General features: G+C 67.7%; 59 protein-coding genes and 1 pseudogene (2 of these 60 cut by a window edge). 29 read left to right on the forward strand and 31 right to left on the reverse strand.

Going from position 1 to position 55,465, the window contains the following annotated elements; all coding sequences use genetic code 11:
* From ACWDOP_RS03635 to ACWDOP_RS03655, 5 genes are all read right to left on the reverse strand, one after another.
* Positions 1-102, reverse strand: partial view of a hypothetical protein gene (locus ACWDOP_RS03635; protein ID WP_456343764.1) — the beginning only. 282 nt of this gene lie to the left of the window's left edge; 102 of the gene's 384 nt are visible here — the first part of the coding sequence; it begins with the start codon at positions 100-102; its stop codon lies off the left edge, out of view.
* A gap of 258 nt (positions 103-360) precedes the next feature.
* Entirely contained in the window at positions 361-756 is a 396-nt protein-coding gene (locus tag ACWDOP_RS03640; protein ID WP_456343765.1) for a hypothetical protein, read from the reverse strand.
* 98 nt (positions 757-854) lie between these two features.
* Positions 855-1,505 (reverse strand): arsenate reductase/protein-tyrosine-phosphatase family protein, encoded by a 651-nt coding sequence (locus ACWDOP_RS03645; protein ID WP_456343766.1) that lies wholly within the window; start codon positions 1,503-1,505, stop codon positions 855-857.
* 255 nt (positions 1,506-1,760) lie between these two features.
* Positions 1,761-2,912, reverse strand: coding sequence for a hypothetical protein (locus ACWDOP_RS03650; protein WP_456343767.1), 1,152 nt, complete (start codon positions 2,910-2,912; stop codon positions 1,761-1,763).
* A gap of 49 nt (positions 2,913-2,961) precedes the next feature.
* Entirely contained in the window at positions 2,962-3,405 is a 444-nt protein-coding gene (locus ACWDOP_RS03655; RefSeq protein ID WP_456343768.1) for a hypothetical protein, read from the reverse strand.
* A gap of 308 nt (positions 3,406-3,713) precedes the next feature.
* Here ACWDOP_RS03655 and ACWDOP_RS03660 point away from each other — a divergent pair, with 308 nt between their 5' ends.
* The gene (locus tag ACWDOP_RS03660) at positions 3,714-4,424 is read left to right on the forward strand and encodes an arsenate reductase ArsC (protein ID WP_456343833.1); all 711 of its coding nucleotides are present in this window, start codon (positions 3,714-3,716) and stop codon (positions 4,422-4,424) included.
* A gap of 38 nt (positions 4,425-4,462) precedes the next feature.
* On the opposite strand, the gene ACWDOP_RS03665 is transcribed toward ACWDOP_RS03660, so the two are convergent.
* The 4 genes from ACWDOP_RS03665 to ACWDOP_RS03680 form a co-directional block, all read right to left on the reverse strand.
* On the reverse strand, positions 4,463-4,879 hold the full coding sequence (locus tag ACWDOP_RS03665; protein WP_456343769.1) for an ATP-binding protein: 417 nt from the start codon (positions 4,877-4,879) through the stop codon (positions 4,463-4,465).
* Between the two features lie 445 nt (positions 4,880-5,324).
* Complete coding sequence (locus ACWDOP_RS03670; RefSeq protein ID WP_456343770.1) at positions 5,325-5,792, reverse strand: SRPBCC family protein; 468 nt, start codon at positions 5,790-5,792, stop codon at positions 5,325-5,327.
* 76 nt (positions 5,793-5,868) lie between these two features.
* Positions 5,869-6,096, reverse strand: coding sequence for a hypothetical protein (locus tag ACWDOP_RS03675; protein ID WP_456343771.1), 228 nt, complete (start codon positions 6,094-6,096; stop codon positions 5,869-5,871).
* Positions 6,097-6,321: 225 nt separating this feature from the next.
* A complete protein-coding gene (locus ACWDOP_RS03680; RefSeq protein ID WP_456343772.1) occupies positions 6,322-7,092 on the reverse strand; it encodes an oxygenase MpaB family protein in 771 nt (256 codons plus the stop codon).
* A 267-nt stretch (positions 7,093-7,359) separates the two neighbouring features.
* Between ACWDOP_RS03680 and ACWDOP_RS03685 the strand changes: the two genes are divergently transcribed.
* The 13 genes from ACWDOP_RS03685 to ACWDOP_RS03745 all read left to right on the forward strand — a co-directional run bounded on the left by ACWDOP_RS03685 (position 7,360) and on the right by ACWDOP_RS03745 (position 20,169).
* Complete coding sequence (locus ACWDOP_RS03685) at positions 7,360-7,584, forward strand: hypothetical protein (protein WP_454207706.1); 225 nt, start codon at positions 7,360-7,362, stop codon at positions 7,582-7,584.
* Complete coding sequence (locus ACWDOP_RS03690; protein WP_454207704.1) at positions 7,585-7,773, forward strand: hypothetical protein; 189 nt, start codon at positions 7,585-7,587, stop codon at positions 7,771-7,773.
* Between the two features lie 364 nt (positions 7,774-8,137).
* Positions 8,138-8,956, forward strand: a complete 819-nt coding sequence (locus tag ACWDOP_RS03695; protein WP_456343834.1) for an MlaE family ABC transporter permease — start codon at positions 8,138-8,140, stop codon at positions 8,954-8,956.
* Position 8,957: 1 nt separating this feature from the next.
* On the forward strand, positions 8,958-9,821 hold the full coding sequence (locus ACWDOP_RS03700; RefSeq protein WP_454207702.1) for an ABC transporter permease: 864 nt from the start codon (positions 8,958-8,960) through the stop codon (positions 9,819-9,821).
* A gap of 4 nt (positions 9,822-9,825) precedes the next feature.
* On the forward strand, positions 9,826-11,268 hold the full coding sequence (locus tag ACWDOP_RS03705; RefSeq protein WP_456343773.1) for an MCE family protein: 1,443 nt from the start codon (positions 9,826-9,828) through the stop codon (positions 11,266-11,268).
* A gap of 3 nt (positions 11,269-11,271) precedes the next feature.
* A complete protein-coding gene (locus ACWDOP_RS03710; RefSeq protein ID WP_456343774.1) occupies positions 11,272-12,294 on the forward strand; it encodes an MlaD family protein in 1,023 nt (340 codons plus the stop codon).
* The gene (locus tag ACWDOP_RS03715) at positions 12,285-13,310 is read left to right on the forward strand and encodes an MCE family protein (RefSeq protein ID WP_456343775.1); all 1,026 of its coding nucleotides are present in this window, start codon (positions 12,285-12,287) and stop codon (positions 13,308-13,310) included. The genes ACWDOP_RS03710 and ACWDOP_RS03715 overlap by 10 nt, the downstream gene beginning before the upstream one ends.
* Entirely contained in the window at positions 13,310-14,416 is a 1,107-nt protein-coding gene (locus ACWDOP_RS03720; RefSeq protein WP_456343776.1) for an MCE family protein, read from the forward strand. Before ACWDOP_RS03715 ends, ACWDOP_RS03720 begins: the two co-directional genes overlap by 1 nt.
* A complete protein-coding gene (locus ACWDOP_RS03725; RefSeq protein ID WP_456343777.1) occupies positions 14,413-15,570 on the forward strand; it encodes an MCE family protein in 1,158 nt (385 codons plus the stop codon). Before ACWDOP_RS03720 ends, ACWDOP_RS03725 begins: the two co-directional genes overlap by 4 nt.
* Positions 15,567-16,745 carry an MCE family protein gene (locus ACWDOP_RS03730; protein WP_456343778.1) on the forward strand — a complete coding sequence of 393 codons (1,179 nt, stop codon included), beginning with the start codon at positions 15,567-15,569 and terminating at the stop codon, positions 16,743-16,745. Before ACWDOP_RS03725 ends, ACWDOP_RS03730 begins: the two co-directional genes overlap by 4 nt.
* Positions 16,746-16,759: 14 nt before the next feature.
* Positions 16,760-17,467: a hypothetical protein gene (locus ACWDOP_RS03735; protein ID WP_456343779.1), complete on the forward strand. Its 708-nt coding sequence runs from the start codon at positions 16,760-16,762 to the stop codon at positions 17,465-17,467.
* Between the two features lie 38 nt (positions 17,468-17,505).
* Positions 17,506-18,708, forward strand: a complete 1,203-nt coding sequence (locus ACWDOP_RS03740; RefSeq protein ID WP_456343780.1) for a TetR/AcrR family transcriptional regulator — start codon at positions 17,506-17,508, stop codon at positions 18,706-18,708.
* Positions 18,709-18,930: 222 nt separating this feature from the next.
* Positions 18,931-20,169 (forward strand): TetR/AcrR family transcriptional regulator, encoded by a 1,239-nt coding sequence (locus ACWDOP_RS03745; protein WP_456343781.1) that lies wholly within the window; start codon positions 18,931-18,933, stop codon positions 20,167-20,169.
* A 13-nt stretch (positions 20,170-20,182) separates the two neighbouring features.
* Here ACWDOP_RS03745 and ACWDOP_RS03750 read toward each other — a convergent pair whose 3' ends face one another.
* Positions 20,183-21,544, reverse strand: a complete 1,362-nt coding sequence (locus ACWDOP_RS03750) for a WS/DGAT/MGAT family O-acyltransferase (RefSeq protein ID WP_456343782.1) — start codon at positions 21,542-21,544, stop codon at positions 20,183-20,185.
* Positions 21,545-21,837: 293 nt separating this feature from the next.
* Here ACWDOP_RS03750 and ACWDOP_RS03755 point away from each other — a divergent pair, with 293 nt between their 5' ends.
* Positions 21,838-22,635, forward strand: a complete 798-nt coding sequence (locus ACWDOP_RS03755) for an SDR family NAD(P)-dependent oxidoreductase (RefSeq protein WP_456343783.1) — start codon at positions 21,838-21,840, stop codon at positions 22,633-22,635.
* A gap of 28 nt (positions 22,636-22,663) precedes the next feature.
* Here the strand turns inward: ACWDOP_RS03755 and ACWDOP_RS03760 are convergent, their stop codons facing one another.
* The 6 genes from ACWDOP_RS03760 to ACWDOP_RS03785 form a co-directional block, all read right to left on the reverse strand.
* Positions 22,664-23,839: an alpha/beta hydrolase family protein gene (locus ACWDOP_RS03760; RefSeq protein WP_456343784.1), complete on the reverse strand. Its 1,176-nt coding sequence runs from the start codon at positions 23,837-23,839 to the stop codon at positions 22,664-22,666.
* A gap of 217 nt (positions 23,840-24,056) precedes the next feature.
* Positions 24,057-24,971 carry an oxygenase MpaB family protein gene (locus ACWDOP_RS03765; protein ID WP_456343785.1) on the reverse strand — a complete coding sequence of 305 codons (915 nt, stop codon included), beginning with the start codon at positions 24,969-24,971 and terminating at the stop codon, positions 24,057-24,059.
* 329 nt (positions 24,972-25,300) lie between these two features.
* Positions 25,301-26,158, reverse strand: coding sequence for an aldo/keto reductase (locus ACWDOP_RS03770; protein ID WP_456343786.1), 858 nt, complete (start codon positions 26,156-26,158; stop codon positions 25,301-25,303).
* The gene (locus ACWDOP_RS03775; RefSeq protein WP_456343787.1) at positions 26,155-26,364 is read right to left on the reverse strand and encodes a cupin; all 210 of its coding nucleotides are present in this window, start codon (positions 26,362-26,364) and stop codon (positions 26,155-26,157) included. The genes ACWDOP_RS03770 and ACWDOP_RS03775 overlap by 4 nt, the downstream gene beginning before the upstream one ends.
* Positions 26,365-26,668: 304 nt before the next feature.
* Positions 26,669-27,889, reverse strand: coding sequence for an acyl-CoA dehydrogenase family protein (locus ACWDOP_RS03780; RefSeq protein WP_456343788.1), 1,221 nt, complete (start codon positions 27,887-27,889; stop codon positions 26,669-26,671).
* A 12-nt stretch (positions 27,890-27,901) separates the two neighbouring features.
* The gene (locus tag ACWDOP_RS03785) at positions 27,902-28,858 is read right to left on the reverse strand and encodes an AurF N-oxygenase family protein (protein ID WP_456343789.1); all 957 of its coding nucleotides are present in this window, start codon (positions 28,856-28,858) and stop codon (positions 27,902-27,904) included.
* A 154-nt stretch (positions 28,859-29,012) separates the two neighbouring features.
* Between ACWDOP_RS03785 and ACWDOP_RS03790 the strand changes: the two genes are divergently transcribed.
* From ACWDOP_RS03790 to ACWDOP_RS03805, 4 genes and pseudogenes are all read left to right on the forward strand, one after another.
* Complete coding sequence (locus ACWDOP_RS03790) at positions 29,013-29,630, forward strand: TetR/AcrR family transcriptional regulator (protein ID WP_456343790.1); 618 nt, start codon at positions 29,013-29,015, stop codon at positions 29,628-29,630.
* 193 nt (positions 29,631-29,823) lie between these two features.
* Positions 29,824-30,093 (forward strand): annotated as a pseudogene (locus ACWDOP_RS03795) (ArsR/SmtB family transcription factor); the annotation flags it as partial.
* 72 nt (positions 30,094-30,165) lie between these two features.
* Complete coding sequence (locus tag ACWDOP_RS03800; protein WP_456343835.1) at positions 30,166-30,558, forward strand: VOC family protein; 393 nt, start codon at positions 30,166-30,168, stop codon at positions 30,556-30,558.
* Between the two features lie 55 nt (positions 30,559-30,613).
* On the forward strand, positions 30,614-31,138 hold the full coding sequence (locus ACWDOP_RS03805; RefSeq protein WP_456343791.1) for an SRPBCC domain-containing protein: 525 nt from the start codon (positions 30,614-30,616) through the stop codon (positions 31,136-31,138).
* Positions 31,139-31,184: 46 nt separating this feature from the next.
* On the opposite strand, the gene ACWDOP_RS03810 is transcribed toward ACWDOP_RS03805, so the two are convergent.
* The 10 genes from ACWDOP_RS03810 to ACWDOP_RS03855 form a co-directional block, all read right to left on the reverse strand.
* Complete coding sequence (locus ACWDOP_RS03810) at positions 31,185-31,616, reverse strand: hypothetical protein (RefSeq protein ID WP_456343792.1); 432 nt, start codon at positions 31,614-31,616, stop codon at positions 31,185-31,187.
* A gap of 322 nt (positions 31,617-31,938) precedes the next feature.
* Positions 31,939-32,265 carry a transposase gene (locus ACWDOP_RS03815; RefSeq protein WP_454207665.1) on the reverse strand — a complete coding sequence of 109 codons (327 nt, stop codon included), beginning with the start codon at positions 32,263-32,265 and terminating at the stop codon, positions 31,939-31,941.
* A 192-nt stretch (positions 32,266-32,457) separates the two neighbouring features.
* The gene (locus ACWDOP_RS03820) at positions 32,458-32,958 is read right to left on the reverse strand and encodes an SRPBCC family protein (RefSeq protein WP_456343836.1); all 501 of its coding nucleotides are present in this window, start codon (positions 32,956-32,958) and stop codon (positions 32,458-32,460) included.
* 32 nt (positions 32,959-32,990) lie between these two features.
* Positions 32,991-34,526 (reverse strand): aldehyde dehydrogenase family protein, encoded by a 1,536-nt coding sequence (locus ACWDOP_RS03825; RefSeq protein ID WP_456343793.1) that lies wholly within the window; start codon positions 34,524-34,526, stop codon positions 32,991-32,993.
* Between the two features lie 78 nt (positions 34,527-34,604).
* Complete coding sequence (locus tag ACWDOP_RS03830) at positions 34,605-35,483, reverse strand: SDR family NAD(P)-dependent oxidoreductase (protein ID WP_456343794.1); 879 nt, start codon at positions 35,481-35,483, stop codon at positions 34,605-34,607.
* A gap of 55 nt (positions 35,484-35,538) precedes the next feature.
* Positions 35,539-36,393, reverse strand: a complete 855-nt coding sequence (locus ACWDOP_RS03835; RefSeq protein ID WP_456343795.1) for an LLM class F420-dependent oxidoreductase — start codon at positions 36,391-36,393, stop codon at positions 35,539-35,541.
* Positions 36,394-36,426: 33 nt separating this feature from the next.
* On the reverse strand, positions 36,427-37,899 hold the full coding sequence (locus ACWDOP_RS03840; RefSeq protein WP_456343796.1) for an FAD-dependent oxidoreductase: 1,473 nt from the start codon (positions 37,897-37,899) through the stop codon (positions 36,427-36,429).
* Positions 37,896-38,783 carry an NAD(P)-dependent oxidoreductase gene (locus ACWDOP_RS03845; protein ID WP_456343797.1) on the reverse strand — a complete coding sequence of 296 codons (888 nt, stop codon included), beginning with the start codon at positions 38,781-38,783 and terminating at the stop codon, positions 37,896-37,898. Before ACWDOP_RS03845 ends, ACWDOP_RS03840 begins: the two co-directional genes overlap by 4 nt.
* Positions 38,780-39,529: an SDR family oxidoreductase gene (locus ACWDOP_RS03850; RefSeq protein ID WP_456343798.1), complete on the reverse strand. Its 750-nt coding sequence runs from the start codon at positions 39,527-39,529 to the stop codon at positions 38,780-38,782. Before ACWDOP_RS03850 ends, ACWDOP_RS03845 begins: the two co-directional genes overlap by 4 nt.
* A 33-nt stretch (positions 39,530-39,562) precedes the next feature.
* Positions 39,563-41,032, reverse strand: coding sequence for an aldehyde dehydrogenase (locus tag ACWDOP_RS03855; RefSeq protein WP_456343799.1), 1,470 nt, complete (start codon positions 41,030-41,032; stop codon positions 39,563-39,565).
* A 185-nt stretch (positions 41,033-41,217) separates the two neighbouring features.
* Between ACWDOP_RS03855 and ACWDOP_RS03860 the strand changes: the two genes are divergently transcribed.
* The 7 genes from ACWDOP_RS03860 (at position 41,218) to ACWDOP_RS03890 (ending at position 49,233) form a co-directional block, all read left to right on the forward strand.
* Positions 41,218-41,814: a TetR/AcrR family transcriptional regulator gene (locus ACWDOP_RS03860; protein WP_456343800.1), complete on the forward strand. Its 597-nt coding sequence runs from the start codon at positions 41,218-41,220 to the stop codon at positions 41,812-41,814.
* A gap of 130 nt (positions 41,815-41,944) precedes the next feature.
* Positions 41,945-43,297 carry a cytochrome P450 gene (locus ACWDOP_RS03865; RefSeq protein ID WP_456343801.1) on the forward strand — a complete coding sequence of 451 codons (1,353 nt, stop codon included), beginning with the start codon at positions 41,945-41,947 and terminating at the stop codon, positions 43,295-43,297.
* 42 nt (positions 43,298-43,339) lie between these two features.
* Entirely contained in the window at positions 43,340-44,584 is a 1,245-nt protein-coding gene (locus ACWDOP_RS03870) for a cytochrome P450 (protein WP_456343802.1), read from the forward strand.
* A gap of 7 nt (positions 44,585-44,591) precedes the next feature.
* The gene (locus ACWDOP_RS03875; RefSeq protein WP_456343803.1) at positions 44,592-46,220 is read left to right on the forward strand and encodes a GMC family oxidoreductase; all 1,629 of its coding nucleotides are present in this window, start codon (positions 44,592-44,594) and stop codon (positions 46,218-46,220) included.
* Positions 46,211-47,446: a glycosyltransferase family 4 protein gene (locus ACWDOP_RS03880; protein WP_456343804.1), complete on the forward strand. Its 1,236-nt coding sequence runs from the start codon at positions 46,211-46,213 to the stop codon at positions 47,444-47,446. Before ACWDOP_RS03875 ends, ACWDOP_RS03880 begins: the two co-directional genes overlap by 10 nt.
* A 28-nt stretch (positions 47,447-47,474) precedes the next feature.
* Positions 47,475-48,206 (forward strand): class I SAM-dependent methyltransferase, encoded by a 732-nt coding sequence (locus ACWDOP_RS03885; RefSeq protein WP_456343805.1) that lies wholly within the window; start codon positions 47,475-47,477, stop codon positions 48,204-48,206.
* On the forward strand, positions 48,193-49,233 hold the full coding sequence (locus tag ACWDOP_RS03890; protein WP_456343806.1) for a prenyltransferase: 1,041 nt from the start codon (positions 48,193-48,195) through the stop codon (positions 49,231-49,233). The genes ACWDOP_RS03885 and ACWDOP_RS03890 overlap by 14 nt, the downstream gene beginning before the upstream one ends.
* A gap of 49 nt (positions 49,234-49,282) precedes the next feature.
* Here ACWDOP_RS03890 and ACWDOP_RS03895 read toward each other — a convergent pair whose 3' ends face one another.
* Together ACWDOP_RS03895 and ACWDOP_RS03900 are read right to left on the reverse strand one after the other, a co-directional pair.
* Entirely contained in the window at positions 49,283-50,080 is a 798-nt protein-coding gene (locus ACWDOP_RS03895; RefSeq protein ID WP_456343807.1) for an oxygen-binding di-iron domain-containing protein, read from the reverse strand.
* A gap of 6 nt (positions 50,081-50,086) precedes the next feature.
* Positions 50,087-50,557, reverse strand: a complete 471-nt coding sequence (locus ACWDOP_RS03900; RefSeq protein WP_456343808.1) for a grhN — start codon at positions 50,555-50,557, stop codon at positions 50,087-50,089.
* A 111-nt stretch (positions 50,558-50,668) separates the two neighbouring features.
* Between ACWDOP_RS03900 and ACWDOP_RS03905 the strand changes: the two genes are divergently transcribed.
* Positions 50,669-51,802: a helix-turn-helix transcriptional regulator gene (locus tag ACWDOP_RS03905; protein WP_456343809.1), complete on the forward strand. Its 1,134-nt coding sequence runs from the start codon at positions 50,669-50,671 to the stop codon at positions 51,800-51,802.
* A 142-nt stretch (positions 51,803-51,944) separates the two neighbouring features.
* The gene (locus ACWDOP_RS03910; RefSeq protein ID WP_456343810.1) at positions 51,945-53,192 is read left to right on the forward strand and encodes an alpha/beta hydrolase family protein; all 1,248 of its coding nucleotides are present in this window, start codon (positions 51,945-51,947) and stop codon (positions 53,190-53,192) included.
* Positions 53,193-53,246: 54 nt separating this feature from the next.
* On the opposite strand, the gene ACWDOP_RS03915 is transcribed toward ACWDOP_RS03910, so the two are convergent.
* Both ACWDOP_RS03915 and ACWDOP_RS03920 read right to left on the reverse strand, forming a co-directional pair.
* Positions 53,247-54,086, reverse strand: coding sequence for a SigB/SigF/SigG family RNA polymerase sigma factor (locus ACWDOP_RS03915; protein WP_456343811.1), 840 nt, complete (start codon positions 54,084-54,086; stop codon positions 53,247-53,249).
* Positions 54,087-54,210: 124 nt separating this feature from the next.
* Positions 54,211-54,393 carry a hypothetical protein gene (locus tag ACWDOP_RS03920; protein WP_454208623.1) on the reverse strand — a complete coding sequence of 61 codons (183 nt, stop codon included), beginning with the start codon at positions 54,391-54,393 and terminating at the stop codon, positions 54,211-54,213.
* Between the two features lie 240 nt (positions 54,394-54,633).
* On the opposite strand from ACWDOP_RS03920, the gene ACWDOP_RS03925 reads away from it, so the two are divergent.
* The gene (locus ACWDOP_RS03925; protein ID WP_456343812.1) at positions 54,634-55,224 is read left to right on the forward strand and encodes a hypothetical protein; all 591 of its coding nucleotides are present in this window, start codon (positions 54,634-54,636) and stop codon (positions 55,222-55,224) included.
* Positions 55,225-55,393: 169 nt separating this feature from the next.
* Here ACWDOP_RS03925 and ACWDOP_RS03930 read toward each other — a convergent pair whose 3' ends face one another.
* On the reverse strand, positions 55,394-55,465 hold the 3' end of the coding sequence (locus tag ACWDOP_RS03930) for a hypothetical protein (RefSeq protein WP_456343813.1). Its footprint extends 162 nt past the window's final position; only the last 72 of its 234 coding nucleotides appear in the window; the start codon falls outside the window, past its right edge — the gene reads right to left on this strand; it ends in the stop codon at positions 55,394-55,396.

The following is a 55,465-nucleotide window of genomic DNA, read 5'->3' on the forward strand; positions in this document are numbered from 1 at the left end:
AGGGCCCGCTGCCAGGCCGGCGGCGGCTCCCGCCGCGGCGCCGACGCCCGCTCCGGTGGCAGCGGAGGCCGCACCGGCCGCGGTGGTGATTCCGACGCCCACCGCGGTTCCGATGATCGCGCCGTCGCCGCGCCTTCGGCCGAACCGTGCGCGGCGCCGTCGAGCGCGGCCGCGCCGATGAGGTCGCGACGGCGCTGATCGACCACTTCGGCGACGGGAGCCGCTGCGGGCGGCGCGTCGGTCGCGGTCGCGGTGGCGGCTGCCACGGTCATCGCCATCGCGGCGGCATGCATTCAATAACAACGACGTACGCGGTGAAATAGAATTCGGACGTTGCCGCCCGCTTCCCGGAAGCCTGACCTAATCGAGTTCGCTGTAGAACGGATCGCCGTCTTCGGGAGTGCTGCTCACCTGTCCTCGGTGCCGGCGGACCGGGCGATCAGGGTCGTCGGCCTCCGAGTTGGCAGAGTCGAGGGACAGACCGTCCCGCGGGGGATCGCTTTCTTCGTACGGTTGCTGGTCGGGCTCTTCGGCGGCGAGGCGCTCGGCATGCGATTCGCCCAGCTGTTGCCCGCGCGTGGTCATGTCGTCACGGTCGGCCGCTTGCCAGTGGTCGGGCGGCGTCACCACCGCGTCGCCGTCTTCGTTCCTGACTTCGTCCGAGTCGAGGCTTTCGCTCTCTCCGAGGGTGTCCCCCGGGCCCGTTTCTGGATTCATGCGGACCGGATGCCCCGGCCCATGATGCCCAAACACCACTGCCGGAACCCGAGGCGTCGGGGCGCGGGATTGTTGCTAGCGAGCTACGGAGCAGCAGCTAGCGGTGTTGCGGGCGTCGCCGCCATTCATCGGCGATGTCACGACGACGCGGACGAACCCAGCGTCATGGCCAAGCGGCGCACCCGGCGTTCGATATCCCGCCCGATCGCGCGAACCTGTTCGATCGGGAGCCCCGCCGGATCCGGTGTCGGCCACTGTTCGAATCTGTGCCCCGCCAGAATCGGATCGGTGTCGCCACAGCCCAGATCCACGACCGCATCGGCGACCCGCGCGAACTCGTCGGTCCACGGCTTCGGGAACTCGTCGTGGATGTCGATCCCCCACTCGGCCATCACCCGCACCACCGTGGGATCGATCTCCGCCCCGGGCGCGGACCCACCCGACCAGGCCAGCACCCGCTCGCCCGCGAGCTGGGCGAAGAAGCCGCGCGCCATCTGCGACTGTCCCGCGTTATTTCTGCAGAGAAACAGCACCGCCGTACCGATCCCGGCCCATCCGCGCTCTTTCGCCAAGGCTCTCAACCGATCCCGCGCGAAGCGCTCCACCCGTCCGGGTAGCCGGTCCGGCGGCACCGCCGCACTCGTCAGATACTCAGCGGACGAAACGACCGTCCGAACGACTACTTTCGCGCCGAGCGCCGCGAATTCTGCCGCCAGGCGCCCACGGATTTCGTCCAAGACCTCGACGGGCACCTCTCCCGGCGACTGCCATGCGGAGCTGGGGATCATGATTCCGCTCCTCCCGTAGCTACCGGCCCCGGGTCCGGGCGCTGAAACAGATCACCTACCCCGCGATCCCCATCCACGCCCCGAGCCACGTGCTCACCGAGACCTAATTGCCTTGCTGCACAATATATTCCGACCACTCCATGTAATTCGCCGACCAGAACGCCGAGATATCGGCAAGTCGATCAGCGACTCGCAGTGCACATACCCGGCACTCCGTCACTCAAACCAATCAGCAAACAATCGGCTCACCGGGCGTCAATTCGGAGAGATCGGCGAGGGCACCTCGAACGACCCGCTGCGATGGAACTCGTACAGGTGGGGTGCGATGCTGTGCCGGCTGGGCAGGTGCAGGGCCAGCGCGTGCAGGCAGCCGGCGAGGTAGGGCATCTCGAAGGTGTCGTTGAACGCGTGCGCGCCCATCGCCTCGATGAGGTTCGAGGTGATGCGGGACAGGTTGTCGCGCAGCGCGCAGCGAATGTGCATGACGCGGGCCGCCGAGGCGGTGTCGCGGCGGCCCGCGTCGAATTCACGGCAGCTGAGAAGCAGTGCGCTCCACGCCGATTCCACTGCGGCGGCGGCCGAGACGAACGGTGCGGGATCGCGGCCGGAGACGTCGAGTACCCGCTGCATGAGCGCGGTCGCCATGCCGAGGTAGGACGCGATCACCAGCATCGAGGACCACAGCTGGGCGATGCGTTCGATGTCGGCGTGACGCTCGGGCCCGATCCCGGTCAGGACGGCCGAGGCCACGACATCGGTGAGCACGATCTCCTCGGTTTCGGTGGCGCGCAGCAGCGGGCTGTTCCAGGATCGCCGCATCCGCAGGCCGGGAGTACCGGCGGCGACCAGCGCGATGCCCAGGCTCCCGTCCTGGGTGCCGTTGGGGCACAACAGAATATCCATCGAGCGCGCCATCGAGCAGGGGTGTACGTAGCCGCTGACGAGATGCCGGCCCGCGTCCACGCGCACGCCGGCGGTCCGGGGCAGGGTTCGTCCGCTGCCGGGGATGTCGTCGACGAAGCCCGAGGTGACGAGCGCACCCGCGGCGATCAGGAACTGGACCGCCTCGCCCTCGGCCGCCGGCGCGGTGGCGGCGAGTTCGATGAGCGCCGCCAGCGACATGTGGTGGAAGGACGAGGCGACGGCGAGCGAGGGGGCACGCGAGCCGATCGCCCGGTAGATGTATGCCATGTCCTCGGCCGAAGCACCGACTCCGCCTGCGCTTTCGGCGACGATGAGCCCGGTCGCCCCGCACTCCTTGAACATGCGCAACGCCCCGCCGTCGGGCCGTTCAAGCTCTTCCACGCTCGCCCCGTGCAGAAAGTCCGCCAGTTCCGGGTGGAACCCGCGCAGTACCCGCCAGGCCGGAGCCAGGAGATCGTTGGCGGCGAAGGAGGGCTCGGGCATGGGCGTTACTTCCGGACGAGAGGTGAACTGGACTACGGCGCAGAGGTTCTCAACGCTCGCGTGCGGTCGCGAGTGCGGCGAGTTGCGCGAGGGTTCTGTCGAGTTCGTCGCGCCCGCGCTCTTCGAGGGCCTGTGCGACAGCGCGTTTCATCGAGGGGGCAGTGAAAATGCTGCCCGCGGTGATCGTGACCCCGGTACCGGTGCGATGGAACCAGTAGTCGAACTCGCACCGAAGTCCGGTATGCGCCTTGCCCTGCAACACGATTCGATCGGGCTCCCGGCGCACCGGGACGGTCCATTCGACTTCGGCCGTGACCCCGAAGAGCAGCACTTCGGATCGAAGGGTCGCGCCGTCGGCGAGGGTGTCCGGCGGGCACCCCACGCAATCGTGATGCAGCGTGAACCAGTGCTCCCACGTCGTGGGCCGGATGATGGTGTCGAACAAGTCTTCCGGGGTTCCCGGCACTTCCTTGATCATCGTGAAGGCTCCCAAGTCCGGTCCCTTGTACGACGGTGGCGGCGCTCCCCGATACGCCGATGTGGTTGGCCGGCGCTCCGATGGACGTCCGTGCTCCGACGTGCCGATCCTGGCATACCGAGGCCGCGGACACAAGCCCATAAGTTACTGTGAATTCTGACTGCTAGGTTCGTCTTACCTGCGTATACCACGTCCTATGGTCATCTCCAATCCTCGCCGAATGAAGCGAGATGCGGAGATCTCGCGCACCACATAGGCCACACCCGACCTTGAGGGTGGGGCTGGGCCGGGATCGTTATCCGGGCATATCGATAGCCTTGCGTATGCTGGTGGCAACCGAGCACGCCGCCCACTCCGCATCGAGGAGAAGGAGAGAAGTGACCGAGCGATTCTCCAGCCGCTTCGCTGTCACAGCCGACTCACTCTCCAGCGACTCCGTTTTCCTGGACTCGGCCGCCCGACGACTGACCAGCGAATTCGGCCACGACCTGGGTGCCGAAGCCGTCGAACGACTCCTCGAATCCTCCTATCGGACAATGATGGAGACCGGCGCGACGGAGCGGGAACTGGCACGACTGTCAGAACTTTTCGCGCACGATCGCCTGACCGCCCTCCGCAAGTCCCGTGGGGGTCGCGCGGATGGCCCGATGGTCCTGTTCGTCTGCACGCACAACGCGGGGCGATCGCAGATGGCACTCGGGTTCTTCGCCAGCCTGACCGGAGGCCGCGCCGTGGGCTGGTCAGCGGGATCCACGCCGGGAACGGAGATCAACCCGGCCGTTGTGCGGGTGATGGCCGAGCGCGGGATCGATATCGCCGCCGCGTTCCCCAAGCCGTGGACCGATGAACTCGTCTGGGCCGCCGATGTGGTCATCGACATGGGGTGCGGCGACTCCGATCCGATTGTGTCGGGCCACCGTTTCGAGCAATGGTGGTTACCGGATCCGAAGGACCGTGAGCTCGACGAAGTCCGCGCCATTCGCGATCAAGTGGAGGCTCGAGTCCGGCGCCTGGTCTCGGATCTGGGGCTCTGACGACGCCGGATCGTGGCGGTGGTTGTCCGCGATTTCGGTCAGTGAGAACGAGCCGCGGGAACCAGAGCGAGCTCTGCCCATACCGTCTTGATATCCGATCCACGTACGCAGCCCCAGTCGGTGGCCAAGCAGTTCACGAGGATGATGCCGCGGCCCCCGGTCCGGTCCGGGGTTCGTGCTACCGGAACTCCGGGATGGCTGTCGTCGACCTCGACGCGCAGCCTCGGCGGATCTGCCAGCACCAGCAACCTACAGCGCCGTGGCGAGCTGCCGTGCTGACAGGCATTGGCAACGAGTTCCGCGACGAGCTGAACCGCGTCGTCGATGACGACGCCGGCCCCGGGGAGCAGCAGAGTTCGAACCGCGTCACGAACCATCCATTGCGGAGCCGTATCGAGATCGAAGTCGTATTTCCGCCCGTCGCCGAGTGGTTGTGAATGCAGCAGCGTAGACATAGTTTTCGCTCCAGGTCACCGCGTCGAGGGTAGGCCAGCGGCAAATGCGGAGGTGAGCCGGAGAGTTGTCACCTTACCGGCAGTCGCGACCGCACGGCGAACGAGACCCGGCGATTGCCGTTCGCTCGAATAGTGCGGTACCAGTGGACGTTCGCCGAAGCCGGACGCGATCACGAATTCGCCGGGAGCCTGTGCGGCCCACCACGGAAGCGGGTGGGCCTGCGTGGCGCAGGGGTGTAGTGGGTAACTGGCCACGCAGGGTTCCCCCCATGACTCGCCCTCTGAAACGGCCTGCGGTGGGTACGGACCGCAGGGCGTCGGGCGAGGGTCCGGCACACGAGCTGAGCAAACAGAGAGATCTCGTATTCCGAACAGTTATTAACATACACCACGGGATTCGCACGTCAAGATGCTATTTGAGCCAGAATGGCTCTGAACTTATTGCTCAGGCAGGGCGGCGTTCACCCCGACCCGCGCTGCCCGCGCACGTGATCGCCGCCAGCAGATCCAGGGTGTGGGCGAGCTCGGCGCGGCCGTGGTCCTCGAGGGCCGCGGAGTGCTCCGGGGTGAACTCGGGACCGGTGAAGACGCCGCCGATCGTGAGGGTGGTGCCCGCCTCGGACGGGCGCAGCCAATACGTGAACTCGCTTCGGGCGCCACCGCTTCCGCTGCCGAGCAGCACCATACGGAAGGGGGCGTCGAGCACCTCCACGGTCCACTCGAGCTCATCGTCCGCGCCGAGGAGGGTCACACGCGAGAGCAGGGTCGCCCCTTCACTCAGCAGCTCGGGTGGCTCGCGCACGAATCCGCGATGAATGGTGAACCAGCGGTGCCAGGTGGCCGGGCGAACGATCGTGCCGAAGACGGCTTCCGGACCGCAGGGGATCTCCCTGCTCATCACCAGAGAACCCATGGAACTCTTTCCCTCCCGCGTGAATGAACAACTCCGAACAGCCCGGTGCACCGGCGAACCGGCACCCGCGTCACGCTCACCGGCGAACCACCGCGCGCAGCGCCCGAACGACCAGCGCCCGCGTCACGCGCGCCCCCGTGTACGCGGCGCCGATAGCGCCCAGTACGAGCAGGAACTCGAACACGGTCAGCTCGGTCCCCAGCACCCGGCCCACCAGCCTGCCGCGCACTCCCCCGCCGGCGACACCGCCCGAACCCGCCCCGTGTTCGCGAGTCCGATGAAAACCACTGTGCGACAGCGTCATCGCAGCCAGGTGCGGACCATTGCCGCCGTACACGTGCGGCCTGGTCGTCGCGGTCCCCGCCCCGCCGGCTGCGCGCCTCGCGTTCTCCGACCCACGCCATGACAGGTTGTCGCATCTACCGTGCGTCTCACCGTGCATGCGAACCTCCCGCGCTCTACTTCATCTCAACGCGGATTATGTTACTCATCATTCCGTTTAGCGGAGAAGCATTTCAGCACTTACAGCTCAAGAAACATCACTCAAGTACCCACCGGTTCTGCGAGATCTCGCCTGCGGGATCGTTCGCACACGCCGGGGCGACACGGCGAAGCTCGACCTGACGCCCGCGGCGAAACCGCGCAGCGCCAACCGGTCCGCCTCGCGTACACGCACTCCGAGCAGCTCCGCGACGCGGTCGTGTTGCATCGCCAGCACGGCGGCCCGCGGCACCCGGCGCACGATCCACGCATCGGGCCGCAGCACCTGTTCCGCCAGCGCGGCGCCCGCGGGGTCGAGCCGGAGCCGGTCGCGGCACGCGGCATCGAAGTACTCCGTGAACTCCTCCCACGTGGCGGGTAGCGAACGGTCGCTCACTCCGTGACCGCGATACCACGCGCAGCACTCGTCGTAGAACCGTGCGCGTTCCCCCGCGGGGATCGCGGGCCCGAAGATCTCCGACGCCTTCATCAGCGCGTCGACATAGGTCGCGTGCTGGAACAGGAACACCTCCGGATTCAGCGCGTGATACCGCCGCCCGCCCGCGTCGAGCCCTTTGACGTGCTCGTGTGCGTGCTGGATGACCGGCCGCATGTCGCGCTCCGCGTGCGCCATGTAGATCATCTGGTTGATCGTGCGTTTCTTGTGCTCCCACAGGCGATTCGGAGCGTGCTCGGTCAGTGCGGCCGCGATCGCGGGCTCGAGCACCTGCAGTCCGACCGCCCTGGGCAGCATCAGCAGGAATCGACGATCACCCAGGTGCCGGCGCAGCAGCGCGCCGGCACGAGGCGCTTCCACCATGTACCCCTCCGAACATGTGAATGGCTCATAACTTAGATCGCAGATTCGCGACCGTCAACACGGGTCAAGCCAGCTCTGGGTCAGAAAAAGGCCGAGGAAGTCCCGGGCGAATGCGTCTTCCAAATCTCAGAATTATGAGTAACATACGCTGCTGTGCCGCCTCGCCGGAAGCGAGGGGGCGGTGGCAATCGGAGCAACGACGCGACCCAGCCGAGCGGTGATCGCGCACGTGCCCATGCCTGCAAGCATGCGAAAGGACTGTGTCAGATGCTCAAGCGGCTGGATCGACTACTCAGTTACGAGATGAAGGTGTCGGAGTTTCTCGGGACGCTGATCATCATCGGAATCCCGTACGGCCTGATCGGCGTCGTGTGGACGCTCACCCACACCTCGCACCTCAAGGACATGCACGGGGTGGACGTGATCATCTCGTTCCTCGGGTCGATCGTGTGCTGGCCCGTGCTCACTTTCGCGAATGTGTACATGACGTAGATGATGATTCTGGTCTGGCTCATCGACATCCTGGTGATCGGCATCAAGGTCCTCGGTGGGCGTACGCGCGTCAATCCTGTTCTCCGCTACGGCCTGTGGCTCGCGGTGCTGAGCACGGTCGCCGCCGGCATCGCCGCGGTGGGATTTCTGCTCGTGTTCCTGGAGCACTACCTCACCGAGCAGTCGTAGCCCGAACGCTCCAACTACGTCTGGAACGATCAGTCACTTGATGCAATCCGCACCTCTTCGCACGCGAGCGGTGCGGATGCCAAGTCGCCCTATATACGCAGTACAAGGCAATCTGACCTGCCTTTCCTCTTCTGCGACCACTCCGCACCGCGATTCGAACTGATCGCTTCACGGCAAGAACGATCAGTTACTTAGCACTTGTGCGCCGGTCGCGCCCTGTGTAACACTTCACACGCTTGCAGCCATCGGGCGAACCATTGACGGTCCGTGGCGGCGATGAGCGGCAAGAAAGGATCGTCGGCACGTGACTGCCACCTTGAACAAGAAGCCGACCACCACCGAACCAACCCCGGAACCCGGTGAGCTGGAAAAGCTTTCGGCCAGCGTCACCACACTGTGGCGCGATCACCCGCAACGATCGCTCGAAACCCTCGGCCGCCAAGTGAGTTTGGCCCGGGACGCCTTCGTGCAATTGATCATTTCCCTGATCCGCAGGCGATTCCCGTACCAGGAATTCATCAAACAGTGCGCGTTCATGACGAGCGTGTCCGCGATCCCGACCGTGCTGGTCGCCATTCCCGTCGCGGTCGTCGTGTCGATTCAGATCGGCGCACTGGTCAATCAGGTCGGCGCGACCACCTTCATCGGATCGGTCGCCGGACTCGGCGTGATCCGCCAGGGCGCACCATTGGTGACCTCATTGATGATCGCCGGCGCGGTCGGATCGGCGATCTGCGCCGATCTCGGGTCGCGCACGATCCGCGAGGAAATCGACGCCATGATGGTCATGGGTGTGGACCCGGTCCGCCGGCTGGTCGCTCCCCGATTGGCCGCGGCGGTATTGGTGAGCATGCTGCTGTGCGGGTTCATCGTCTTCGTCGGATTCACGACGGCGTACATCTTCAACATCTACGCCCAGTCGGGCACGCCCGGGTCGTTCATCTCCTCCTTCGCCTCGTTCGCGGTCGCCAACGACCTCATCGTGGCGCTGCTGAAGGCGGCGATCTTCGGCGCGCTGACCGCGATCATCGCCTGCGACATCGGATTACACGCGCACGGCGGCCCCGGCGGTGTCGCCAACGCGGTGAACTCGGCCGTGGTGACCTCCGCGCTCATGCTCTTCGCGACCAACATCATCATCACCCAGCTGTACAACACGATCCTGCCGACGAAGGTGATCTGAGGTGAGTAGCAGTTACACCCCGGCGGCGCTCAAGCCGATCCGGGCGGTGTCCAACGCCGTGGCCGTACCGGTCCAAGCCAATCAGCGCCTGGGCCACCAGGTCATCACGTTCTTCCAGGCGATGGCCGCGATTCCGTTCGTACTCAAGCACTATCGCAAGGAAGTCGCCCGCCTGACCGCCGACGTCGGCTGGGGCAACGGCTCCCTGATCGTCGGCGGCGGCACGATCGGCATCGTCATCGTGCTCTGCGGATTCGCCGGAATCACGGTCGGCATGGAGTCCTACAGCGCCCTGAACCTGCTCACCATGAGCCCGCTCACCGGCGCGATCTCCGGCTTCGCCACCACCCGCGAACTGGCGCCCATCATCGCCGCGATCGCCTTCGCCATCCAGGCGGGCTGCCGTTTCACCGCGCAACTGGGCGCGATGCGCATCTCCGACGAGATCGACGCGCTGGAATCCATCGCGATCCGGCCGCTGCCCTACCTGATCAGCACCCGCATGATCGCGGCCACGCTGACCATCATCCCGCTGTACAGCGTGGGTCTCGCGGTGGCGTACATGGTCACCAAGCTCACCGTGCTCGTGCTCGGCGGCACCACCACCGGCACCTACGACCACTACTTCTATCAATTCCTGCTCGGCCCGGACGTGTTCTGGTCACTGATCAAAGTCGTCGTGTTCGTGATGACCGCGACCTTCATCCAGTGCTACTACGGCTTCGTCGCCACCGGCGGCCCCGAAGGCGTAGGTGTGGCCGCCGGCCGGGCGATCAAGATGGTCATCGTCGTCACGGTGTTCATCGACCTCTTCCTGACACTCGCCATCTGGGGAATCGACCCCGGTTTCCGGATCTCGGGGTAGCACAATGATTCTCGATCCCAGTGGTCGCGGGCCCAAGGCTCGCGACCTGACCCTGGCGGGCCTGTGCATGCTGCTCGCCCTCACCATGGCGTTGCTGCTGCTGGTGATGCGCTACAACGGGCGCTTCGAGGACAAGGTGCCCGTCACCGCCGTCCTCACCAGCACCGGTGACGGCCTGCCCGCCAATGCCGACGTGAAGTTCCGCGGCATCATCGTGGGCCGGGTCGTCGACGTGGAGATCGCCGCCAAGGGCGCGCGCCAGCAGGCCTCCATCTGGCTCAAACCCGCTCTGGCGGGCACGATTCCGGCGAACGTGACCGCCCGCGTCATCCCGAACAACCTGTTCGGCGTGACCGCGATCGAGCTCGTGGACAACACGCCCACCGGCACCGACAAGCTCAGCTCCGGATCGACCATCGCCGAGGACACCAGCGAGGCGACGATCCAGCTGCAGACCACCCTCAACGTCCTGCGCAACGTGCTGAACAACATCCAGCCCGAGAAGCTCGGCCGCGTCCTCGCCACGCTGTCGGCCGCGCTGGATCCCGGCTCGCGGGTGCCCGGCTCGACGATCGAGCGACTGGACAACTGGCTGACCCAGGTGCACGCCATCGACGGAATCGGCGACATGCTGGGCGATCTCGGCCGCGCGGCCACCGCGCTGAGCCAGTCCGCTCCCGAACTGGTCGGCGTGCTGTCCGAGTCGGTCACCACGGCCCGGACCCTGACCGAGCAGCGCGCGGCCATGGTCGCGCTGCTGACCAACGGCGGCACCGCCATCGACACGGTCAACGGGCTGTTCGGTGCCAATCCGGACGCGGGCAAGTTCCTGGTCTCGGGCCTGGACGAGTTGTTCAGCAGCCTGGCCCAGGACCCCGACGCCATCCCCTTCGCGGTCAGCAACCTCAATTCCGCGATCGCGCGATTGCAGACGGTGTTCACCTTCGGCCCCAAGCGCCAGATGGTGTGGAAGATGGACGTGTCGCTGACCCCGTTCCAGCAGTACACCGCCGAGGATTGCCCCACGTACGGTGATCTGCGCGGCCCGCGCTGCGGCGGCTCGACAGTTCCCGATACCGCGCCGGTCCAGGACTACCCGCAACAGATGCTCCCCCAGCATCTTTCGGCCGCGGGTCCCGCGCCCGTGGTGAGCCTGCCCGGTGTTCCGGCGGTACCCGGTGTCCCGTCCACGGTGCCCGGCGTTCCCGCCGGAACCCAGCTGCTGCCGTCGATTCCGGGCCTGCCGGCCATTCCCGGAATCACCGCCCCGGCCTCGTACACCGCGCCCGCGGGCGGCGGCGCGACGGTTCCGGCCGGGTTGCGCGGTGACGCCGCGATCGCCGCGCTCGTGGGCGGCAAGCCCAACATGGCACAGACCCTGCTGCTCGGTTCGGTGCTGCGCGGCGGCTACCTCGAGGTCTCCGATGCGCCGGAAGGTGGTGCGTGAGTTATGAAGTCACGAAAAGCGCTGATCGGATTCAGTCTCTTCGCCGTGCTGGCGTCGGTGGTGACCTACACCATGTGGTCGACCCTGCACCGCTCGGTCGCCGGGGACACCGAGAACTATTCGGCGGTGTTCTCCGACGTGCTGGGTTTGCGCGTCGGCGATGACATCCGCATGGCCGGCGTCCGCGTCGGCCGCGTGGACAAGATCGACTTCACCGACGGCTACCGCGCCCGGGTCGATTTCCGGATCCAGTCCGATCAGCACCCGACCACGACCACCAAAGCCCTGGTGCGCTACCAGAACCTGATCGGACAGCGTTACGTCGCGCTGATGCCCGGGGACAAGCCCGGAACGCCGATGGAACCGGGCGATCAGATCCCCATCGAGCAGACCGAACCGTCCTTCGACGTGTCCTCGCTGCTGTCGGGTTTCGAACCGCTGTTCACCGTGCTGCAGCCCGACCAGGTCAACTCGCTGTCGGAGACCCTGGTGCAGGCACTGCAGGGCAACAACGTCTCGCTCAGCGCGCTGATCACCCAGGCCGCCGAACTCGCCGGCACCTTCGGCCAGCGCGATCAGATCCTCGGTGACGTGCTGACGAACCTGAGCAGCGTCATGGCGGGTCTGGCCAACCGCAGCGGCGAGCTGGAAACCCTGATCACCCAGACGCGTTCGCTCATGCAGGGCCTGTACGCCCAGGGCGACGCGCTCAAGGGATCGGTGGATCAGATCGCCACCGCGACCGACTCACTGGTGCACATCGTCACCATGGTCAAGCCCGGCCTGGTGCGCGCGCAGAACGACGCGACCGACGGTGTCAGCCTGCTGCTGCTCAACGGCGCCGCGCTCGACGAGGCCGCGATCAACCTGCCCGAGATGCTCAACTCCATCGCGCGATTCTCCAACTACGGCGCCTACGGCAACGCCTACCTGTGCCGCCTGGATGTCTCGCTCTACAACGTCCTGCTGCCCCCGGGCCTGTTCTCGCAGGTCGGCGGCAACTCACAGTCGGAGGTATGCCGGTGATCACCCGACTCGGCGAACTCGTCTCCGGTGTGCTGACCAATCGCCATCTGCGCATGGGCCTGCTGGCCGCGGGCCTGGTGGCGGCGCTGCTCGTCGGCTCCATCGCGATCAAGCAGGCCCGCCTGGGCGATATCACCGTCGAAGCCGAATTCGCGCAGGCGGCCGGGCTGCGGCCCGGAGCCACGGTCGACGTCTCGGGCATCGAGGTCGGTCAGGTCGGCGCCGTCCGCCTCGAGGGGGACAAGGTGGTGGTCGACCTGCGCGTGCGCCACGACCTGCGCCTGGGACCCGACGCGCGCGCCGCGGTGAAGATGTCGACCATCCTCGGCCGGCTGCACATCGAACTCACCCCCGGCGACGGAAACGGCTTGCCGGACAACCGCATCCGCATCGACCGCACCACGGTCCCGTACAACCTGAGCAAGGTCGTCCAGGATCCGAAGTACCAGAACTCCTTCGAGCGCATCGAGGGCATCGACCCGCAGAAGCTGCGGTCGGCGCTGGACGCGGTCAGTGCGCAGATGGGCGAATCCCCCGAACTCGCGGTGCAGGCCCTGGACAGCATCGGCTCGCTGGCCAAGGTCGTCAACGACCGGCGCGACGCGGTGGACACCCTGCTCGAGAGCATGGACACCGTCTCGCAGCTGGCCGCGGACAACCAGAACAGCGTGCTGGTGCTGCTGACCCAGGGCCAGGCCATCGGCGCCGCCGTGCAGAAGCGGCAGGATCTGCTGCGCTCGCTGCTGGACAACGTCGCCGAGCTCTCCCGCGTGCTGCAGGAGATGGGCCTCGAGAACAACAACCAGATCGGCCCGCTCATCTCGGACCTGAACACCATGTCCGAGGGTCTCGAGAAGAACCGCGACAACCTGGGCCGGCTCTACGAGGTCATGCCCGTGACGCTGCGCCAGTTCAACAACGTGCTCGGCGACGGACCGTACGGAAACGTGTACGCGCCATGGCTTTTCCCGGACAACTGGCTGTGCTTCGCCCAAGCGATTCAGGGGTGCAACTGATGAGAGGCCGTCTCGCCGCCAAACTGGCGACCGTGTGCTGCGCCGCGCTGCTGACCGCGGGCTGCTCGATGCTGCCCAACAGCATCACCGGCGTTCCCAAGCAGTACCTCGGCTCGCAGATGCGGATCAGCGCGGACTTCGAGAACGTCGCCGGCCTCTACGCCGGCAACGAGGTCGCGGTCCTGGGTGTCCCGGTCGGCACCGTCGAATCGGTGACCCCGCGCGGCAGTTACGTCGAGGTGGTGATGAGCATCGAATCCGATGTGAAGATCCCCGCCGACGCGATCGCGGCCCTGGTGAACCCGCAGCTGATCACGAACCGGCACGTCGAACTCGCCCCGGCCTACAACGGCAGCGGCGAGACGCTCGCGCCGAACTCGCACATCCCGTTGCAGCGCACCAGGACACCGGTCGAACTGGACCGGATCCTGGAGAACTTCGATCAGCTCGGCGCGGCGCTCAAGGGCGACAACGAAACCGGGCCGATGGCCAGCCGGGTGCTGTTCCCGCTGCTCAACGGGAACGGTGACCGGCTCCGCGAAACCCTGGACGCGCTGTCCTCGGCGTTCGAGGTGACCTTCGCGAACAAGGACCAGATCGCCAACACGATCATCAAGCTCAACGAGATCACCTCGATCATCGCCCAGAACGATCAGACCGTGCGCGACTTCAGCGGCACCCTGACCCAGCTGGTCGATCTGATGGGCCAGCAGGCCCCCGGTCTGCAGGCGGTGCTCGTCCAGCTGAACGACTTCGTCAACAACACCGCGGCCCTGGTCGGAGACAACCGCGACCAGCTCGCGGGCGCGATGACCCGGTTCGTGAGCATCACCGAACAGATGCGGGCCAACTCGCGCGCGCTCACCGAGATCGTCGATGTCGGGCCGCTGATGTTCCAGAACCTGGCCAACGCCACCAGCCGCGAGCACCAGGCGCTGCGCCTGCACGGCCTGCTGGACAAGTCCGTGATCGACGGCGAGATCCTGTCGACGTTCTGCGAACGCGTTCAGATGCGCCTCGACGGCTGCCGCACCGGAAAGATCGCCGACATGGGGCCCGATTTCGGTCTGACCTCTGCCCTGCTCGGCATCACGGAGATGAAATGACACGACTCGCCACATCCGTTGCCGCACTGGGCATCAGCGCGGCCGCGCTACTGAGCGCGACCGGGTGCGCGGTGACGGTGAGCAGCATGCCGATGCCCAAACCCGGAATCGGCGCACCCGGCTACACGGTGCACGCCAGCTTCCGCGACGCCCTCAACCTGCCCGACCGCGCCCACGTCAAGATCGGCGGAAGCGACGTCGGCGTGGTCACGAACATCACCTCGACCAACTTCATCGCCAACGTGGAAATGCTGATCCGCGAGGACATTCCGCTGCCGCGCGGCACCACCGTGGAGTTGCGCCAGGCCACCCCGCTGGGCGACATGTTCGTGGCGCTGGCGCTGCCCTCGGAGCAGGATAGCGGTGAACTCCTGCGCGACGGCGACACCATCGGCACCGATCACACCGCCACCGGCGCCTCGGTGGAACAGCTCATGATGTCGATCTCCATGCTGATCAACGGCGGCGGCATCAACCAGGCCGCGCGCATCACCTCCGAGATGAACTCCATGTTCGCCGGCCGCGGTCCGCAGCTCGCCCATCTCATCACCGAGATGACCAGCGTGATCACCGCGCTCAACCAGCGCACCGGCGATCTGGACGGTGTCCTGGGCGGACTCGACGTGCTCACCACCGAATTGGCGAGCCGCAAAGCCGAACTCGGCCAGGCCGCCGACACGTTCCCCGAGCTGATCGGACTCTTCAACGAGAACAATCAGCGCATCGTCGATCTGCTGACCAAGGTCTCGACCACGATGGCCGCGCTCGAGGACTTCAGCAACACCAGCGGCGAGGACTTCGTGAGCCTCTTCGACAGCATCCAGAAGCTCATGGCCGGCTTCGCCCAGGCCGACGACCTGACCGCCATGCTCGACGGCCTGAACCAGCTCTCGCCCCGGGTCGTGGCCAGCATGCGCGGTCCGACGCTGGCGGTCTCGGCGACCATCTCGTACCTGAGCCTCGGCGCGCTCACCGATCCCACCGGCAGCCGCCTGCCCGAACTCGGCGACCTGCCCGCGTTCATGGGCAGCTTCATCCAGGTGCTGGAGAAGGTGTTCGGACGACTCAACAGCCCGGTCCAGCCGGTCGTGCCCGACGCGCCCGCGCCCGCGCCCGATGCCGGCCAGGACACCTCCGAGGAGGCACCGCGATGAATCCCCCTCTGTGGCAATGGCTCGTACGCCGCCGCATTTTCGTCGCCAACATCGGCTTGGTCGTGGTGCTGGCGGTCGGATGCGTGTACCTGGCGGCGAATGTGCTGCGGTTCAACCCGATTCCGCACACCTACACCGTCACGGTGATGATGGCGTCCTCCGGCGGACTGGTCGAGGGCAACGATGTGTCCTTCCGCGGCGCGCCCGTCGGCCGGGTCGCGCAGATCCGGGTCGAGGGCGACGGTGTCGCCGCGGTCGCCGAGATCGAGGACACCGTCAAGATCCCCGAGGGCGGCACGGTCTCGGTGGGCAGGTTGTCCGCGGCGGGCGAGCAGTTCCTGGACTTCCGCCCCGACGCCGATTCCGGCCCGTACCTGCTCGACGGCGCGGTCGTGGACCGCACGCGCACAACGACTCCCGTGCAGATGCAGTCGGTGCTGTCCAACCTCGCCGGCTTCATCGGCGGCATGAACCCCGACCGGCTCACCGTGATCGTCGACGAACTCGACAAAGCGCTGGCCGGTGGCCCGGACAAACTGCGAAACATGATCTCGGGCCTGAGCCGGGCCATGTCGGGGCTGACCGATCTGCTGCCCCAGACCCGGCAGCTGCTCGAGAACCTGATGGTGATCGGTGAGACCACTTCGCACGCCCAACCGGACCTGGGGACCATCACCGCGGCCGGCACCGCGCTGTTCGCCCAGTTCAGCGCCGCCGACGCCGAGCTGCGGAGCCTGCTCACCAACGGCCCCGGGCATCTGTCCACCATCGACGGGTTCATCAGCGAAACACAGGACCCCATCACGAATCTCGTGACGAACTTCGTCGCCATCACCAAGGCCGCGAAGCTGCGCGCCCCGGCCATCGCCGCGTTGTTCCCGGCCCTGCGCGCGGGGTCCGAGGCGGTCGGCATTCCCGCGCACGACGGCGCGTATCACACACTCGTGGATCCCTGGCCGCGGCCGTGGTGCGAATACGAGACCATCCCCGTCGCCCCCGCCGAGGTTCAGGTCGATACCCGGGTGCGGCTCTACAACTACTGCGTGACCAGCAATCCCGCGCTGCAGGTTCGCGGTTCGGCCAACGCACCGCGCCCGAACGTGCCCGACAACGGCGCCGACATCCCCGACGGCGCGGACCCGAACGCGTTGTCCCAGCCCGTTCCGGCGAGATAGGAGAAAGACCCCCCATGAGCGAGAACGACGTCGATTTGACCGAGAAGGCCGCGCCGAGCACGGACGACGTGGAAGGTGCTGCGCCGCGGCAGGAATCACCCGCCGAGTCGGCGTCGGCCGCGCCCGAGTCGGAGAAGGCCACGCCCGCAACCGAACCCGCGCCCGATCCGGAGCCCGCGGCCGGGCGGTCCTTCACACGGCGCCTGCCCTCGATCGGCAGGAAGGGCAAACTCGCGGCGCTGGTCGTGGCCGGGCTCCTGCTGGTGACCTCGCTGGCCTCGAACGTGTTCCTCTACCAGCGCGACGACAGCAAGGCCGACCTGCTGGCCGCGCACGAGTCCGCCCGCGAGGCGGCGTGCCGGTACGCACCGGTGCTGGTGACCTATGACGCGAAGGACCTGGACACCTATTTCACTTCGGTGCTCGACGGCGCGACCGGCGACTGGCGCAAGCAATTCGACTCCACCAGTAAGGATCTGCGCGAGGTGCTCGTGCAGGGCCAGGTGGTCGCCAAGGCCGACGACGTGCAGTGCGCGATCCGCACCGGCGACGAGAACTCGGCCGAGGCGATCGTGGTGATCGGGCAGACGATCACGAGCCTGGGCACCAAGGGCCAGCCCGCGCCGGGCCAGCTCTCGATGATCCTGTGGCTCGAGCGTTCGGGCGACCGGTGGCTGGTGAACAAGGTCAACTCGCCGTTGGCGCAACTGCCGCAGTCATGAAGCCCGGCCGAGCGTCATCGGCCGGCACAGGAGCTCGGGTGGTGCGCCGCCGCCCCAAGAACCGGCGCAGCCAGATCGCCGAGACCGCGGCCGCGGCCTTCGCCGAACTCGGCTATCACGGGGTGAGCATGGACACCATCGCCGCCCGCCTCGACGTGAGCTCCGCCGCGCTGTACCGCCACTACCCCAGCAAACACGCGCTGTTCGCCGAGGAACTGCTGCGGCTCGGCGCCGCCACGGTGGCCGCGGCGACACTGCCCCCGGCGGCCGCGACGTGGTCGCCGCGCCGGCGCCTGGACCTGGCCATCGAGGGCATCGTCTCGGGCACGATCACCAACCGCCCGACCGTCGCCCTCACGCGATGGGAGACCCGGTACCTGGCCGAGCCCGAAAGGCTCACTCTCGAAGGCTGTTTCGCCACCGCGATCACCCTGCTGAGCGGGCTGATCGGGGACGTTCGGCCCGACCTGCCCGAGCGTGAACTGCGCGTGCGGGCGGTCGGGATGTTCAGCGCCGTCAGCAGCATCGGCGATCATCGGGCCGTGCTGGCGGTCAAATCGATGAAGGCGCTGCTGAAGTCGATGTGCTGGGCGATGGCGGACATCGATCTGCCCGTCCCCGGCGCCGACGACCCGCCGACGGTGCCCGTGCCGATCCGCGCCGGACTCAAGCACGAACTGCTGCTCCAGCGCGCGATTCACCTGTTCTACGAGCGCGGCTACCCGAACGTGACGGTCGAGGACATCGCGGTGGCCGCCGACCTGCCTGCCGCCTCGGCGGTGTACCGCTACTTCCGCGGCAAGAGCGACCTGCTGACGGCGGCGTTCCGGCGGGTATCGGATCGCATGTCGGTCGCCATCGGCGCCGCGATCGCCGAAACCACCTGTCCGGCCGAGGCGTTGGCGACCCTGGTGCGGGTGTACGCCCGCGGCGCGTTCGCCGACCGGGAGCTGGCCTACGTCTACTACGCGGACTTCGGCCACCTGCCGCCGGAGGAATTGGTTCCGCTGACCACGGTGCATCGCCTGGTCGTGGACGAGTGGGCGCGGTTGCTGATCGCGGTGCGTCCCGAGCTGACGGCCGCCGAGGCCCAGGTGCTGGTGCACGTGGCGCTGGGACTGGTCGTGGACTACGGGCGGGTGTTCGGAGACGACGAGCGAGCGTGCCCGCACGGCTGGGTCATCGAGCTGATGCTGACCGCGCTCTTCGGTCACGCGGGACCGGTGTCCTACCGTCCCTAGCGGTACCCGATCGACTCGTTTAAGTTATTGAGAGTTCTCACATCTTTTCATGATCGAACTGCTACACGTTCCGCATCTTTGTAGCAGTTCTAGCTGGCTGAATGTGGCATACACATCGCCGAAATAGGCTGAATCGCTACACATATGTGATCTATAGTTCATTCTTCTTTTGATTCATTCCGGAGCTGAAAATCTGGTTCCCGTTCGGTTAACATCGCTCGCATGACAGCGGGTGCCGATCGCAAGATCCAGGAGGTTTCCCCGGCCGCAGGCCAAGCGCGACCGGTGCGCCGCAGGCCGAAGAACCGGCGCGCGATGATCGCGGCCACCGCCGCCGAAGCGTTCAGCACCCTCGGGTACCACGGCGTCAGCATGGACGACATCGCGGCGCGACTCGACATCAGTTCCACCGCGCTCTACCGCCACTTCCCCAGCAAGTACGCGCTGTTCCGCGAAGAGACGCTGCGCATGGGCACGGTCGCGGTGCAATTGGTGCGACTGTCGGCCGAGGAAGCGAGCCGTCCGGTAGCCGAACGCGCGAACCTGATCTTCGACGCGCTGCTGACCGCCTCCATCGCCAACCGCCGCGGCGCCGCGCTGTTGCGCTGGCAGGCCCGGTATCTGCGGCCCGAGGACCGCCGCGAGCTGAGCGCCGAGCTGATGACCGTGCACGCGGCCGGGACCGCGCTACTGGGCGAATTCCGCCCCGAGCTCGACGAGGACGACAAAGCCGTTCTGGCACAGTCGCTTTTCAGCATCATCGGCAGTTTGGGCGATCACCACGTGAACCTGCCCGCCAAGACGATGAACCGCCGGCTGCGATCCGCCGCGATCGCAGTGTGTAGCTGCGAGTTGCCCGCGGTCGAGCCCGAGTGCAGTCCCCCGGAGGAAGTGCAGCCGACCTTCACCCCGGAACTGCTGCTGCGACAGGCGATCACGCTGTTCCACGAGCGGGGCTATCCCAATGTCAGCGTGGAGGACATCGCGGCGGCGACCGGGCTGCAGGCGCCGTCGGCGGTGTACCGCTACTACCGCAGCAAGGGTGACATCCTCACCGCGGCGTTCCGGCGCGCGGCGAAACTGGTCTCCGATGCGATCGGTCCCGCGATCGCCGAATCCGACACCCCCAAGCAGGCGCTCTCGCGCCTGATCGAGCTGTACGTGGCGGGATCCTTCGACGACCGCGAGCTGACGTTCGTCTACTACGCGGAGATCGGCAACGTCGACACCGCCGAACGCACACTGCTGCGCAACATCCAACGTCTCAATGTCGAGGAGTGGGCGAAACTCCTGGTCGCGGTGCGCCCGCAGCTCACCCCGCAGGAGGCCCGGCTGCTGGTGCACACGGCGCTGGCGCTGGTGGTCGACCTGGGCCGGCGATACGGGTCAGCCGATCCCTCGTGCTCCAGAGCCCGTGTCGCACACCTGATGGGCGCCATTCTCTTCGGCCGCGACGCCTGATACGTCCGGCAGCTCAGGCGCCGGTGGCGTGCTCCAGCGCGCGCAAGGCATCGTCGAGATGCGCGAGCAGCCGCGACAACTGCGGCACCGAGCGCCGGCAGCCAACGATTCCGAAGTCGAGGTTGTCGGCGTTGGTGGCCACGGTGATGTTCAGCGCCTGCCCGTCGAACGGAATGCCCAGCGGGAAGTTCCCGTCCAGGCGCGCGCCCCGGCAGTACAGCGGTTCGGACGGACCGGGCACGTTGGAGATGATGATGTTGAACGGCGCCCTGGGCAGCCGCTGGAATCCCGGTACCTGAACCACGCCCAGGGGCGCCAGCAACAGGGCCGAGAGCGCCATCGCCTGAGTCTTGCTGAGATCGCCCAGGATTCGCTTACCCTCGCCCGTCGACTCGCTGATCGCGCGGATGCGCTCGGCCGGGTCCTCGAGGTGGGTGCCCAGGTTCGCCAGGATCATCCCCAGCGCGTTGCCGCCGGCATCGGCGTCGGCGCCGCGCATGGAGACGGGGACCATGGCGGTCAGCGGTCGTCCCGGCAGCGCCGCTCGCTCCCGGAGATACTCGCGCAGGGCGCCCGCGCACATCGCCAGCACCACGTCGTTGACCGTGGTGCCGGTCGCCTTGCGTACCAGGCGAATTCGCTCCATCGGCCAGGATCCGACCGCGATGTCGCGCGCGCCGCCGATCGGAACGTTCAGCATGGTCGGCTCGGCGGTCATCGGGAGCGTGAGGCGTTCGGACAGCACGGTGTTCGCGACGCGGGCGAGCGCGGGCAGAGCGGTGCGCGCTTCGTCGAGGCCCGCGCGCACCAGATCCGCCGCCGCGGCGAGCAGTGACGGCGGCGCGCTGTCCCGCCGGGCGCCGGACACGGTCCACGGCACCGGCAGTGACGTATCGAGGGGATCGGTACTCAGGGTGCGATGCAGGAGCCGGCGGCCGCTCATGCCGTCCACCAGGGCGTGATGCAGCTTGAGGTAGACCGCGAAACGACCGTCGGCCAATCCGTCGATCAAATGGGCTTCCCACAGCGGCCGGTGCCGGTCGAGCAGTCCGCCGTGCAATCGCGAGACCAGGCCGAGCAGTTCGGGTATGCCGCCGGGAGCGGGTAATGCCGAGCGGCGCAGGTGATAGTCCAGGTCCACCCCGGCATCGCGGTCCCAGGTGAGGTTGGAGAAGAAGCCCAGCGCCCGGCCCGGGCGTTTCCGGAACAGGGGCTCCACCGCGCCCGCGCCGATCATGTCGGCGAACAGGGTCGCGGCGAAGTCGGGGGCGGCGTTCTCGGGTGGTTCGTAGAGCTGGATCGCGCCGACGTGCATCGGGTGTTCGCGGGTTTCACCGGCCAAGAACACCGCGTCGATCGGGCTCAGGAAATCCATCAGGTATCCCTCCAGGCAGTTAAGTTTCGATCGAATCTGAGATCAGAAGGCGACGCTGCCATTCATTGGGGATCGAAACTCACTATTACACAAGTTGTTTCGCGATGACATGTGATCCTAAGTTACTGCAAATTCTCACACAGGTGGCTTGCATGAGGTTCGGTCCTGTGCCATAGTCCAGGGCTATCGACAGGGGGACGGTGCGTACGGACGCCACCGCGGGGAACCCCATGGTCGTGATCACTCGATCGCCGATCGCCATCGCCGCCGACGGCCCGAAAGGAGATTCAGCGATGCCGAAAGTTCAATTGACCGGAGCCACAGTGCTACTCACCGGCGCGACCGGCGGCCTAGGCCACGCGATCGCCCGCGAACTCACCACACAGGGGGCGCGCCTGGTGCTCACCGGACGCCGGGCCGAGACCCTGCACGCGCTCGCGGCCGAGTTCGGCGCGCAGGTCATCGTCGCCGATCTGGATCGGCCGGATGCCGCGGCGCGGCTGCGCGACGCGGCGGGGCCGGTCGATGTCCTGATCGCCAACGCGGGATTGCCCTCGGCGGGCCGGCTCCACGACTTCACGGTCCCGCAGCTGGCCACCGCGGTCGGGGTGAACCTGGGCTCGCCCATGGCCCTGGCGCACGTCTTCGGCGAGTCGATGTGCGCGCGCGGGTCCGGTCACCTGGTCTTCATGGGGTCGATCGCGAGCCAGCTCCCGGCGCCGTGCGCGAGCGTCTACAACGCGACCAAGTTCGGGCTGCGCGGGTTCTCGCTCGCGCTGCGCCACGAGATGGCCGAGCACGGTGTGGGTGTGTCGATCGTCGAGCCCGGCTTCATTCGTTCGGCGGGCATGTTCGCCGAGAGCGGCACCGCGCTGCCGCCCGGAATCCGCACCAGCGCACCCGAACACGTCGCGTCGGCCGTCGTCCGGGCGATCCGGGACGACGTCGACGAGATCGTGGTCGCGCCGCTAGAGCTGCGTCTGGGCGCCGCGGTCGGCTGCCTCGCCCCCGGTCTGCTGTCACCGATTCAGCGCCTGATCGGCGCGGACCGGGTCAGCAGTGATTTCGGCAGGGCGTTCGCGCGGCGGTGACGTCGCACCGCCGCGCGTGCCGTTGTGCTCAGGAGTCGTGGGCCGGTCGGCCTTCGGTGAGTTCGGGGTCGGTGAGTGGACGATCGAGTGCGGTGCCGTCGCGGCCCCGGAGGAACTTGTCGAACATCGCCGCCACGCAGGTGCGGGTGAGGGCCGCCGCGCGGTGCGCGCCGATCGGGCCGACGAAGTCCACCGACCCGCGCAGCGGGTCCGGCACGAGGGCGCTCAGATCCGTGAAGTCGTAGTGGGCGGCACCGCCCATGATCAAGTGGCGGCGCCAGCCGGATGAGTTGCGCCAGAACGCGTCCAGCGAGGGGTTCGCGTCGCCGATCTGTTCGATCTTCTCGCTCGTCATGACCAGCACGGGCTTGTCGGTTCCCTCGGTGACCGAACGCCCGAACGCCTCGTCGACGCCGATCTGCCCGTCGAGATCGACCGCCGCGTCGATCCGCGGATCCCGGTGCATGGCTTCGACGGCGACGTACCCGCCGGAGGAATGCCCGACCATGCCGACGTTTTCGAGGTCGAGCACCTCGCCGAGGCCCGCCGGCAGCACGCGCTGTCCGGCGTCGGGGTTGCCGCCGCGTCCCAGCTCGGTCAGGGAGTCGAGCACGAAGCGGGTGTCGGCCAGCCGGGCGTCGACGTACCGGGTCCGCAGCTCGGGATTGAACTCCCCCGCCGCTTCATGGAGAACGATTCTGCCGCCGGGGAATTCGACCGCGGAGGCCTCGTAGGGATGGTCGATGGTCACCACCACGTATCCCCGCGCGGCCAGGTCCTCCGCGAGGCCTGTGCCATAGAGCCGCGAGTCGCCGCCCCCTGACGAGTACAGCACCACAGGGTATTTGGCACCGCCGAGCGCCGGCGCACCGGTGAACGAGCCGGTCAGCAGTCCAGGCAACCGGATCCCGAACCGCTGCTCGATTCCCGGAATCAGCTCGGTGGACAGATAGTGGGCCGGCGGATACGGAATCACCTGTCCCGCAGGGTAGAACACCGAGACCATCAGCTCACGCCGCCGATCGGGCCGGAACGGGTCCGCCCGCCCCGCATCGACCAGATGCATCACCGTCTGCCCGACGGCGAGGTCCCCGCCCAGCGGCGGAAACACCGATGCGCCGACGGTGTCGGCCCGCGCGGTCCCGCCGCCCACGAGGACGGAGACGACGGCGCACACGACCAGCGAAATTCGAACGAACAACAAAGCCCCCAATGGTGGAATCCAGGCAGCCACTCCCGAGCTGCTCACACCCCGACCCGCGATGAGGGTATCGCCGGATCGCCTGTCCGGCAATCCGATCCGCGATCGGTGGCCGACAGTGACGCGATCGCACGAGTCCGAGGGCTTCGATTACGCCGCTGAGCGCATGAGTCAGCCGGCCGGGACAACGCTCCCGACCGGCTGTCGATTCACCGCGGGCTCAGATCAGCGCCTTCTGCTTGCGGATCCGGTACTGCACGTTCCGCATCATCGTCTTCGTGCCGGCGAAGCGGATGAACTTGGGGATGAAGCGGTTCACGAAACCTACGAACAGGAACAGGTTTTCGAATCGGCGCTGGTCGGTCTCGGTCCAGGGCACGCCCATCAGTTCGCGGAAGTGGGGGGCCAGGAAGCCGGTGGTCAGGAAGCGGAGGAGACCGCCGAACATGATCCGCAGGTACCAGTGGATCATGCGCAGGTGCAGCAGGTCGTCGATCATCTGGGCGACGTCGGGGTCCAGGTGGACCTGCTCGCAGGCCTCGTTCCAGTAGATGTCGAACTCGGCGCGGTTCCGCGGCCACATCGCCTCGCGCACCTGCAGGGTGGTGCCCAGCGTCGCCGAGGTCGAGTAGAACGCCTCGGCCTGTTCGGCGTCCATCTTGCCGTGCAGCAGCTGGTAGGAGTCCTCGAACCCGATGTAGATGCTGGCGGCGACCCACATCTGCAGCTTGGGGTCGAAGGCGTTGTACTTGAACTTCGCACCCGGCGCGGACCGCACCTGCCGGTGCGCGACGTCGACCGCCTCCCGGAACTCGGTCTTCTCCTCCGGCGTACCCAGAATGGCCACCGCGAGGTAGGAAGCCGTGGTGCGCAACCGCTTCCACGGGTGCACCATGAGCGACCCGGACTCGACCGTGCTCTCCACGACGCCGCGCCCGACACCGGGCGAGGACAGCTGCATGGCGACGTTGGCCGCGGCCCCGGCGAACTGCCAGAAGTCGAGCGCGTCCTGCAGCTGCGGCGGCTTCTTGGTCGCCGACCGGTGAATGGCCGGGATATGGATCCGGGTCTGCTCGGTGGTCAACCGGACCCGCCCGTCGGCCGGTTCGCCGACGACGGCAAACCGGTTCTTCACCTCCGGCTCCCGGTGCGGCTCGGACGAGGAAAACGGATCAGGAGCAGCAGTCATGGATCTCATCCCTTGATAGCGCGGCGCGGATCGATGCCGCACAGGGACACCGAGCCACCGACGGAACGTCCGCTCATCTCCCCCTCCGCGACAGTGCGTACCAGCAAGAATTGTCATTAACTTAACTGGTGGTCAGCGATCAGTCAATGACGAACGACGCTTTCTCCAGCTTTCGTCAGAACCGAATCCTCAACACGAGCACCGGATTTGCCAGTAACATACGAAGGGTTCGAGGAGCTGTAGCACCGACCGCGTAGCCATGCCGCACAAGCGGGTCACTTGCCGCTGTAGACAGGGAAGACGCTGTGATCGCCGTAGTCGCGGGCCCGGAGGTTTCGCAGGACGTCCATATCATCATCGGCGATCTCGAAGTCGACCTCGGCATTGGCGCGCATGTGCTCGGGATTGGCAGTCTTCGGTAGCGACACGGTGCCCAACTGCAGGGTGTATCGGATGCTCAGCTGGGGCACACTCACCCCGTACCGGTCGGCCATCGCGGCCACATCCGGATTCTTCAGGATCTCCCCGTGCGCGATGGGCGAATACGCCTCGACGAGGATGTTCTTGCTCGAGCAGTAGTCGATGAGCTCGGTCGGCGTATTGCCGGCATGCACGAGCAACTGATTGACCTGCGGTGCGAGGGTGCAGGTCGCGAGGATGTTGTCGAGATCCTGCTGCTCGAAATTGGAGACGCCGATAGAGCGGAGTTTGCCTGCCTGGTACGCGGTTTCGAGCGCACGCCAGGCGGCGCGGTTGCCCTCGGCGTAGTCCTCGCCCCGGAAGTCGTTCCACGGCTGGGGACTGTGGATGAGCATGAGATCGATATGGTCCAGACCGAGTGTGGACAGGGACGCGTCGATCGCGGCGACGGCCCGGTCGTAGTCCTTGATCTCGGCGGCGAGTTTGGTGGTCACGAACAGGTCCTCGCGCGGTATTCCGCTGCCGCGGACCCCTTCGCCGACACCGCGTTCGTTGCCGTATGCCTGGGCGGTGTCGATGCCTCGGTAGCCGATCTCGATCGCGGACCCGACCGCCTCGGCGGCTTTGTCGTCGTCGATGAACCAGGTGCCCAAGCCCAGCTTGGGGATCTCGATACCGTTCGACAGGGTGTAGGTCTCGGTCAGGATGGTCATGCGTTGCCTCCGTTCTCGATCGCAAGTGCGCGGTACACCTCGTCGGTGACCGGCTCGAGCCACTCGTTGCTGACGTTCTCACCCGGGGTGATGAAGGCGAGGTGCGAGAACCACGAATCGGCTTTGGCGCCGTGCCAGTGCTTGGTGCCCGAGGGGACGCGGATCGTCGTCCCCGGCTCCCCGTGGGGAGCCCAACGACGCCGCACGGTCTGACTCCTATCGCTGGACAGCAGGAACTGAAGCCGGCAACCACGCCAACATTCAGGCTAATACACAGCAACATTTTCTTCGTGCCGGTCCCCCGAACGCCGCCCCGAGCGTGATGTTGTCGCGGTCGATTCCCCTGGGACCTCGGATGCTCCGCGTTCGGTGAGCACAATCGCCTGAGCTAGCAGGGTGCATCGGGTAACACAGCGCCGCAGGGACCTCCGGCCACTAGACGGTGGGACTTCGAGTTCGCGCCGAAAGTCGCGGCACGAGGGCCGGTACTTCGGTTGTCGTCTCGACGTGTCATTTCAGCTTCTCGCTGCCCAGGCCCAGCACTCGACGCGCCACGATCAACTGCTGGATCTGCTGGGTGCCTTCGAAGATGTCGAGGATCTTCGAGTCGCGACCCCATTTCTCCAGGAGGCTGCGCTGTGAGTAACCCGTGGCACCCGCCAGCTCGACCGACTTCAGAGTGACGTCGGTGCCCATGCGGCCGGCTTTGGCTTTGGACATCGACGCCTCGAGAGAGTTGGGCTTGTTGTTGTCGGCCATCCAGGTAGCACGCAGGGCCAACAGGTAGGAGGCCTCCCAATCGGCCTCCAGGCGAAGGAATTCCGCGGCGGCTGCGGGCTGGTTGCTCACAGGAAGGTCGTAGGAGGGATCGATCCCGGCCTCGTTCAGCACGGCACGCAATTCCTCGAGCGCGGCGCCTGCGACGCCGATGGCCATCGCGGCGACGAGCGGGCGGGTGTTGTCGAAGGTCTGCATGACCCCGGCAAAACCCTTCTCCACGTTCACTTCCGGGTCGCCCAGGATATTGTCGGCCGGAATCCGGCAACCCTCGAGCCGCAGCTCGGCCGTGTCGGAAGCCTTGACGCCCAGCTTGTTCTCCAGGCGGGCCACGGTCAGTCCGGGGGCGTCCCGCGGCACCACGAACGACTTGATGGCGGCGCGCCCGGCCGACCTGTCGAGAGTTGCCCAGACCACGATGTGGGTGGCCCGCTGGCCGGTGGTGACGAAGATCTTGGTGCCGTTGAGTACCCACTCGTCACCGTCGAGGACCGCCGTGGTGGTCACGGCCGCCGAGTCGGAGCCGAAGCCGGGCTCTGTAATGGCCATCGCGGCCCAGATCTTGCCGAAGCGCGCCAGCTGGTCGTCGGTGGCCACGGCCATGATCGCCGCGTTACCCAACCCCTGGTAGGGGATGGTCATCATCAGCGCGGCGTCACCCCAGCACGCTTCGATCGCGCTGACCATCGCGGCCATATTGCCGCCGTTGACGTTCTCGGCTGCCTCGGCGCCGCGGTCAGCACCGGACGCGCGGGTGCCGGACGCGCCTGGGATCACACCGGCACCGGCGTCGTTCATCCCCGCCATCACCGCAGCCATGACGTCGAGTTCGACCGGGTACCGATGCTCAGCGAGATCGTATTTACGGGAGATCGGGCGAAACAATCCCACTGCGACCTGGTGCGCCAGATTGGCTGTGGCCGAAAGCTTCTTGGGAAGTTCGAGATTGAACATCGGCACGCTCCGTCAGGCTGAGCGGACGGGTTCGCTGCGGTAGCGCGAAGCCCGGCCGTCGACCTTCAGGAGCCGCCACAGCCGCTCCGACACCGGGTTCATCAGGCCGCAGCCGTACGCCAGGCCGCGCACATCGGAGAGCATATCGCGGCGCATCTTGCGCGACACCGGTGAATGCCAGAATGCCTCCCGCATCACCTCACGCGGAATGCCTTGCTGGGCAGCCCATTTCGGTGACGGCTTCGCGATCAGGTCGCAGGCGACGAAGAACATTATCGGGAACAGCAACGAGAGCGCCGCGCGCCGCAGCGGGTGCGAAGCCGGGACGTTGCGGAGCAGATACTCGTGGGCGAAGGAGATGTGGCGAGCCTCTTCGGCGACATGAATCTGCATGATGCGCAACATGAGTGGATGATTCGCGGTGCCCGACCGCAGAATCGTCTTCTGCATGTGGTCGATCGGCTCCTCGCCGCACAGGACCATGGAGAAGAAGAACGTCGGCACGACCCGCACCGTCATCGGAATGAAGGTGTGCACCGCTCGCACCAGCCAGTGGACGCCGGGTGTGTCCACGCCGATGCGGTTGACCAGCTCCTGAAACATCTGGGTGTGGTGGGTTTCCTCGGTGACCTCGTGGGTGAGGTACCGGAATTCGGGGTCGCCGTTGGGCAATTCGAAGACGTATTCGAGGATGCCGCGCATCAGCATGTTCTCGAACTGCAATCCCACTTTGGCGGTGTTCGCCTGACGCGCGAGGCCGATCCGGATCCGGTCCGCCAGCGGCTGGGCCTGATACCAGGCCGTGGCGCCCAATGGCTCGCAGACCGGCAGGACCCAGCGGGCATCGTTCGGATCGACAGCGAAATCGGGTTCGTCCCAAGCGATGTCGGTGAACGCGTCGAAGTGCCGCTGCACCGAGCCCTCCGAGAGAGTCTTCAGGATTTCCTGGTAGCTGGGCGCTGAAGTCATGGCTTCCACTCCTGAGATGGTCGGACGTCACTGTCCGAAATCCGATCGCTGATCCGCTCCGGCGGATGCACTCCGGATGTGCGATGCCGCGACACATCCGCAGATGGAACAGTAGACAGTTTTTGACTATTTGTCTACGTCGTAGGATTTCGTCATGAATGCACTGCCCACCGGCGGCGTCGTCGAGAACAGGGACATCCGCACCCGCATCGTCGATGCCGTGGCGTCGTTGGCGGCCACGACGGGGCTGCGCAAGCTGTCGATGGATGAAGTCGCCCGCAACGCAGGGGTGGGCCGCGCGACGCTGTACAACTACTTCCCCGGCCGTGACGCGCTGATCGCGGCTGCCGTCGAGTCTCAATTGGCCGTGTTCTTCGCCGAGGTCGCCGCGATGCGGGATCGATACGAGTCGCAAGACGATCAGCTGATCCACGGCTTCGCCCACGCGTACCGCCTCCTGCGCGAACACCCCGGCCTGAAAGCGGTGCTTCGCCTCAACCCGGACCTGCTGCTGCCCTACCTGATCGCCGACTCGAGCATCGCTCTCGACCTGGGCCGAGTGTTCGTCGAGTCCGCGATGCACCTGCCGGACAACGTCCCCCACGAGACGCGAGCGCAATTCGCCGAGCAGGTCGCCCGCGCCTTCCACACCCTGATCCTCATCCCCGCCAACACCTTCGGCCTCGAACAACCCGACGGTCCCGAGAACTACGCGCGAGACTTCCTGATCCCCGTCAAGGAACATCTGCTGAACAAGAACGCGTCGCGATAGCCTCCGCGCACCCGACCGACCCCGCATCCCCGGCTGCTGCCGGACACACGCCGATACACGCTCGTAGCCGCCGATCCTGGTCCGCCCGATCGCCCGCCGTTCCCGCGGCCGCGGCACTCGGGCTGTACGCCATCCCCGCGTCGATATGCAAGTGTTCACTTGCGCTTGACGTGCAAGTGAACACTTGCATATCGTGGGTGGCGTGAACGACGTGTACAAGGCGCTGGCGGACCCGACACGGCGGGCCATTGTCGACGAGTTGCGGGTCCGGGACGGACAGTCGCTGTTCGAGCTGTGTGCGCGGCTGGTCACCAACCACGGGCTGACTTCGTCACGGCAGGCCGTGTCACAGCACCTCACGGTGCTCGAGGCGGCGGGGCTGGTCACGACGGAACGTCAGGGCCGATACCGGGTGCTGCACCTGGATACCACCGCACTCGCGCCGGTCATCGGCAGTTGGCCGACCGCGCCCGTCGAGGCGCAGCTGCCCGTGGGCGAAGTGCACGCGGACACCGCGACTGTGCACCGGACGGGCATGCGGGTCACGTGGGTCAGCCTTTTCGTCGACGATCAGGAACACGCGCGGCAGTTCTACACCGACGTGCTGGGATTCGTGGTCAAGCACGATGTCGCGCTGGGTGGTGAGGCGCGGTGGCTCACCGTCGTCTCACCGTACGACTCCGACGGTGTCGAGCTCGTCCTCGAGCCGCTCGGCCATCCTGCGGCGAAAGTCTTCCGGGACGCGCTGTTCGACGACGGTGTGCCGTTCAACTCGTTCGGCGTCGACGACGTCGACGCCGAGTATCGACGGTTGGTCGGTCTCGGCGTCCATTTCACCCAGCCGCCCGCCGCGATGGGGCAGACGACCACGGCGATATTCGACGACACCTGCGGAAACCTGATTCAGATTCACCATCACCACGGCTGACCTGAGATTCACTGGCGATCGCCGATCACCGGGCACCGAACGAGAGGAAGAACCTGTGAACGACACCGCGGCCTACGGAACCTACGAGATCATCGACGGTCATCCGACGCTTCGCTTCGAGCAATCGCTGCCGTACCCGGCCGAGCGCGTCTGGCAGGCTGTCAGCGTGCCCGCCGAGCTCGAGCAGTTCTTTCCCGGCGCCGCGCCCTGGACACCGGAGAAGGGCGAGGTCATCGACCTCGGCGGGATGACCCTCGAGGTCACCGAGGTCGACGCACCGCGTCGGCTGGCCTGGGACTTCGACGGGCAGTCCCAGAGCTTCGAACTGGTCGCCGAGCCGGACGGGTGCCGGTTGACCTTCACCACCACCGTCACCGGCCTCCCTGTCGCGCAGACCGCCACCGGCTGGCAGATCTACCTCTCGCGCCTCGAACCCCACCTGGCCGGCGGTTTCCTCTCCGACAGCGACGCGCACAAGCCGTGGCGCGAGATCCACGAAAGCTACGCCGAGCGTTTCGGTCTCGACCCCGAACCCGGTCGGCGCTGGGCCGCGCAGAACCTGCCCGCCGAGCGAGCGTGAACGAATTCGCCACCCCGCCACGCCCGTCTCAGCGACGACGTGGAGGTCAGAAGCTGCCCGTGCCCGGCTTTTCGGCGTAGGGGTTCTCGGTGTCGTTGCAGCCGTTGGTGTTCGGATCATCGGGCGGTGGCGGCGGGGTGCCGACCGGTGGCGCGACCGTGGTCACCGTCAGGGTTGCGGTTGCCTCGTTCGCGGTCGCGACGATGGTGTGTGTGCCCGAGGTCGCCGGAACCCACTCGACCGTCTTCTCCACCGCGGGGAATGCTCTGCTCGAGCCGGTCGAGTCCCTGTTTCCGGCCCGCCAGTAGGCGGCGAAGCATCGGCCGTTGTCGGTGAAGACGACTCGGTTGGCGGAGTCGGCGCCACCTTGGGCCGGCATGGCGGTGATGCGGTACTCGGTCCCGGTTACGTAGCCGCCGGGCGGGGGCGGTTCGAGGAGGATGCTGATCTGGGTGGCAGCCGCTGCGGACGGCGCCATTGCGACCACCGCTGCCGACATGAACGCTGTTGCGCCCCAATGCATTCGTCGCCTCATAAAATTGTTCGAACTCAACTCTCACTCCAGTTCCCCCCTGAGAGGTCAGGGTCGCCGCACACTAACACCGAGAGTTAGTGAAATATCCGATTTTCAGATAAGAACACCGGGGCGCTGCGTGCGACCGGGGCCCGCCCACCCGCAGACGATGCCGCCGCGTAGCCCCCGATGGGGCCATGGTCGAGCGAATCCGGATCCGGCCCGGCTACGTGCGGGGCGCGCTGACCGGACCGGCCGGACCTTCGTGGCCGCGAAAGTCGCAGGCTCAGTACGCGCAGGAGTGGGCGGCGCAGTCCGGGCCGGGGCGGCGGGCCGACTTCAGGATGCTGTTGGCCTGCAACAGGGCTCGGACCTGGCGGCGCAGGCGCAGCAACTCGGCGCGCTCGGCGGGGGACAGGGCCGCGGCCTCGGCTATCGGGCGACCGTGTTGGGCCAGGGCGGCTTTCACCCAGACGCGCAGCGTCTCGTAGTGGACGCCTACCTGGGGGCCTATCGCGCGGGCCGCGGCGTAGGGGGAGGTGAACTCGTCGAGGGCTTCCAGGGCCAGGCTAATGGCCCGTTCGCGAACCTCTGCCGGATAGCGCCTTGTCATGGGATGACGTCTTCCTCGAGCGGGACACAACATCGATCAGGCGCCCCCGGACCGGATGGTCAGGACCCGGGGACCGGGGGCGGATCGGTGCGGTGGCCGTTGTTCTCGCACACCAGCGGACGGGGTCGTCCGGTTACTGGTTGGAAGTTTGGACGTGGGTACCTCGGTACGTCAATAGCTTCGCCGGGTGTGTCACGCGGCGCTGGTGGCGAACCGGCTATCGGTGAGTGTGCGCAGGTTGCGCAGGAACCGGCGGAAGGTCATGTTCATCACCGGGGCGAACAGGCGCAGGGACACCTCGGTGGGTTTGTCGCCGCTCATCGCCAGGGTCCAGGTGAGGCGGCAACCGGTGGGGGTGGGGACGATGCGGTAGTCCTCGGCGAACGCGGTGATGCCCTTGGTGCCGGACTCGTTGAAGCGGAAGGCCATGTGGGTGTTGGGATTCCAGGCCAGGAACTCCTCGTTGCCGACCATGCCCGCGCGCATCCGGACGGTGCGGGTGGTGCCGACGCCGTGCGGTTCGGGACTGGTCCAGGTGACCTCGGTGATCACCGAGGCCCAGCGCGACCACGAGTCGGCTTCGGCGAGGACCTCGAAAACCTGTGCGGGAGTGACGTTCAGCTCGACCGAGTTCGAGAAGCGGTGCGGGGCGGTGTCGACGAAGGTCAGGTCGACGGGACGGCAGGGGTGCAGGGTGCCCATGGGTTTCCTTCGGGGAGTGCGGATCAGGACAGGATGCGGCGGAGCAGGCGGGTGCCGAAGCCGACGCGGATCAGATCGTCGAGATCGCGGGTCGTCTTGGCGGTGTAGGGGTACCAGATGCTTTCGCGTTTGGGCTGCCAGCGGTCCAGCAGCACCGGCTGGGCGTGGGTGAACCCGCGCAGCGCGTCCACGCCGTTGACCTGGCCCAGGCCGCTGTCCTTGCGGCCGCCGAACGGCGCCTCGGGACAGCCGTAGATGACCCCGGCGTCGTTGTGCACCACCGATCCGGTGGTCAGGCGGGCGGCGATGCGGCGGGCGCGCGCACGGTCCCGGGTGAAGACCGATCCGCTGAGACCGTAGCGGCAGTCGTTGGCGAGGCGAATCGCTTCCTCCTCGTCGCGCACCCGCACGATCGCCGCGACGGGCCCGAAGGTCTCCTCGGTCATGACCTTCATGTCGTGGTCGACGTCGACCAGCACCGTCGGCTGGAAGTACAGGCCCTCCCCCTCCCCGACCTCGCCGCCGACGAGCACCTGTGCGCCTTTGTCTTTCGCGTCCTGGATGTGCTGAGCGACCAGATCGCGCTGGCGGTCCCAGAACAGCGGGCCCATGTCGGTGTCACCGGGCCCGTAGGTGACCTCGCCGGCCTTGCGGGTGACGAGGTCGATGAACGCGTCCGCGACGGATTCCACCACGTAGATCCGCTCGACGCTCATACACACCTGCCCGGTGTTGAACATCGACAGGTACACCGCCCCGGCGGAGGCGCGTTCGAGATCGGCGTCCGCGCATACGATCATCGCGTCCTTGCCGCCGAGCTCGAGCGAACACGGGACGAACCGTTCCGCGCACCGGCTCGCGATCTTGCGCCCGGTCCCGACGCTGCCGGTGAAACACACCTTGTCGATATCGGAATCGACCAGGGCGGCACCGGTTTCCCCGTCACCGTGCAGCACCTGCACGACATCGTGCGGCACCCCGGCCTCGTGCAGGACGCGGGCCACCCACTCCCCCGACCGCGGGGTGACTTCCGAGGGCTTGAACACCACGGCGTTGCCCGCGAGCAGGGCCTGCACGACGGGGTTGAGGGTGAGCACGAACGGCGCGTTCCACGGGGTGATCACCGCGACCACGCCCAGTGGCTGGTACTGCATATACAGCTGTTTGAACGGGCGCAGGTACCCGTGCAGGCGCCGCCGGTGCGGGCGCAGGGTGCGGTGCGCGCGCGTGGCCCAGTAGTTGAGGAAGTCGCACGAGGGCACGATCTCCACACCGAGTGCCTCGACCTGGGGTTTGCCGGTTTCGAGGGTGATGGTCTCGGCGATCTCGGCCCGGCGCGCGCTGATCACCCCGACGGCCTTGCGCAGCACCGCCGCACGGTCGGCGACACTGCGTGCGGCCCAGTCGATCTGGCCGGCACGGGCGCGCTCGACCGCCGCGAGCACGTCCGCCGCGCTGTCGACCGGCACTTCGCCGATCGGGCGGCGGTCCACCGGACTCGATAACGCCAGTCGGCGGCGATCGCCTTCCGGGGTCGGCACGGCACTGACGATCGCCATTACGGGTCCTTCTTCCTCACGGCGCCGAATCCCTGATCCGGCTGGTGCACACTGTGTTTCGATGTTCGCGGCAGGTAGTCAGCCCCGGCCTGTCAGCTTTCGCAGTTCGTCGATCGTCCACGGCGGCTCGTTCGCGTGGTCGCGATAGCCGAGCACCGTCATGCCCGGTCGTTCGAACTTTCCGACGAAACCGCCCGCGGCGATGAAGATTTCACCGGTTACCTCGCGCGCGGCATCCGAGGCGAGGTACAGGTACAGCGCGGCGGCGTACTCGGCGGGCGGGGCGTCCAGGGAGCCCCGCATGGTCATCTCGTCGAGCAGCCCGCGCCGGTTCAGGTCGCGAATGTGTTCCTCGTACTCGGGTCCGGTCGAGAGCCGGGTCTTGGCGCCCGGGCACACGGTGTTGACCCGGACCCCCGATGACCGCAGTTCCGCCGCGAGCGCCAACCCCAGACTGGCGACCGCGCCCTTGCCCGCCGGGTAGCCGGTGCCACCGTAGTCACCGAGGTAGGCGAACGATCCGGTGTTGATGATCGATCCGCCGCCCCGCGCGGCCATACGCGGCGCGACGAGTCTGCAGGTGTTGAACACCGTGGTCAGGTGCGAGTCGAGCAGCTCCCGCCACTGGGCGGTGGTGACGTTCAGGATCGAGGATCCGGGCGGTTCGGCGATACCCGCGCAGTTCACGAGCACGTCGACCGCACCGTAGGTCGCCTCGCAGGTGGCGACGAGCTCGGCCGCGACACGCTCGTCGGCGGCCGAGCCCGCGACACCGATCACCCGGCCGCCCTCGCCGGCAAGCGATTCCGTCGCGCGGCGCACCGCGTCCGGATTGCGGGAGTTGATGACGACGCCCGCGCCGTGGGCGGCCAGCGCCCGCGCGACCTCCAGGCCGACGCCGCTGGCGCCGCCCACGACCACGGCCGCGCGGCCCGCGAGGGTGTGTTCTTCGGACATGGTGCGAGATCCTCACTGCCGCAGCGCGGCACGACGCGTGTCGAACGAGTGTGGCCTACAGCAGGTCGAGGCCGGCGAGTTTGCCCGAGAGCCGGTCGAGATACTGCAGCACGTCCTCCGCGGACCGGTCCGGCAGTCCGTAGATCACATCGGTGACCCCGTCCTCGGACCAGCGCGCGAGCCGGTCCCGATCCGGTTTGAAGTCCAGTGCCAGTACCCGGGGCTTGCCTTCACGCCCGGAATCCGCCCAAATCTTGTGCAGCAGTGCGATTCTGGCCGAGATATCGGTTTCGGTCGGGGTGGTGATCCAGCCGTCACCGGTGCGGGCGATCCACTCGAACGTCTTCTCGGTACCCGCCGCCCCGATGAGCACCGGGACGTGCGATTGCGCCGGTTTGGGCCAGGCCCAGCTGGGTCCGAAGTTCACGTAGGTACCGGCGTAGCTGGACTCCTCGCGCGTCCACAGCTCCCGCATGGCCTCGATGTACTCGCGCAGCACGGTGCGCCGCTTGTTCGGCGGCACCCCGTGATCGGCGAGTTCGTCGGTGTTCCAGCCGAATCCGGCGCCGAGGGTGACCCGGCCGCCGGAGAGATGATCGAGGGTGGCAATCGTCTTGGCCAGGGTGATCGGGTCGTGCTCGACCGGCAGCGCGACCGCGGTGGACAGTTCGATCGTCTCGGTCACCGCCGCGGCCATGGCGAGGGACACCCACGGGTCCAGGGTGCGGGTGTAGCGATCGTCGGGCAGGGACGCGTCCCCGGTGCCGGGATGCGCGGCTTCGCGTTTGACCGGGATGTGGGTGTGCTCGGGGACGAAGAAGGACCGGAAGCCGCGGTCCTCGGCGGCCTTGGCCGCGACCGCGGGGGTGATGCCGCGGTCGCTGGTGAACAGTACGACTCCGAATCGCATACGGGGCCTATCTCTTTCGTGGGTGCGGTGCGGTCACCGGGCAGCGGCGGTGCGTCCGGCGCGGCGGCCGTAGAAGCTGCTGTCGCCCAGGGAGGCTCCGCTGGCGTAGCCGCCGGTGCAGATGCCCGCCGTGCAGCGCCCGGCGGCGAACAGGCCCGGGATCGGTGCGTTCGCCTCGTCCAGGACCTGCCCGTCCAGGTCGGTGCGCAGGCCGCCGAGGGGGAATCCGGCGGTGAACCCGCGCATGTCGAACGCGGCCACCGGCGATCCGATCGGGGTGAGCCACTCGGCCTTCTTGCCCTGTTCGGGGTCGGCGCCCTGGGCCGCGTGCTCGTTGTAGGCGGACACCGTCTGCCGCAGCGAGTTCTCGGGCAGCCCCATCTCGGCTTCGAGTTCGGCGGCCGTCTCGGCGACCCAGGTGGGCTGCTGGCGGAAGAACGGGGTGGCGGTGGTGGTTTTCAGCGCCGCGTCGTGACTGTCCTCGTCGATGATCAGGAACGCCTGGTTGTCCTGCTCGATGAGGGCGGCCTGGCCGATCCGGCCGGGATAGGTGTCCTCGGCGATGAAGCGCCTGCCCTGCCCGTTGACCAGGATGCCGCGCGCGAGCAGTTGCGGGTCGCCGAAGAACGCGACCTCGGTGGCGTCCATGGCCTCGACCTGCGCGCCGACGGCCTGGGCGACGAGGATGCCGATGCCGTCGTGTTCCTCGATCGCCGCCGCGGGGCGGCCGATCAGGCGTGGCGCGTGGGCGGCGACCATGTCCTGGTTGTAGGCGAAGCTGCCGGTGGCCAGCACCACGCCGCGCCGGGCGGCGATGGTGAGGTCCTGACCGTAGCGGCGGGCGGCGATACCGGCCACGCGCCCGTCGTCACCGACGACGAGCCGCTGCAGGCGCACGTCGTATTCGACACGGACGCCGAGCTTTTCGGCGGTCTCGATGAGCGGCTTCATCAGCATGTAGCCGCCGCCGCGCTCGCCGGTGCGCTTGTTCTGCATCTGCGGGACGTGCCCGCGCGGCGCCGGGGGAACAAGGGTGTGGAAGGGCGCGGCGTTCTCGCCGCCGGAGTACATCAGGCCCTGGTCGTGCGGCGGCTCCCACCCGGGTTCGCCCCAGAACTCTTCCTTGAACACCACGCCGCAGTCGGTCAGCCAGCCGTAGTGCTCGACGCTGCCGCGGCAGTAGTCCGCGATGCGCACCGGATCGGCCTGGTCGCCGACCGCCGCGAGCAGGAAGCGTTCCATGTTCTCGGCGCTGTCGTCGAAACCGAGCGCGCGCTGCAGCGGTGTGCCGCCGCCGAGGTAGACGAATCCGCCGGCCAGCGCCGCTGCGCCGCCCCAGCCGCCGGTGCGTTCGAGCACGAGCACGTCGGCCCCGGCGCGGGCGGCCTCGATGGCCGCGCACACCCCGGCGATGCCGTACCCGGCGATGACGACGTCGGCGGTGTCGGTCCAGTCGGTGATGTCCGAACCGCGCAGCGGCTCGGTGGTTTTCGCGTCCGCGGTCATGAGTTCTCCGTGGTGAGTGCGGGCGTCGCGACGCCGAGTCCGGCGGCCAGGCCCCCCAGTGCGAGCCGGGTCAGCGGCAGGTCAACCCCGAGGCGCTCGCCGAGGTCCGCGGCCAGCGACAGGTCCTTCTCCCCCAGGTTGCGCACGTGGGTGAGGATGGGGAACCAGAAGTCGTCGGGGTCGATCGGTGCGGTGTTGTCGCGCAACATGATCGAGCCCGCGCCGCCGGTGATGGCGTCGGAGTGGCGCACGATCTTGCCCAGCGCGGTCAGGTCGAGTCCGGCGGCCTCGGCCAGGCGCTGGGCCTCGGTGGCGGCGGTGAAGGACACGAAGTGCAGCAGGTTGCGGGCCAGCTTCATACGGGTGCCGGTGCCGACGGGCCCGGTGTGCACGAGCCGATCGGAGAAGCAGGCGAACGGTTCTCGAATGGCCGCCAGGGCCGCGTCGCTGCCGCCGGCCATGACCGCGAGGCTCCCGCGCTGCGCGGCCGAGGCCCCGCCGCTGACCGGCGCGTCGATGAATTCGACCGTGTACTCGGCGCATTCGGCGGCGAGTTCCTCCGCGGTCCGATCACTGATGGTCGAGTGCACCGCGACGACGGTGCCCGGTGCGGCGGTACGCAGGATGCCCTGCGGCCCGGTGAGCACCTCGCGCACCTGGGCGTCGTCGATGACGGTCACGCAGATCACCCGCGCGTGCTCGGCGAGTTCGGCCGGGCTCGATACCGCTCGCGCGCCGGCGGTGGTGAAGGGTTCGGTGGCTTCGGGGCGCACGTCGCAGACGGTGAGTCCGCCCGGCCACGCCAGCAGGCGGGTGGCGATCGGGGCGCCCATGTTGCCGAGGCCGATGAACCCTACGGGTACCGCCGCGGGGTCGGCGGTCATCGAATGACCTGCCCGCCATCGATGTTGAAGATCTGCCCGGTCACCCACGACGCGTCGTCCGAGAGCAGGTAGAGGCACGCACCGACGAGATCCTCCGGGGTGCCCATGCGCTTGAGCGGCAGCCGCTTGACCATGTCCTCCACGATCACATCCGGGGTCACGTTCTTCGTCGCGTCCGTGTCGATCGGACCCGGCGCGATCGCGTTCACCCTGATGTTCGCCCCACCCAACTCCGTCGCCAACTGCTGGGTCAGACCGTTGACCCCCACCTTGGCCAGACCGTAGAAGCTCGAATACGTCCACGCCGCGGTCGAGGACTGGTTCACGATCGACCCGCCACCGGCCTTGCGCATGTGCTTCCACACCGCCCGCGTCATGATCAGCGCGCCGTCCATGTTCACACTCATGAACTTCTTGTAGTAGTCCCAGTCGACGCTGAGCAGCAGATTCAGCTTCATGTCGCCGTAGATCGCCGCGTTGTTCACCAGGTGGTCGATCGCGCCGAACTCGGCGATGGTGAAATCGGCCAGGGCCGTGGCGGATTCGGCGTCCGAGACGTCGACGGCGTGGAAGACCGCGGTGCCGCCGTCCGCGACGATCTCCTTGGCGGTCGCCTCGCCGCGTTCGGCGTTGAGGTCGGCGACGACGACGTTGGCGCCCTCGGACGCGAGCGCCTTGGCGTAGCCCGCGCCGATGCCCTGCGCCGCGCCGGTGACGATCGCGGTGCGACCGGTGAAACGTGCCATGTGAATTCAGCTCCTGGATGAGAAAAGTAGATGTCAGGCGGGCGTGGCCACGAGCTTGGTCTCGAGGTATTCCTCGAAGCCCGCGACGCCCATTTCCCGGCCGATGCCGGAGTGCTTGTAGCCGCCGAACGGGGCGTCCGCGTGATACCAGAGACCGCCGTTCACGCTGAGGGTTCCGGTGCGCACGCCGGCGACGACGCGTTCCACGCGCTCGGGGTCCGCACCCCACACCGAACCCGAGAGGCCGTACGGTGATTCGTTCGCCTGGCGGATGGCGTCGGCGTCACCGTCGTGGGCGATCACCACCAGGACGGGTCCGAAGATCTCCTCCTGGGCCACGGTCGCGGTGTTGCCGAGATCGGCGATGAGGGTCGGTTCGATGAAGTAGCCGCGCTCCTTGTCCGCGGGACGGCCGCCGCCGACCACGATGCGCCCGCCCTCCTCGCGCGCGATGTCGAGGTAGCGTTCGACCCGATCGCGCTGACGCGCGGAAATCACCGGCCCGCAGATGGTTCCGGGTTTGGTCGGATCCCCCGCGCGCAGGTTCGACAGCGCCTTGGCGGCCGCCTCGACCGCGACCTCGTAGGACGCGCGCGGCACCAGCAAGCGGGTGGTCAGCGCGCAGCCCTGACCGGCGTGCACCGCCACCGAGAACGCGGTGTAGCTGGCCGCGCCGACGATGTCCGCGTCGTCCAGCACGATCGCCGCGGACTTGCCGCCGAGTTCGAGGAAGGTCCGCTTGAGGGTGGCCGACGCGCTCGCCATGACCGCCCGGCCGGTCTGGGTCGAGCCGGTGAAGGTGACCATGTCCACCCGAGGGTCCGCGACCAGGGCCGCGCCGAGCTGGTGGTCGTCGGAGGTGACGATGTTGATCACCCCGGCGGGGATGTCGGTGTGCTCGACGATGAGCGTGCCCAGCACCGCCGCGCACCAGGGGGTGTCGGGAGCAGGCTTGAGCACCACCGTGTTTCCCGCCGCCAGCGCGGGGCCGATCTTCGCGAGGTTGATCTGGTGCGGGAAGTTCCACGGGGTGATGGCGCCGACCACGCCGACCGCTTCGCGGCGCACGACCCGCCGGCTGGAGATGCCCATCTGCTCGGCCACGCCGAGATCTGTTTCCCACGAATAGTTTTCGGCGAGGTCCGCGGCGAACGACAGGTCGCCGACCGGGCCTTCGAGCTGGGGGCCGGAGGTGAGCATGACGGGTGCGCCGACTTCTGCGATGGTGATCTCGCGCAGTTCCTCGACGTGCGCGCGCATCGCGTCGCGCAGTTGCCGCAGGCAGTGCGCGCGGAAGGCGTGGTTGCGGGACCAGTCGGTGTCGTCGAACGCGGTGCGCGCCGCGGCGATCGCCGCGTCCAGGTCCGCGGCCGAGGCGTTGGCGGCGTGGCCCAGGACCTCCTCGGTCGCGGGGTTGACGGTCGCGAAGACGCCCGCGCCGCCGGGCACCAGCTTGCCGTCGATCAGCAGGGGTGTGCCCTCGGAAGGGACGAGGCCGTTCATAGTCAGGCTCCGATGCATGTCTGGACAGGTGTTCGGAATATAGTTCGGATATTCGTACGGACGCAAGAGCGCAAAACGTGAGCGGGAGCCGACCGTGCCCGAGATTCGCGTCAACACGGCTGGAACACAGGGGCATTCGACGACGCCATTGTCGCGACCATCCTGCGGTGATACTGTCCAGACACATGTCCGAACTGACATCCACCAACATTGAGGCGACCCGCCGAAGACTCACCGAGAAGCAGGCCGACACCGTCGAACGCCTGGTCGCGGCCGCCGTCGATGTCGTCGGCCGCGAGTCCTATTCCGGCACAACCGTGCGCCTGGTGGCCGCGGCCGCGGGTGTCGGAACGGCTACCGCCTACACCTACTTCTCCTCCAAGGAACACCTCATCACCGAGGTGTTCTGGCGGCGACTGATCGCGACCCCCGCCCTGGACACCACCGAAGCCGATCCCGCCACCCGCGTGGTCGCGGTCCTGCGCCAGATCTCGATGCTGGTCGCCGACGAGCCGGCCCTGGCCAGCGCGGTGAGCAGTTCCCTGCTCGGCGACGACCCGGACGTGCAGCATCTGCGCGTGCGCATCGGGCGCGAGATCCACGGGCGCATCACCGCGGCCTGGGGCGTCGACGATCCCGAGGGCGTGGCCATGCTCGAGCTGCTCTATTCGGGCGCGCTGCTGCGCGCGGGGATGGGGTTGCTGTCCTATCAGGAGGTGGCCGACCTCCTGGAAGCCTCCGCGCGGCGCGTGCTGTCCGCCCACCGACCCGGCGAATCCTGAAGCGCGACTACCACTTTCATACCGGCTTGCGAACGGCTCCGCGCACACCTTGTCGTGCTTGCATAACCGTAGTACTGTCCGGACACATGTCCATTCTCTGTCTGGACATTCATTCCGGGAAGGATTTGCAATGACGCTGGTCAAACCGCAGCGCGTGTCCGGAGGCCACGACGAGCACGGACATCTGCAGGAGTTCCGCACCGATCCCATCGCGCTCATGCAGCGCGTGCGCACCGAGTGCGGTGACGTCGGCTCGTTCGAGCTCGCGGGTCGCGATGTCATCCTGCTGTCGGGCGCCGAGGCCAACGAGTTCTTCTTCCGCGCCAGCGACGAGGACCTCGATCAGGGCGCGGCCTATCCGTTCATGAAGCCGATCTTCGGCGAGGGCGTCGTCTTCGACGCGCCGCCCGAGCGCCGCAAGGAGATGCTGCACAACCAGGCCCTGCGCGCGGACCACATGCGCGGGCACGCGGCCACCATCGCGAGCGAAGTGGACCAGATGCTCGCACGCTGGGGCGACGAGGGCGAGATCGACCTGCTCGAGTTCTTCGCCGAGCTCACCATCTACACGTCCTCGTCCTGCCTGATCGGCGTGAAGTTCCGCAATCAGCTGGACGGGCGCTTCGCGCACCTCTACCACGAGCTCGAGCAGGGCACCGACGCCCTCGCGTACGTCGATCCCTACGCGCCGATCGACAGCTTCCGCCGCCGCGACGAGGCGCGCGTCGCGCTCGTCGAACTCGTGCAGGCGATCATGAATCAGCGCGAGGAGAACCCGCCGACCGGCAAGGACGAGCGCGACATGCTCGACGTGCTGATCTCGGTCCGCGACGAGAACGGCACACCGCGCTTCTCCGCCAGCGAGATCACCGGCATCTTCATCTCGATGATGTTCGCCGGTCACCACACCACCTCCGGCACCGCCGCCTGGACGATCATCGAACTGCTGCGCAACCCCGAGCTCATGGCCACCGTCGTGGCCGAACTCGATCAGCTGTACGCCGACGGGTCCGAGGTCAGCCACAACGCCCTGCGCCAGATCCCCCACCTCGAGGCCACCCTCAAGGAAACGCTGCGCATGCACCCGCCGCTGATCATCCTCATGCGCATCGCGCGCGGCGAATTCGAGGTGTGCGGCAACCGGATCGCCCCCGGCGACATGGTCGCGGCCACCCCGGCGATCTCCAATCGGATCCCCGAGGACTTCCCCGAGCCCGATCGCTTCGATCCCGCCCGCTACCTCGATCCCCGCCAGGAAGACACCGTCAACCGCTGGAACTGGATTCCGTTCGGCGCGGGCAGGCACCGTTGCGTCGGCGCGCCCTTCGCGCTCATGCAGCTCAAGGCCATCTTCTCGATTCTGCTGCGGGACTGGGAATTCGAGCTCGCCCAGCCCTCGGACACCTACCGCAACGACCACTCCAAGATGGTCGTGCAGTTGCAGCAGCCCTGTCGTGTGCGCTACCGCCGCCGCCAGCGCTGATCATCCCGGTCCACAACGACGTCGGCCTATCTGGAGGTAGCTGTGTCGGCCCCATCCATCCCCGCCGGATTCGATTTCACCGATCCCGAACTCTGGGCAACCCGTAACCCCGTCCGAGAGTTCGCCGAACTGCGCCGCACCGCACCGGTGTGGTGGAACGCCCAGACCGATGAGCAGTCCGGCGGCTTCCACGACGGCGGCTTCTGGGTCGTGTCCAAACACGAAGACATCAAAGAGATCTCGCGCAGCCACGAGCTGTACTCCGCCCAGCTCAAGGGCGCGGTGATCCGGCTGCCCGGCCAGGTCACCATCGAGCAGATCGAGCTGACCGGCGCGCTGCTGGTCAACATGGACCCGCCCAAGCACACCAAGATCCGGCGCATCATCTCCAAGGGCTTCAGCCCGCGCGCGGTCGAGGGGCTGCGGGCCGCGCTGAGCGAGCGCGCCACCGCGATCGTTGCGGCGGCCAAGGACGCCGGCGGCGGCGATTTCGTCGAGCAGGTGGCGGCGGAGTTGCCGCTGCAGGCCATCGCCGAACTGCTCGGCATCCCGCAGGCCGATCGCGGCAAGCTCTTCGAGTGGTCCAATCAGATGCTCAACTACGACGATCCCGAGTACGGCGACACCGCCACAACGGATTCGAGCACCAACGCCTCGGTCGAAATCCTGGGCTACTCCTGGAATCTGGCCGAACAGCGGCGCGCGGATCCGCTCGACGACATCGTCAGCCGGCTGGTGCACGCCGACGTGGACGGCGAGGCGCTGGGCTCGGACGAGTTCGGATTCTTCGTCATCCTGCTCGCGGTGGCCGGCAACGAGACCACACGCAATGCCATCACGCACGGGATGAAGGCGTTCATCGACCACCCCGAACAGTGGGAGTTGTTCAAGAAGGAACGCCCGCGCACCGCGGCCGACGAGATCATTCGCTGGGCGACCCCGGTGACCGCGTTCCAGCGCACCGCCACCCAGGACACCGAGCTCGGCGGACAGGCGATCAAGGCCGGTCAGCGGCTCGGATTGTTCTACAGCTCGGCCAATTTCGACGAGGACGTGTTCGAGCGCCCGTTCGAGTTCGACATCCTGCGCGACCCCAACCCGCACCTGGCCTTCGGCGGCACCGGGGCGCACTACTGCGTCGGGGCGAACCTGGCGCGCCTGGAAATCGACCTCATGTTCAACGCGCTCGCCGACGCGATGCCCGATCTGACCCAGGTGAGCGAACCCGAACGCCTGCGCAACGGCTGGATCAACGGCATCAAGCACTGGCAAGTCCGGTACGAGTAGACACGGGATGAGCGTGAACGAAGCCGATTACGTCGTCGTGGGCGCGGGCAGCGCGGGCGCGGTGGTCGCGAGCAGACTGGCCGAGCACGGCCACGAGGTGATCCTGCTCGAGGCCGGGCGCAACGACGACACCCGCCTGGTCTCGAGCCCCGGCCTGATCACCATGGTGCACACCATCCCCCCGCTCAAGTCGCGGGTGTGCTGGAAGCAGTACTCGGTGCCGCAGTCGCACGCCAACAACCGGCGGATTCCCATGACGCGCGGCAAGGTCATGGGCGGATCCAGCTCGGTCAACGGCATGCTGTTCGTGCGCGGCAACCGGGCCAACTACGACGGCTGGGCCGAGGCCGGCAACAAGGGCTGGTCGTACGCCGACGTCCTGCCCGCCTACCGGCGGCTCGAGAACTGGGAGGGCGGGGACGACGAGTACCGCGGGACCGGCGGGCCGATCGAGGTGACCCGGCAGCGGAATCTGACCCCGATCACCGAGGAGTTCATGACCGCGGCGTCCGAGACCATCGGCGCGCCGATCATCGAGGACTACAACGGCGAGTCCCAGGAAGGGATCTCGGTCTTCCAGCAGAGCGTGCGAAACGGGTTGCGCTACAGCTCTTCCCGGGGCTACATCACCGACCGGCCCGATCCCCGCCTACGGGTGATCACCCGCGCGCACGCCACCCGGGTCGTGATCGAGGACGGCCGGGCCACCGGCGTGGAGATCATCACCCGGGCCGGGGAACGCCGGATCGTGCGTGCGGGCAAGGAGGTCATCGTCTCGTGCGGCGTCATCGGCTCACCGCAGCTGCTGATGTTGTCCGGGATCGGGCCCGCCGCGCATCTGGGCGACCTGGGCATCGCGGTGCACGCGAACCTTCCGGTCGGGCAGAACCTGCACGATCACGTCTTCGTGCCGATGACGTTCGTGTCCAAGAAGGCCGTGCACCGCGGGATTCCGACGTACTTCGCGAAGGCGCTGGCCAGCGAGCTGCGCAAGCCCGGCAGTTCGTGGATGGGGCGCACCGTTTTCGAGGCGGTCGGCTTCGTCAAGACGCGGTTCGCCACCGGCGCGCATCCGGATCTGCAGATCCACAGCCTGCCGTGGAGTTACCCCACGCCCAATCAGGACGCGGACAAGATGTACCTGGTCGAGCGGCGGCCCGCGCTCACGGTGATGCCGAGCCTGATCTACCCCGAGAGCCGGGGTGAGGTGCGCCTGGCCTCGGCGGACCCGTTCACCGCGCCGCTGATCGATCCCGGATACCTCAGCGACCGGCGCGACGTCGACTTCCTCGTCGAGGGCATGCGCACCGTGCGAGAGATCATGGCGCACAGCGCGATCGCCGGTGACATCGAGGAGGAGTACTCGCCGGGCCCGGCCTTCGCGGACGAGGCCGGCCTGCGCGCGGCCCTGCCCGATCGCGCGCACTCGATCTATCACCCGGTCGGCACCTGCCGCATGGGCGTGGACGAGGCGGCGGTGGTCGATCCCACGCTCAAGGTGCGCGGCGTCGACGGCCTGCGGGTCGCGGACGCCTCGATCATGCCCAGCATCACCGGCGGCAACACCAACGCCCCGGCCCTGATGATCGGGGAGATGTGCGCGCGCATGGTGATCGAGGAGGGCGCGTGCGCATAGCGCTGCTGTCCTATCGCAGCAAGACGCACTGCGGTGGGCAGGGGGTGTACGTGCGCTACCTGAGCCGGGGGCTCGCCGAACTCGGGCACGAGGTCGAGGTCTTCTCGGGTCAGCCCTACCCGGAGGATCTCGATCCCCGGGTGCGGCTGACCGAGGTGCCGAGCCTGGACCTGTACCGCGACGACGACCCCTTCCGGACACCGCATCCGCGCGAGATCCGCGATCGGATCGACCTGCTCGAGCTGGCCACCATGTGGACCGCGGGCTTCCCCGAGCCGCGCACGTTCAGCATGCGCGCGGCCCGGCTGCTGCTGTCGCGCGTCGCCGACTTCGATGTGGTGCACGACAATCAGTGCCTGGGGTCCGGGTTGCTCGACATCGAGTACGCGCTGCCGCTGGTGGCGACCGTGCACCATCCGATCACCCGGGACCGGGCGGTGGATCTGGCGGCCGCGCCGTGGCGACGCCGGCCGTTCGTGCACCGCTGGTACGGATTCCTGGGCATGCAGCAGCGGGTGGCGCGGCGGATTCCGGACCTGATCACCGTGTCGTCGTCCTCGGCGGCCGACATCGCCGCCGACTTCGGGGTGTCGCCGCGCCAGCTGCACACGGTGCCGCTGGGGGTGGACACCGAGCTGTTCCGGCCCCGCGAGCAGGCCCGGGTGCCCGGCCGCATCGTGGCCGTGGCCAGTGCGGACAAGCCGCTCAAGGGAATCGCGCATCTGCTCGAGGCCGTGGCGCGGCTGCGGCATCGCCACGACATCGACCTGCGCCTGGTCGCCAAGCTCGAGCCGAACGGGCCGACCGAGAAACGCATCGCCGGACTCGGCCTGGCCGACATCGTGACCGTGGTCGACGGACTCGGCGACGAGCAGCTCGCCGAACTGCTGGCCTCGGCGCAGCTGGCGTGCATTCCCTCACTGTACGAAGGGTTCTCGCTGCCCGCGGTCGAGGCCATGGCCAGCGGGACACCCCTGGTCGCCAGCCGGGCCGGCGCGATTCCCGAGGTCACCGGCGCATGCGCCGAACTGGTCGCGCCCGGCGACGCCGGAGCGCTCACCCAGGCCATCGGATCGCTGCTGAACGACCCGGATCGACTGTCCCGCATGGGAATCGCGGGGCGACAGCGCGCGGAGACGGTGTACAGCTGGGCGGCGGTCGCCGCGCGGACCGTCGAGGTGTACGAGCGCGCCATCGCCCGGCGCGCACACCGGATCCCCGGGTGATCGGGACCATCGTGGAACAGGAGAACACATGCTGACCGTGGATTTCGATCGCCTCGGCGTCGGGCCCGAAGTACGGGTCATCGACGTCGGCTGCGGGGCGGGACGGCACTCGTTCGAGGCGTACCGGCGCGGGGCGGACGTGGTGGCGTTCGACCAGAACACCGGTGACCTGGCCGAGGTGGCGGTGATGTTCGAGGCCATGGCCGCCGAGGGCCAGGCCCCCGACTACGCCAAGGCGCAGACCGTGGCCGGGGACGCGCTCGACCTGCCCTACGGGGACGGGGAGTTCGACGTGGTCATCGCCTCGGAGATCCTCGAGCACGTGCCCCTCGACGAGCGGGCGATCGCCGAACTCGTGCGGGTGCTCAAACCCGGTGGCGTACTGGCGATCACGGTGCCGCGCTGGCTGCCCGAACGGATCTGCTGGGCGTTCTCGGACGAGTATCACGCCAACGAGGGCGGCCACGTGCGCATCTACCGAGCTTCGGAGCTGCGAGACAAGGTCACCGCGCGGGGTGTGCGCTACCGGCATCGCGAGTTCGCGCACGCCCTGCACGCGCCGTACTGGTGGCTCAAATGCGCGGTGGGCGTGCACCGCGAGAAGAATCCGCTCGTCACGGCCTATCACCGAATGCTGTTGTGGGACATGATGTCCGCGCCGTGGCTCACCCGCACCGCCGAACGGCTACTGAACCCGCTCATCGGCAAGAGCGTGGCCCTGTACTTCACCAAACCGGCGGTCGTGCATGACCCGAGCTGAGCTACCGTCGCTGCCCGGACTGCTGAGCGCGGCCGATATCCGCCGCACCGGCGAATCCATCGCCGCCGCACAGGAACCCGACGGCGCCCTACCGTGGTTCACCGGAGGCCACACCGACCCGTGGGATCACATCGAGTCCGCGATGGGCCTGACCGCCGCCGGACTCTGGGACCAGGCCCGCGATGCCTACCTGTGGTCCGCCAAAACCCAGCGCCCCGACGGTTCCTGGCCCGCCCAGATCCGGGCGGGCGTGATCGAGAATCCCGACAGCGACACCAACTTCTGCGCCTACCTGGCCACCGGCATCCTGCACTTCGCCGCCGTCACCGGCGACCACGGCTTCGCCGCGAGCATGTGGCCCGCGGTACGCGCCGGCATAGACTTCGTGCTCACCCAGCAGCTGGGCGAGCACGGCGAGATCTACTGGTCCACAGGGGAATCCGGCAGTTCCGGCGAGGCGCTGCTGACCGGGTGTTCGAGCATCCATCACAGCCTCGCCTGCGCGATCACCCTGGCCGAGCAGGTCGGCGATCCACGCCCGGACTGGGTGCGGGCGCGGGCCCGACTCGGCGCGGCGCTGCGCGAACACCCCGGGGCGTTCCTCGACAAGTCCCGGTATTCGATGGACTGGTACTACCCGATCCTGGGCGGGGCACTGCGCGGCGAGGCCGCCCACGCCCGAATCGCGCACTACCGCGACGATTTCGTGGTCCCCGGCCTGGGCATCCGCTGCGTGTCGGACGCCCCGTGGGTCACCGGCGCCGAAACCTGCGAGCTGGTCCTGGCCCTCGACGCGATCGACGAGCGCACCACCGCCCTCGAGCTGCTGACCGACATCCAGCACCTGCGCGAGGCCGACGGGTCCTACTGGACGGGCCTGGTGTTCACCGACGGCAAACGCTGGCCCGAGGAACGCACGACCTGGACCGCCGCCGCGGTGATCCTCGCAACCGATGCCCTGTCTCGCACCACCGGGGGCAACGGGATCTTCCGGGACGAGCACCGACCAGGAGCGGCCTGGTCGTAGCCGAAAGGCCCGTTCGCGGTGCACGTCGGAGCTGCGAACGGCAACCGCGTCACGGCTCGAACGTAGCGAGCATTTGTTCTAGAGCTTCCTGGTCGGGCCCGACGAACGGCTTCTCCTCGGGCGCCGCGTGGAGCATGTCGAGGAATTCCGGTGTGCGTCCCGGTGCGGGCGGCAGGTGGGTGCCCAGGATCAGCGCGGGGTCGAATGTGGTGAGCGGGGTGAGGGTTTCGAGGTATCGGGCCTTGTCCACGGTGTGCACCCAGGGACTGTCCACGGTGGCCCACAGCAGTTGTCGGGCGCGCAGTTCGGTCCTGTCGAGGTAGCCGATGTCGGGGCAGGTCGCCAGCTCGGCGGAGGGCATGGGTGCGCCGAAGCAGTCCGAGGTGAAGCAGGCGCCGGTCAGTTCGTCGAAACAGCCTGTGGTCGAGGGGTTGTCGAACAGCGGCGGCCGGAAGGCGGTGAGGCGGCGATCACCGACCTCGAGGGATTGGCCCGGATTGAGGAGATAGATCCGATCCATCGGCAGCGGACCCTCCATCGACAACAGGCCCATCCCGAGGAACGTGGTGATCAGACGCGCTCGCGGCGCCAGGTCCAGCAGCGCGCGCAGGGCTCCGGTGTGGTCCCGGTCGGGATGCGTGATCCAGATCCACTCGATGTCGGCCGGGTGCAGTACCGAGCCGAGCGCGTCCAGGAATCCGCGGCCGGGCAGCCCCAGGCCGGTGTCGATGAGCACGGGCTCGGCCGCGTGCAGGACGAAGGAGTTGATCGGGATGAATCCGATGCCCGGCACCTCCTGGCAGTCGCTCAGAACGCTGACGTCGTGCCCGATCCTGTTGATGTCCATGACGGTTCACTCCCGGTCGAAATCGATGCGGATCATGCTGCGGGCGATCGCCGACAGGTCCTCGGCGGTCGGGTCGTACCCGTGATCGACCTTCAGCCCGAGTTCGAACGGGCTCGCACCGTGGTCGAGAGCCTGTCGCAGCGCCGCGCCGAGTTCGCGCTGCGTCGGATGCAGCAGGGTCGCACGGCCGGACCGGACTCGGCCCTGTCGAATGACGGTGACCGGCGCGGGTTCGGCGAAGTTCAGTCGCCACGGGCGTTCGGTGAAGATCGTCGGCACGCCGTCGATCGTGTGCAGGCAGACCGGTATCCGCAGTGTCCGGCCGCTGCGCCTGCCCGTGCACTCCAGCACCACCTGCAGGGTGAGCCGGCTGCCGAGCCGCGAATCGGCGATGATCCGCCGGACGAACGGATTGATCATGCGCATGAGGGCCGGCGGAGGCGGCGCCAACCGGACCCTGGGTGTCGTTGTGGTCATCACGAGCTCCTGAGTGGTTCCGATGACGACGACGTTAGGGAGCAGCGCGCGGCCGGGTAATACCAGAAATGTGGCATTTCGCGGTCGGCGTGGGGGTCGTACCGTTGTTTCATGAGCGCGGATGCCCGGCAGCGTGCCGCGGACAAGATCACTCGGCTGTGTGCCGAGCCCCGTGATCTCGTCTCGCTGTGGCAAGCCTCGACCGAAGTCCTCACGGTCGCCGTCCCGCACTACTGGACACCGTGCTTCTACACGCTGGACCCGGCCTCACTGCTGATCACGAGCCATTTCCATCGTGGGCTCGACGAGTTCCCCGGCGAGTGGCTCGTCAGCGAGTACTACACCAGCGACGTCAATCAGCTGGCGGATGTCGCCCGGTCGAAATCGGGCATGTCCACCCTGTACGAGGCGACCGGCGGCAACCCCTCGAGCAGTCCGCGCTGGCATCGGAACATGGTGATGGGCGGAGACCAGGAACTCGTCACCAGCCTGCGCACGCGGTCCGGTGAGGTGTGGGGAGCGCTCGCGCTCTATCGCGAGCCCGGCGCGGCGACGTTCAGCGACGACGAGAAGAGCTTCGTGCGAACGGTCGCGCCCGTGCTCGCCGAAGGGGCACGGACGGCGTTGCTGCTCGGGCAGGCCCGCGAACCCGATTCCGTGGATTCCCCCGGCCTGCTGATTCTCGACGCTGCGGGACAGGTCGAATCCACCACGCCCGGCGTCGACCGCTGGCTTTGCGAACTGCCCGACGGCGACTGGGATTCCGGCCGGCTGCCGTCCTCGGTGCTGACCCTCGCCGGGCGGACCCTGCGGGCCGCCGACCACCCCGAGCGCGGGGAGATCACGGTGGCGCGGGTGCTCTCGCGTACCGGAACCTGGGTCGTGCTGCACGGTGCGTGCCTGAGCTCGACCGGCGACCGGCGCGTCGCGGTCATCATCGAACCCGCCGCTCCCGGTCGCCTGTACTCGCTGCTGATGTCCGCGTACGGGCTGACCGAACGGGAGAAGGACGTCACCCGGCTGGTACTCCAGGGCGCCTCGACCTCGCAGATCGCCGCTGACCTGGTGTTGTCCGCGTACACCGTTCAGCAGCACCTCAAGAACGTCTTCGACAAGACCGGTGTCCGCAGCCGCCGCGATCTCGTCGGCAAGGTGTTCTTCGCCTACTACGAGCCGCGCCTGCGCGACAACGAACGCCGGGCGCTCGACGAGCGGCCGCTGCGCGGCGAACCCTGGGCGCCGTAGGTTGTCTGCACATCCGTACCGGCGGGTATGAAACGGGAATTTCGTCGCGTCCTGGCTATCGGGTGCGCGTATGGTCGAAGCGCAAGATCGTTTCAGCGTGTCGGAATCGAAGATTTCTCCTACTCGGCCGAGGGAGGACCCGGTGCCCGAGTTGCCTTTTCGTTCGGATCGGTCGCATACGGCGTTCGCGACGGGGTTCTACCCGGACGCGGATTTCGACTACACGGTTCGATCGCTGCTGGGGGAATGTGCGTACGGCGGCGCGGACGCCGGTGAGGTGCTGGCCGCGATCGCACCGGTCGCCGACGGGGACCACGACGGGTGGTTTCGCGCATGGACCGAACTCGGCGCGCGGCTGCGCGCCGTCGCGGATGCCGCCGCGGCGGCGGGGCACACCGAGAGCGCCGCGCAGGCGTATCTGCGTGCGGGCACGTACTACGCCGTCGCGGTCAACGCGAGTAGCGGCCTGTCCTCCGATGACCTGCTGCTGCCGACCTTCCGCGCGCACCGTTCCAGTTGGGATCGGTTCGTCGACACCACCGCCCGGCGGGTCGAGCGCGTCACGATCCCCTACGAAGACACCGATATGCCGGGCTACTTCTTCGGCGCGTCGGACGACTCGACGCCGCGCCCCACGTTTGTCCTGATCAACGGCAGCGACGCGCCCGTCAGCGGCGTCTGGGGCGCGGGCGGCGCCGCGGCCCTGGACCGCGGCTACAACGTGCTCGCCTTCGACGGCCCCGGACAGCAGTCGATGCTGTTCGAACGCGGCGTCGGCTTCCGCCCCGACTGGGGACCGGTGGTGACGCCGGTCCTCGACCTCGTGTCCGCCCGCGCCGACGTCGACGCCGACCGCATCGCGCTCTACGGCCTGAGCCAGGGCGGCTACTGGCTCGCCACGGCACTGACCACCGAGCACCGCGCGGCGGCCGCGATCGCCGACCCGGGCGTGGTCGACGTGCCGGCCTCGTGGCGAAACAGCATCCCGGCCCGCCTGCTCGAGCTCTTCGACACCGGCAGACGACGCCGGTTCGACCGCTACATGAGCTGGGGCATGAAGGCGTCCAAGAGCACGGCCCGCACCTGGCGGTTCCGGGCCCGCCCGTACCGGCAGGACAGCTACTTCGACACACTGACCGAGGTCCACCGGTACGTGCTCACGGACGCCGACGCGGCCCGCATAACGACGCCCCTGTTCGTCGCCGATCCGGAGGACGAGCAGTTCTGGCCCGGCCAGTCGAAACGCCTGGCGGACAAGGTGAGCGGCCCCGTCGAACGGTGCAGGTTCACCGCCGCGGAGGGCGCGAACTTCCACTGCCAGCCGATGGCGCGACGGCTTGTGCACCAGCGCATGTTCGATTGGCTCGACGATACGATGAAGGGGCGCTGAGCAATCGGGCAATCGCTACATTTACGGCAGTCCAGCTCGGCAACCGCGCAGGCGTCAGGCGACGCCCGCGACCTCTTGCTCGCTCAGTGCCCGGTCGCGGAGTACGGCGAGGGTCCGGGCCAGTAGGCGCGAGACCTGCATCTGAGAGATGTTGAGGGCCTTGCCGATTTGGACCTGGGTCATCTCCTGGCCGAAACGCATGATGAGGATCTGGCGTTCGCGCTCGGACAACTCCGCGAGGAGCGGGCCGATGGTGATCGAATCCTCCATGAGCGCGTAGCCGTCCTCGGTGATCGAGAGCGCTTCCAGGGCCATGGCGGGTGCGGCGTCGCTGTCCTCGCTGGGCAGGCGCGCGTCCAGGGACTGGGTCACGTAGGCGTTGTTCGCGATCAGCGCCTGGGTGACCTCGAGCAGGTCGGCGTCGAGGTGGGCGGCGATCTCGCGGGCGGTCGGCTCCCGGTCGAGCTGCTGCGCGAGCTGCGGGACCGCTACCGAAATCTGTTGCCGCAGTTCCTTGATGCGGCGCGGGACGCGCACCGCCCACGTGCTGTCACGGAAGTAGCGCCGGACCTCGCCCATCACCGTGGGGATCGCGAACCCCAGGAACGGCGCGCCCACGGAAGGGTCGAAACGGTCCACCGACAGCACCACGCCGACCGCGGCGACCTGGGCCAAATCCTCGTGGTCGACACCGCGACCGCCGTAGCGCTGGGCGATGTGTTCGCCGAGCGGGAGCGCGATCTCGATGATCCGGTCGCGTAGACCAGCGTGCTCCGGGCTGCCCGGGTCCAGGCCGGCGAGTTCCTCGAGCAACGGCTCGAGGTGTTCGTACGAGTCGCCGCTGACTCGTACGTCGTGCTCGGTTCCAATCGATGTTTCGTGCGTGGCAGACATATCGGTGTCCTCAAAAACGGGGGTCGACCAACGGATCTCACCCCCACAGTGCCCCGCTTGCTCGCATCGAAACCGACATCGACCGATCAATCGAAATTCGGCACCCGCCCGGCCCGCGCGACGCTCAGGGCCAGCGGATCCGGTCCCGGACCGGGACTTCTTCGACCCGCACGTACCCGAACCGCGGCGGGTACAGCACGGACCGGTTGCCCCGCGCGGCCCACCACCAGCTCAATGCGGCCGTCGCGTATCCCGCGGCCACCGCCACAACCGGTACCAGCATCGCGACAATCAACAGCGCGCTCATGAGCCTTCCCCTTCCGGGAGTGATCTCCCGCCACCCTGCGGCCATACCGCGCGCATTCCCAGAACGGTTCGGCCTTAACACGTTCGGGGATGTGTTCTGCCCCACAGGGTTACGGTGGTCGGGTACGGCGACATCCCTTCACCGCCGCCGGCGCGAACACGGCGGGATGAAATGTTGCCTCGCGGCCGGACTCCGGATGCGTTCGCTCCTGGTCAACGGCCGAAAGTTCTGGGAGGAACAGTGCTTTCGGAGTATCAACAGCGGTTGCGTGAACGGTTTCTCGCCGCACCCGTTGTCCTGGCGCCGGAGCCCTGGCGGCAGGTGCACAGCGGCAAGATGCCGATCGGGGGCCTGCAGGGTATCGGCTTCGCCGTACACCCGGAGACCGGACACGACCTGGTCATGGTCGTATCACTCGACGGCCATGGGCTTTTCGATGCCGTCACCGGCGCGAAGATCGCCCGCGACCGCACCCCCGGCATCGACTCCCGCACACCCGACGCGGCACCGGACCTGACGTGCCCCGGCCTCGGGCCGATCGCCGGCACCCGGGTGCACATCGCGGGCCTGTTCGGCGGCGGTCTGCACCACACCACAACCGACGGATGGTCCCTGAATGTCGTTGCCCCCGAATGGCCCAACGATCGTGTGCTGCTCGTCGCCGACGGCAACATCTACCGCCACCCGCCCGGCCAGGGCTGGTGGCACAACTTCCACTCCGACCGTTCGACCTTCCGGACCGCCGGGTTCTCGCCCTCCGGGCTCACACTGGCGGTGGCGACGAGCAGCGACATCACGCTCTGGCACCGGCCGACGATCGATCCCAGTTGACGATCAATCCAACGGAGACCACCTCGACGTCGGCCGGATCGCGCCCACGGGAGTCAGGCCGGGCCCGCAGCGTCGCCGAATCCACCGACTCGGCACGCCGGGCACAGCCCGTTCAGTCGGCCCAACCGTGCCGACTTCGATAACCGGTTTTGTCGATCGGGCCGGGGGTTCAGCCGCCCTGCAGTCGCAGCTCGGCGGTGAGCAGTGCCGCGTACTCGACCAGCGCCCTTTCCTCCGGGTC

The sequence above is a fragment of the Nocardia sp. NPDC003693 genome, assembly GCF_053981095.1.

What these genes read in the sequence shown, in the direction of transcription:
- ACWDOP_RS03645 (WP_456343766.1), bottom strand. Translation starts at nt 1,505, where the DNA reads ATGATCCCCAGCTCCGCATGGCAGTCGCCGGGAGAGGTGCCCGTCGAG.
- ACWDOP_RS03650 (WP_456343767.1), bottom strand. Translation starts at nt 2,912, where the DNA reads ATGCCCGAGCCCTCCTTCGCCGCCAACGATCTCCTGGCTCCGGCCTGG.
- ACWDOP_RS03660 (WP_456343833.1), top strand. Translation starts at nt 3,714, where the DNA reads ATGCTGGTGGCAACCGAGCACGCCGCCCACTCCGCATCGAGGAGAAGG.
- ACWDOP_RS03665 (WP_456343769.1), bottom strand. Translation starts at nt 4,879, where the DNA reads ATGTCTACGCTGCTGCATTCACAACCACTCGGCGACGGGCGGAAATAC.
- ACWDOP_RS03670 (WP_456343770.1), bottom strand. Translation starts at nt 5,792, where the DNA reads ATGGGTTCTCTGGTGATGAGCAGGGAGATCCCCTGCGGTCCGGAAGCC.
- ACWDOP_RS03675 (WP_456343771.1), bottom strand. Translation starts at nt 6,096, where the DNA reads ATGACGCTGTCGCACAGTGGTTTTCATCGGACTCGCGAACACGGGGCG.
- ACWDOP_RS03680 (WP_456343772.1), bottom strand. Translation starts at nt 7,092, where the DNA reads ATGGTGGAAGCGCCTCGTGCCGGCGCGCTGCTGCGCCGGCACCTGGGT.
- ACWDOP_RS03685 (WP_454207706.1), top strand. Translation starts at nt 7,360, where the DNA reads ATGCTCAAGCGGCTGGATCGACTACTCAGTTACGAGATGAAGGTGTCG.
- ACWDOP_RS03690 (WP_454207704.1), top strand. Translation starts at nt 7,585, where the DNA reads ATGATGATTCTGGTCTGGCTCATCGACATCCTGGTGATCGGCATCAAG.
- ACWDOP_RS03705 (WP_456343773.1), top strand. Translation starts at nt 9,826, where the DNA reads ATGATTCTCGATCCCAGTGGTCGCGGGCCCAAGGCTCGCGACCTGACC.
- ACWDOP_RS03710 (WP_456343774.1), top strand. Translation starts at nt 11,272, where the DNA reads ATGAAGTCACGAAAAGCGCTGATCGGATTCAGTCTCTTCGCCGTGCTG.
- ACWDOP_RS03715 (WP_456343775.1), top strand. Translation starts at nt 12,285, where the DNA reads ATGCCGGTGATCACCCGACTCGGCGAACTCGTCTCCGGTGTGCTGACC.
- ACWDOP_RS03720 (WP_456343776.1), top strand. Translation starts at nt 13,310, where the DNA reads ATGAGAGGCCGTCTCGCCGCCAAACTGGCGACCGTGTGCTGCGCCGCG.
- ACWDOP_RS03725 (WP_456343777.1), top strand. Translation starts at nt 14,413, where the DNA reads ATGACACGACTCGCCACATCCGTTGCCGCACTGGGCATCAGCGCGGCC.
- ACWDOP_RS03730 (WP_456343778.1), top strand. Translation starts at nt 15,567, where the DNA reads ATGAATCCCCCTCTGTGGCAATGGCTCGTACGCCGCCGCATTTTCGTC.
- ACWDOP_RS03735 (WP_456343779.1), top strand. Translation starts at nt 16,760, where the DNA reads ATGAGCGAGAACGACGTCGATTTGACCGAGAAGGCCGCGCCGAGCACG.
- ACWDOP_RS03745 (WP_456343781.1), top strand. Translation starts at nt 18,931, where the DNA reads ATGACAGCGGGTGCCGATCGCAAGATCCAGGAGGTTTCCCCGGCCGCA.
- ACWDOP_RS03750 (WP_456343782.1), bottom strand. Translation starts at nt 21,544, where the DNA reads ATGGATTTCCTGAGCCCGATCGACGCGGTGTTCTTGGCCGGTGAAACC.
- ACWDOP_RS03755 (WP_456343783.1), top strand. Translation starts at nt 21,838, where the DNA reads ATGCCGAAAGTTCAATTGACCGGAGCCACAGTGCTACTCACCGGCGCG.
- ACWDOP_RS03770 (WP_456343786.1), bottom strand. Translation starts at nt 26,158, where the DNA reads ATGACCATCCTGACCGAGACCTACACCCTGTCGAACGGTATCGAGATC.
- ACWDOP_RS03780 (WP_456343788.1), bottom strand. Translation starts at nt 27,889, where the DNA reads ATGTTCAATCTCGAACTTCCCAAGAAGCTTTCGGCCACAGCCAATCTG.
- ACWDOP_RS03785 (WP_456343789.1), bottom strand. Translation starts at nt 28,858, where the DNA reads ATGACTTCAGCGCCCAGCTACCAGGAAATCCTGAAGACTCTCTCGGAG.
- ACWDOP_RS03790 (WP_456343790.1), top strand. Translation starts at nt 29,013, where the DNA reads ATGAATGCACTGCCCACCGGCGGCGTCGTCGAGAACAGGGACATCCGC.
- ACWDOP_RS03800 (WP_456343835.1), top strand. Translation starts at nt 30,166, where the DNA reads ATGCGGGTCACGTGGGTCAGCCTTTTCGTCGACGATCAGGAACACGCG.
- ACWDOP_RS03810 (WP_456343792.1), bottom strand. Translation starts at nt 31,616, where the DNA reads ATGGCGCCGTCCGCAGCGGCTGCCACCCAGATCAGCATCCTCCTCGAA.
- ACWDOP_RS03815 (WP_454207665.1), bottom strand. Translation starts at nt 32,265, where the DNA reads ATGACAAGGCGCTATCCGGCAGAGGTTCGCGAACGGGCCATTAGCCTG.
- ACWDOP_RS03825 (WP_456343793.1), bottom strand. Translation starts at nt 34,526, where the DNA reads ATGGCGATCGTCAGTGCCGTGCCGACCCCGGAAGGCGATCGCCGCCGA.
- ACWDOP_RS03830 (WP_456343794.1), bottom strand. Translation starts at nt 35,483, where the DNA reads ATGTCCGAAGAACACACCCTCGCGGGCCGCGCGGCCGTGGTCGTGGGC.
- ACWDOP_RS03835 (WP_456343795.1), bottom strand. Translation starts at nt 36,393, where the DNA reads ATGCGATTCGGAGTCGTACTGTTCACCAGCGACCGCGGCATCACCCCC.
- ACWDOP_RS03840 (WP_456343796.1), bottom strand. Translation starts at nt 37,899, where the DNA reads ATGACCGCGGACGCGAAAACCACCGAGCCGCTGCGCGGTTCGGACATC.
- ACWDOP_RS03845 (WP_456343797.1), bottom strand. Translation starts at nt 38,783, where the DNA reads ATGACCGCCGACCCCGCGGCGGTACCCGTAGGGTTCATCGGCCTCGGC.
- ACWDOP_RS03850 (WP_456343798.1), bottom strand. Translation starts at nt 39,529, where the DNA reads ATGGCACGTTTCACCGGTCGCACCGCGATCGTCACCGGCGCGGCGCAG.
- ACWDOP_RS03855 (WP_456343799.1), bottom strand. Translation starts at nt 41,032, where the DNA reads ATGAACGGCCTCGTCCCTTCCGAGGGCACACCCCTGCTGATCGACGGC.
- ACWDOP_RS03860 (WP_456343800.1), top strand. Translation starts at nt 41,218, where the DNA reads ATGTCCGAACTGACATCCACCAACATTGAGGCGACCCGCCGAAGACTC.
- ACWDOP_RS03865 (WP_456343801.1), top strand. Translation starts at nt 41,945, where the DNA reads ATGACGCTGGTCAAACCGCAGCGCGTGTCCGGAGGCCACGACGAGCAC.
- ACWDOP_RS03875 (WP_456343803.1), top strand. Translation starts at nt 44,592, where the DNA reads ATGAGCGTGAACGAAGCCGATTACGTCGTCGTGGGCGCGGGCAGCGCG.
- ACWDOP_RS03885 (WP_456343805.1), top strand. Translation starts at nt 47,475, where the DNA reads ATGCTGACCGTGGATTTCGATCGCCTCGGCGTCGGGCCCGAAGTACGG.
- ACWDOP_RS03890 (WP_456343806.1), top strand. Translation starts at nt 48,193, where the DNA reads ATGACCCGAGCTGAGCTACCGTCGCTGCCCGGACTGCTGAGCGCGGCC.
- ACWDOP_RS03895 (WP_456343807.1), bottom strand. Translation starts at nt 50,080, where the DNA reads ATGGACATCAACAGGATCGGGCACGACGTCAGCGTTCTGAGCGACTGC.
- ACWDOP_RS03900 (WP_456343808.1), bottom strand. Translation starts at nt 50,557, where the DNA reads ATGACCACAACGACACCCAGGGTCCGGTTGGCGCCGCCTCCGCCGGCC.
- ACWDOP_RS03905 (WP_456343809.1), top strand. Translation starts at nt 50,669, where the DNA reads ATGAGCGCGGATGCCCGGCAGCGTGCCGCGGACAAGATCACTCGGCTG.
- ACWDOP_RS03915 (WP_456343811.1), bottom strand. Translation starts at nt 54,086, where the DNA reads ATGTCTGCCACGCACGAAACATCGATTGGAACCGAGCACGACGTACGA.
- ACWDOP_RS03920 (WP_454208623.1), bottom strand. Translation starts at nt 54,393, where the DNA reads ATGAGCGCGCTGTTGATTGTCGCGATGCTGGTACCGGTTGTGGCGGTG.